The sequence below is a fragment of the Flavobacterium sp. ZE23DGlu08 genome (assembly GCF_030505335.1).
GTDB classification, from domain to species: Bacteria; Bacteroidota; Bacteroidia; order Flavobacteriales; family Flavobacteriaceae; genus Flavobacterium; species Flavobacterium algoritolerans.
On sequence record NZ_CP130045.1, the window covers coordinates 692,057 to 749,727 of the forward strand.

Sequence of the window (57,671 nt, forward strand, 5' to 3'; positions counted from 1 at the left end):
CGACTTCTGGATCTTCCAATCAAAACCGAAAAATGTTAATCGTTTTTATTTCATTGATGGAAATTCTGGAGCTTGCATTAGCTACTTCATTCGACCATGATAAATTGCATCAAAAATTTGACGACCATCCAAAGGTCTTGTTAACCTATCAAAAACTAGCCTACAATCTTGCCGCAAGTTTAAAAAAATTGTCCAAAAGCGTACAAAACCGAACTAAATACATCTCTAAACATACTTTACGAGGTGACTTGAATGCTTTGCAACTTGCTATCACTGATTATGAAAATGATTTAGGAAAAGTTCCCGCTTCCGAAGGTGTTTTTATGCTGACCACTATGCTACAGTATGCTGAAAAACAAGTGGAGAAAATAAAAATTGTAGAACGTGCTTTTACGTTAGCCTTCAATTCACAGGATTTTAAAGAACAGGACAAAGACTTAGAAAAATTCCTGACGCCTCAATATTATCCTTTGAGCACTTTGATTGAAAATCTCAGTTTCTCTTCCACAATTTTTAGACATTCGTTACGACTAACCATAACATTATTGCTTGGTTTTATCATTGGAAACATACTGCCTTTTCACAACGTCTATTGGATTTTGTTGACTATTATAGTTATTATGCGCCCTGGATATGGCTTGACGAAACAGCGTTCTTTTCATCGAATTTTTGGTACCATTATAGGAGGATTAATCGCTTTTGGGATTCTTTCATTAGTACATGACAACATCACAATCAGTATACTTTCTATTTTAAGCATGCTTTTAGGATTTTCATTTACCCAAATAAATTATAAAGTCAGCGCCACATTCGTAACTATGTATGTTGTTTTTATTTACGGGATATTAACTCCTAATATTGGCGATGTAGTTCAATATAGAATACTTGACACCATTGTAGGCTGCACATTGGCTTTCCTTGCCAATCACTTTTTATGGCCATCCTGGGAGTTTTTAAATATTCCATCACACATAGAAAAATCGATTGTTGCAAATCAGAATTACTTAAAAGAAATTTCCGTTTTTTATAATAAAAAAGGAACGATTTCTACTTCGTATCGGTTAGCCCGAAAAAATGCTTTTATCGAAATAGGAAATTTGATGGCTTCTTTCCAAAGAATGGTCCAGGAACCAAAATCGAAACAAAAGCAATTACCACAGGTATATAAATTAGCGGTGCTGAATCATTCCTTGCTATCATCATCAGCTTCGTTAGGAACGTACATCCAATCGCACAAAACTACATCAGCTTCTGAAGCTTTTAATATTGTAGTCGATACTGTCATTAGAAACCTGGATAATGCGATTGCAATTTTGAAAGAAAAAGATTTACATCTAAAAGAAAATCTCCCAAAAGAAGATTTAGCGATGCGATTTACAGAATTAAAAAATATTCGAGCCAAAGAATTAAAAGAAGGAAGTCCTATTGATGAGGAGGGATTTCAATTGAAAATGCAAGAGGCGCAATTGGTTATAGAACAATTAATTTGGTTGACTAATCTCTCTGAAAATATTTTAAAAACCACAAAAGAATTAATGGAATTTTAAAAAAGCGAACAGTAATCAGTGTTCAGTAGCTTACTGAACACCGATTACTGATCACTGTATAACTAATTAGTCAGATTTAAAACAGAAGCAGTATCTTTTCTTATTTCGGCTAATAAAGCTGGATTATCATTTAAAGTCTGACCATAAGAAGGAATCATCACTTTCAATTTTTCCTGCCATTCCGGCGTTTCAATTTCATCTTTGAAACATCTTCCTATTAAATCAACCATAATAGAAACTGCGGTTGAAGCACCAGGAGAAGCACCCAATAAAACAGCTAAAGTTCCATCAGCAGTTGTGATTACTTCAGTACCAAACTCAAGTATTCCGCCTTCTTTTTCGTCTTTTTTTATTACTTGAACACGTTGTCCTGCACGTTCTAATTTCCAATCCTTAGATCTTGCACCAGGAACATATTCTCTCAACGCATTGATTCGGTCTTTAGGAGACTGACGCACTTGCTCAATCAAATATTTAGTAAGTGGTATATTTTTAATACCGGCAGCAATCATCGGAATGATATTATCCGGTTTTATGGATAATGGCAAATCAGAATACGAACCGTTTTTTAAAAATCGAGTTGAAAAACCTGCAAAAGGTCCAAAAAGGAGTTGTCTTTCTCCATTTATCATTCGGGAATCAATATGTGGTACAGACATTGGTGGTGCACCCACACTCGCTTTTCCATATACTTTTGCCTGATGTTTTGCAATCACTTCAGGGTTGGTGCATTTTAACCACTGTCCACTCACAGGGAAACCGCCATAGCCTTTTCCTTCGGGAACGTTTGCTTTTTCTAATAACGGTAATGAACCGCCTCCGGCACCAATAAAAACAAATTTGGTATATGTTTTTCTTTTTTGGCCTGTAGCCAAATCAGTAATTTTTATTCTCCACGATTTATCTTCACGTTGTCTCATTTTTTGGACTTCGTGATTGAAATACATCGTAACTCCATCCAATTTAGTCAAATAACTAAAAATATTTCGGGTTAATTCTCCAAAATTCACATCGGTACCAATAGCCATTGAGGTTGCTGCAACTTTCTCAGATTCATTTCTACCTTCCATAACTAAAGGCATCCATTCTTTTAATTGCTCAAAATCAGTGCTGAAAACCATTTGTTTAAAAAGAGGATTCGAATGTAAAGCCTCAAATCTTGTTTTAAGGTATTCTACATTTTTTTCTCCCCAAACAAAACTCAAGTGAGGAATACTTTTAATGAAATTTTCAGGTGATGAAACTTTATTCTGTTGCACTAAATAGGCCCAAAATTGTCTGGAAACCTCAAAAGATTCCGCAATACCGATTGCTTTTTTAGGGTTGATGCTTCCATCTTCACTTTCTGGAGTATAATTAAGCTCACAAAAAGCAGAATGTCCAGTTCCGGCATTATTCCATGCATCAGAACTTTCGGCAGCAGCCATATCTAATCTTTCGTATATTTCAATCTTTATATCTGGTTGTAACTCTTTTAGGATTAAGCCAAGAGTGGCGCTCATTATTCCAGCTCCTATAAGAACTACATCACTTTGCGAACGAATGGTTGTATCGGGCATAACAAAATTTTAAAGTGCAAAGATACTTTATATATGCAAAAAAAATGTAACAAATTATTGTTAAAAAGTAAGGAATTTCAAATCTATTTTGGTCAGTTGACCAGCTTTGCAGTTGGATTTTTAAAACATCTTTCGAGTCAAATAATCTTGAAGCATTATCGTTGCCGAAATCTCATCGATAAGTGCTTTATTTTGACGCTGTTTCTTACTAAGACCGCTGTCAATCATGGTTTGAAAAGCCATTTTTGAAGTAAACCGTTCATCAACCCGAATGACTTTCATATCCGGAAAATGATTGGTAAAATGCGTTACGAAACCTTTTATGATGGAAGCACTTTCTGAAGGTTCTCCATTCATTTGTTTAGGCTCACCAATGAGAACAGCCTCTACTTTCTCTTTGGAAAAATAGTCCTTCAAAAAAGCGATTGCAGTTGGGGAAGGAATGGTTGTTAATCCCGAAGCTATAATTTGCATTTCATCGGTAACGGCTATTCCTGTTCGTTTTTGTCCGTAATCTATGGCGAGAATTCTTGGCATTTGTATATTTTTTTCAAAGGTAACTATTTTAATTTTCCAATTCTTAGCAACAACGGAAAAGTCACTTTCTTATCGCTTTTTAACCAAGAAGTTTTCAAATCATCGTAAATCAAATCAATAGGATTTTGATTATTTTTCGAAATATAATGCTGCGTCGCTGACCATGTTTCCAAATATCCTATAAGTTCCTCAAAAGTCCATGTTAACTTATTTTCGAAAGTTTCCGTAACAATTTCATTAAATGGAAATGGTATTGTTTTGTAATTTTCATCCAAGTATTTTCGCTCGGCATCCCAATATGGTCCTATAATATTGCGATAATAATCTTGCACTATCTTATCCGAATCCGCATTGGTTGAAAACAAACCATACCCCAGAACGGCAAAGATTCCATCTGGTTTTAAGATTCGATAAATTTCTTTGTAAAACAAATCAAAATCAAACCAATGAACTGCTTGGGCAACTGTGATTAAATCAAACTCCTGATTTTTGAAAAAGGTGTTTTCTGCAGCGGCTACTTTGTAAATTATGTTTTCCGTTGGAATCGCATTGTTAAGTTGGTTCTGGCTAATATCAATTCCATAAACCGTTTCAAAAAAACTCGAAAGTTTTTGTGCGACTTGTCCATTTCCGGTAGCAATATCTAGCGCAACTCCTTTGTTGTTGGCAAATGAAACCAAATAATCAATCATTGCATCTGGATATTGTGGTCGAAATTTAGAATACTCAGCAGCTTGTTTGGAGAAATTATCTTTCATGTTTGAATGATTTTCATTTATTCCTCAAATTTACAACATTTGAAAAACATTAAATATACTATAAGTTAAATCTGTAACATTTTTCAAATCAATTTGCGTTTTTGATTTTAGTTAAAAAACATATCTTTGTCAAAAATCTAACTAAAATGAATCCATTACAAACAATTATAGAACAAGCTTGGGAAAACCGTGCCTTGTTGCAAGAAACGACAACAACTGATGCTATCAGAGAAGTTATTGAATTATTAGACACTGGAAAATTACGTGTTGCTGAACCGGTAGGTGAAGGATGGCAGGTAAACGAATGGGTAAAGAAAGCGGTTGTGATGTATTTCCCTATTCAAAAAATGGAAACTTTAGAATCTGGAATTTTCGAATACCATGACAAAATGTTGCTAAAAAGAGGCTATGCCGAAAAAGGAATTCGTGTAGTTCCTAATGCTGTAGCGCGTTACGGTGCTTATATTTCTAGTGGTGTTATTTTGATGCCAAGTTATGTAAACATTGGTGCTTATGTTGATGAAGGAACTATGGTGGACACATGGGCAACCGTAGGAAGTTGTGCTCAAATTGGTAAAAACGTACACTTAAGTGGTGGTGTAGGTATTGGTGGTGTTCTTGAACCTTTACAAGCTGCTCCAGTAATTATTGAAGACGGTGCTTTTGTTGGTTCTCGTTGTATTGTTGTAGAAGGTGTTCATGTTGGGAAAGAAGCCGTTCTTGGTGCCAATGTTTGCTTGACTGCCTCTACTAAAATTATTGATGTTACAGGAGAAACTCCAGTTGAAATGAAAGGTTTTGTTCCTGCTCGTTCTGTTGTAATACCTGGAAGTTACACTAAGAAATTCGCTGCCGGTGAGTTTCAAGTTCCTTGTGCGTTAATCATTGGAACACGTAAGCCTTCGACAGATTTGAAAACATCATTGAATAATGCTTTACGTGAATATGACGTAGCGGTTTAATACCTCTTAAAATAAAAAATTATTGTATATTCCTCCCTTAAACGGGAGGTTTTTTATATTATGAAAATGATGAAAATATTGGTAATTCAACAAAAGATGATTGGTGATGTATTGGCTAGCAGTATTATTTGTAATAATTTAAAGTTGATTTATCCCGATTCTCAAGTAGATTATCTAGTTAATCCTTTTACTGTTCCAGTTTTAGAAAACAATCCAAATATTGATAACCTTATATTATTTGAAGATAGGTACCGCAAAAGTAAACTAGCATTGTTTAAATTTTTAATTGCCATCAGGAAACGAAAATACGACCTGGTTATAGATGCATACGGAAAACTGGAAAGTAATTTGGTAGTCGCTTTTTCTGGTGCTAAAACAAGAATCGGGTTCTACAAACCATATACAAATTATCTCTATTCTATAACAGTAAAAGAAATCATAAATCCAATTACTGAAGCAGGAACGGCTTTAGAAAACAGATTGAATTTGTTAATGCCATTAGCGCCAAATGCAAAATTAAAAAACAAGCCAAGTATCTTTTTAACCGAAAAAGAAATTGAGAATGGAAAAGCTATTTTAGTGAAAAACAAAATTGATTTTTCTAAAAAGTTATACATGATCAGTGTTCTTGGAAGCGGTAAAAACAAGACCTATCCTTTTCTGTATATGGCAAAAATACTTGATCGAATAGTTGAAAAAAATCAAGCAGTTTTACTTTTCAATTATATGCCATCGCAGGAGAAAGAAGCCAAAGCAATTTTTGATTTATGTCAGCCTAAAACTCAAGAAAACATAAAAATTAATGTTGTCTCTGGAAGTATTCGAGAGTTTTTATCCATAACCTACCATTGTGATGCTTTAATTGGTAATGAAGGAGGCGCAGTAAATATGGCCAAAGCGATAAACAAACCTACATTTACTATATTTTCTACATGGATAATCAAAGAAGCTTGGAATTCTTTTGAAAATGAAAAATCAAATGTATCGGTGCATTTAAAAGATTTCAGACCGGAATTATATGGTACGAAATCTGCAAAAGAAATGAAGAATGAAGCTTTAAATTTATATGAATCTTTTGCCCCTGAACTTCTTTTTCCAAAATTAGAAAGTTTTTTAGAAAATAATTAAAAGCGCTTATAAATTAGAATCTATACCATTGGAAGTTCTTACTATCTTATTCAGATTAGTAAATTTTCTAATGGCTTTATTTTTTTTTAATGCTGCTTCATTGACATAGCCGCGACTATGATCCAAGTGAATACATATTGCGCTATATCTAATTTGTTTAGATTTCAATCCCATATTGAATAATCGCTCTCCTAATTCTCTGTCTTCGCCTCCGTATTGCATTTCTTGATTAAAACCATTCACGGCTATTAAATCATTTTTCCAACCAGAAGCATTATGCCCATTCCAACTTGCATTAGTAGGCGTTATGGCATTTAAAATTTTAGATTTAAATTTAGACGAACTAATTTTAATGTTTTTGTAGGATTTTTTTAAACCATGCTGTAATAACCACTTTACATCAAAACATCTTTGAGAAACTATATCTTCCTCTGATATCGCTTTAGAAATAGACATGGGTAATTTAAAATATCCTCCCGAAAGAAAATATCCTTTCTCTCTATTATCAAGATGAACAGCAACAAAATCATTTCTTGGAATACAATCGCCATCCGTAAAAATTAAATAATCCGAATTAGTACTAACAATCGCTTTATTTAAAATTTGAGTTTTTTGAAAACCATTATCCTCATGCCAAACATGAATAATAGGATTTGAAATCTTATTCCTCATTTGATCAATTAATTCTTTTGTTTTTGGACCAGAGCCATCATCTGCGATAATAATTTCAAAATCCTTTTCAGTTTGAATATTAAACCCAAAAAGAACTTTCTCTAACCATGCCTCTGCATTGTATGTACTTATTATTACAGATGCTTTCATAAATATTTTTGAAGTTAAGTAGTGCAAAAGTAGTTAATAAATTATATTTGTGAAATACTACCCTTTCATGAATCTAAATTTAGCGCCAAAAATATCTGTCTTAGTAATTACTCTAAACGAAGAAGCAAACATGCAAGCGCTTTTGGTTGATTTGGGTTTTGCTGACGAAATTATTATTGTAGATTCTTATAGTACCGACAAAACAAAGTCAATCGCCCAATCATTTTCTAACGTAAGATTTATTGAAAATAGATTCGAAAATTATTCTTCTCAAAGAAATTTTGCGATTTCACAAGCAAAAAATGATTGGATTTTATTTCTGGATGCTGACGAAAGAATTACTCCAGCACTAAAAGAAGAAATTATAGAAACCTTACGAACAAACAATACTTATTCTGCTTTTTTATTTTACAGAAAATTTATGTTTGAAAATACCGTTTTACATTTTAGCGGATTACAAACCGATAAAATACTCCGACTATTTGATAAAAACTTTGCAAAATACAGTAGCGATCAATTGGTACATGAAAAATTAACAGTGAATGGGAAAATAGGTGTTTTTAAAAATAAGCTTCTTCATTATTCCTATTCAGGTTATAAATGCTACAAATCAAAAGCTACTCGGTACGGAAAGCTAAAAGCTCAAGAAAAGTTTATCAAGAAACAAAAACCTTCCTTTACACTTCACATTCTTCATCCTTCCTATAATTTTTTATATAATTATTTTATTCGCTTGGGTTTTCTTGATGGCAAAAAAGGAATTACTATATGCTATTTAAATGCCTATAGTGTGTTTGTAAGATATCAGGAATTAAAGCTTCTTTGGAATAAAAAAGACCTTATTTCCAGAAAAAATATTTAGCTTTCAATCTGCGTTTTCTATGATATTTTTCTTGAAATTCACAAGTATAGTACCACATTATATCAAAAACCTCCTTGAATGATTTATTGTATAATTTTGCATATTCATCGCTCATTATTTCAATCATTTCTTTTTTTGGAGTTAATCTCGAAAGGTTTTTCATTCGCATGTTGACATCCATTTGAGCATGAAAATTCATTCTGTTTAAATCAACTAAGAAAAATTCATATTGTTTTTCAGAAACTTTTTTTATCAAAGTATTACCCGGAGAATGATCTAAAAACTCGATACCTTTTTCATGCAAATTGAAAGAAAAACGGGTAAACTGACGCAAAATAGTTGAGTGATCTGGATAATCTGGAATTTCTACGAGTTCTCTAAAAGTCAGTTCTGTCTGAAGATGCTCGCTAGCATAATAGCTTTCTTTCAATCCCAACCAACTGTAATTTTCAAAAAAAGCGATAGGTTGCGGTGTTCCAATTCCTTTTTCTAACAAATTTGTTGCATATTCGTAGGAACGTCTGGCTTTAGACTTTCTAAAATACTTGTAAGCAATTTTATTAATTAGATTTGGGATTTTAAACGATTTGATATTAATCGTTAAAGAGTCTAAATCAAATAATTTTATTTTGTTTCGTTTTCCATCACCAAAAAGGATTCCTGTCATATCAAAATTTTCAATACAACTCAATAATTTTGATTTATGTTTAAGAAAATGAGAATGAATATTTATTTGCATCAATAGAATAATAAGAATAAACAAAAGTAGGTATTGCTTTTTATTTATCCAATTTAAGGTTTACCATATATCCAATAATAATTTTATTAAAAAAAATCTCCAAATAAAAATAGCTAGTATACCGAATAACTAAAAAATCTATTTCAAATACTTATCTATTCCATTTAAAACTCTTACCGTTCTATTTGCTATAGTATCCTTTTGTATTTTATCATTTAATTCAAAATAATCTTTTGAACTTATTTTATGAAAAATATGATAAACAATTCCAGCATAACGAAGTCTTTTAGCTTTTATATGATTGTTTCCAAGTCGAATGGCTAAATCCGAATCTTCCCTCCCCCAACCTTCAAAGTCTTCATTATAGCCATTGACCGCTATAAAATCATCACGCCAAAACGAAACATTACAACCTCTAAATTTTTTAGAAATTCCTTCATGTGATTTATATAGTCTTGACAAGAATGGAATATGCAAGGTTCTAGTTCTATTTTTAATTTCACTAGAAAGAAAATTAAAATAGATTTTCTTGGTTTTAAAAATTTTCCCAACAGCAGTAGGAAGTATATTAACACGAGAGCCATATAAATACATGCCTTTTTCTGCAAAGCTTAAATGATCCTTCACAAAATTAGGATGCAAAATACAATCTCCATCAACTTGAATAATATAATCAACATTAGTTCCCGCTATAGCTTTATTTAAAATTTTTGCTTTCCTAAAACCTTTATCTGTTTGATGAAAATGAAGAATCGGAACACTACTTTTAAGTTGAAGTTCCCTTATAAGCTCTTCTGTCTCTTTGCCAGAACCGTCATCAGCGATAAGAATCTTATTAGGTAAATCCGTTTGCGATAAAGCACTAATCATAACTAAACGAAGTGCTTCTGGCCAATTATATGTAGAAATTAAAAGTGCTGATGTCATTTTCTATTGTTTGAATAAATTAATTTAAATTTTGATTTTTTAATTAATTAGACACTAAATTTTAGTCTTCTAAATTTCAAAATTATGCCAAAATAACACTAAATATTAATTTAAATAGCTTGAATTATCAAATGTTCTAAAATTAAAGTAAAAAAACAGGAAAGGGATTAATCACGCTTCGAAATATATTTGGATTGCAAAGCCCAAATGAAGTATTTTTACACTCTGGAAATTACACTAGTTTTATTGAACTAAAACTTAAAATCTCCACAAAAATAAAAATATGGAAAATATAAACGAAGAAGTTCACAAAGCTTACGAAGTAATCAAGGAAGGCGGAATTATCCTGTACCCTACCGATACCGTTTGGGGAATTGGTTGTGACGCAACAAATCCTGAGGCTGTTGCCAAAATATACAAACTCAAGCAAAGAGCCGAAACCCAAAGTATGATTGTTTTGATGAATGGTGAAAAAATGATGTACAATGTATTCAAAGACATTCCTGAAGTTGCCTGGCAAATCATTGACTTATCCGAAAAACCAACTACTTTAATACTGGACAAACCCAGAAATGTAGCTCCCAATATAATCTCTACTGATAACTCACTAGGAATTCGCGTTGTGAAAGAACCATTTTGCTTCAAATTAATGGAAAAGATGAAAAAACCATTGGTTTCGACATCTGCAAATATTTCAGGTCAACCCACTCCTATAGCCTTCAAAGATATTAGCCCGGAAATTATAAAAGGTGTGGACTATGTTGTAAATTTGCACCGTGAAAAAATCGGTGGAAAACCGTCAACAATAATAAAATTAACGAATGATTCTCAGGTGAAAGTGATTCGGAAATAGATTGCAGTATTCAGTTTTAAGTTTAGCAACTTTAAACTTTAGACTTTAAACATTTTAAAAATGAGTATCAAAACTTCATATAAAGAAGCCTTAAATAATAAAATTTTCGAAGTAATTTCTCAAGCTTCCCAAGAACTTAACATCGAAAGTTATGTTATTGGCGGATTCGTGAGAGATTTACTTTTAAATAGAGACTTTAAAAAAGATATTGATATTGTTGCTGTTGGCAGCGGAATCGAATTAGCTTTGAAAGTTTCCCAATTACTTCCAAAAAAACCAAAAGTTCAAGTTTTCAAAACATACGGAACAGCGATGTTGCGTTTTGAAGATACTGAAATTGAGTTTGTAGGTGCCCGAAAAGAATCCTATCATTTTGAGAGTCGCAATCCTGTTGTAGAGAATGGAACATTGGAAGACGACCAAAATCGTCGTGATTTTACCATAAATGCGCTGGCTTTATCTTTAAACGCTGCTAATTTTGGAGAACTTTCGGATCCTTTTAACGGATTGGAAGATTTAAAAAATAAAATAATTAGAACACCTTTGGATCCAGATATTACTTTTTCTGATGATCCATTGCGCATGTTGAGAGGCATTCGTTTTGCAAACCAATTGGGATTTGATATCGAAGAAAATTCGTTGAACTCCATAACCAAAAACGCAAACCGAATCAAAATCATTTCCGGAGAACGCATCGTTGATGAGTTGAATAAAATACTTTCGACAGATAAACCTTCCGTAGGATTCTTGCTATTATTCAAAACTGGGCTTTTAGATATTATCCTTCCGGAATTGACCGCTTTGAATCAAGTGGAAGAAATTGAAGGTCATACGCATAAAAATAATTTCTATCACACCTTAGAGGTTGTTGACAATATTTGTCCGCATACAGATGATGTTTGGTTGCGCTGGTCAGCATTATTGCACGACATTGGAAAAGCACCAACAAAACGCTTTAACAAAAAACAAGGTTGGACCTTTCATGGACATGAATTTCTTGGTGGAAAAATGGCAAAAAAAATATTTGAACGCTTACACATGCCACTAAATCACAAAATGAAATTTGTACAAAAAATGGTCATGATGAGTTCTCGCCCGATTGTGTTATCACAAGACACGGTCACGGATTCAGCGGTGCGTCGTTTGGTTTTTGACGCCGGTGAAGATGTAGAGAATTTAATGACGTTGTGTGAAGCCGATATTACTACCAAAAATCCTAATAAATTCAAGAAATACCACAACAATTTTGTAATTGTACGCAAGAAAATTGTAGAAGTCGAAGAACGTGATCAGGTTCGTAATTTTCAACCACCAATATCAGGTGAAGAGATTATGGAAAAATTCAATTTAAAGCCTTCAAAAGAAATTGGAATGCTGAAAGAAGCCATAAAAGAGGCGATTCTGGAAGGAGAAATTCCAAATGAATATGAGGCAGCGTATCAATTTATGCTAAAAAGAGCCGCAAAAATTGGATTAAAGATTAACGCTTGTTGAATTAACAATTAATTACATTTCAAATATCTTTGCATAAATTAATTTCAAACAATGAAAAAAGAGAATAATTACGTTATCATTTGGTTGTTATCAGGATGCTTATTATTGTTTATGATGGTTGTAGTGGGAGGAATTACCCGATTGACCAATTCAGGTTTATCAATGACCGATTGGCATTTAGTAACCGATACTTTTCCGCCTTTAACAGAAGAAAAATGGTCTCATGCTTTTGAAGAATATAAAAAATTTCCAGAATATCAAAAAATCAATATACATAATGATTTTACCCTAAGTGATTATAAATTCATTTATTTCTGGGAATGGTTCCACCGTTTTATAGGGAGAATAATAGGTTTAGTATTTATCGTTCCTTTTGTCTATTTCTTGTTCAAGAAACGTCTTTCGAGCGAAACCATCAAAAAATGTGTGGTTTTATTATTCATGGGCGGTTTTCAAGGATTTTTGGGCTGGTTCATGGTTAGAAGCGGATTAATCGACAATCCTGATGTAAGTCATTTTAGATTAGCATTACACCTCACATTTGCTTTTATTACCTTTGCGTATACACTTTGGGTAGCTTTGGATTTAATTTATCCAAACAAAGCGACAGTTATACTTCCATTGCGAAAACTAGCACGCGTTGCGTTAGTATTTTTGTTGTTGCAAATTATCTATGGTGGGTTTGTTGCAGGCTTAAATGCAGGTTTAATACACAATCACTGGCCATTAATGAGTGATGGACAATTCATTCACGACAGTGTTTTTATAGAAAAAAGCACCTTGTTTTTGAATCTTATCGAAGGAAAAAGCGGCGTTCAATTTGTACACCGAACCATGGCATATGTTGTAGTAGGATTGATTCTTGCGCTTTATTTCTCCAGTAAAAAACACATCCTTTCTTCGTTACAGAAAAAAGGAATCAATATCTTGGTATTAATCGTATTTTTGCAATTCACATTAGGCGTTTTTACGTTGCTTTACAGTGTACCGCTTTGGTTGGGATTATTACACCAAGTAATGGCTTTCTTTTTACTGACGGCAATGACATTCACTTTACATCGATTATCAAAATAAAAATATACCAACCATAATACCTGACTATATTGTCGCATTTCTTTGTTTATAAACATAAATGTCTAAACTTGCTGCTCAAGATAAATTTTTAGATTTATCAGATTATGGAAGACCATTTGGAAAATTTCTTGCCAATCAATTAAAAAACACTCGGTTCACTCCTATACATGTCACCTTACTTTTTGGTGTTTCAGGCTTGATTGCCATTTACTGTATTCTTCAAGGAAGTTACTATTTAGCCAGTTTTTTCATCATTCTAAAATCAATGATTGATGCTGCCGATGGCGAACTGGCACGATTGAAAAACACGCCTTCCTATACAGGAAGATACTTAGACAGTGTCTTTGATATCATCTTAAATTTTCTCTTTTTAATGACCATTTGTTATGTTTCAAAGACATCATTTTGGCTTACTGTTTTGGCCTTTATTGGCATCCAATTACAGGGGACTTTATACAATTATTACTATGTGATTTTAAGAAATAAATCAGTAGGCGGAGATACCACCAGTAAAATTTTCGAATATAAATCGCCAAAAGCTTTACCCGGAGAAACCCAAAAATCAGTGGATATTTTATTCCGGATTTATACTATCGTTTATGGCACATTTGACAAGATAATTCACTTTCTGGACAAAGAGGCGTACAAAGTAAAAACCTTTCCTAACTGGTTTATGACAGTACTTTCTATTTACGGATTAGGCTTTCAACTATTGATAATTGCGGTAATGCTACCCATGGATTTAATTGAATATATCATTCCGTTTTTTATAATTTACACCGCTCTGATTTTTGTCATAATTGGTATTCGAAAAGTTGTTTTTAAAGGTTTAAAATCGTCATAAGAATAATCTATACCAAATATATAACCTTCAATTTATCAGTATTTTAAAAAACAACATCTTTAGTTATGATTTAACATAAATGTCATTCCTAATCGACGATATAAGATAAAATACAATTGCAAAATTTACTAGAATTATACAATAGTTTCCTAGAATTGTATAACATATTTACTGTTCAAAATCACCAAATTTGTAAAGAACAAATAGTAATTTAAAACTTAAATATTATGCCAAATTCAAAAGAGATTGAAGGAAACTGGAATGAATTGAAAGGAAAACTTAAACAAAAATTTGCTGATTTAACAGATGATGATTTGTTGTACGATGAAGGTAAAGAAGATGAAATGTGGGGTAAGCTACAACAAAAATTAGGCAAGACGCAAAAAGAAATTAAATCATTATTTGATTAATTTTTAAATCCTAAACATACTTGAACTGTTTCAATTGCAAGAGTCAAAATCTTTCTTTTTTAGAATTTTTTGAACCTGCTTTTGAAACAGTTTTTTTACACTAAAACTACCCAATCCAATTTTTAAAATCAGAAACTTTTTCTCTGCTTACAATCACTTCGTCTTCTTTATAAGAAGGCAAAATAACTTTTAATCGAGAGTTACTATAGACAACAATTTCCTTAATCGCTTTTAGAGGAACTATGAATTTTCTACTTACACGATAGAAATCTTTTGGATCTACTTCTTGCTCTAAAAGCTCCAAAGTCGTTTCAATTAAATAATTCCTGTTGTCAAAAGTATGAAGATAGGTTCCTTTATTTTCACTAAAAAAACACTCAATTTCATCAGTAGTAATCACTTTCAAATGTTGTCCAATTTTTACTGTAAACCGTTTTTTATGATTTTTTTCAAATGGATTAGAAAGCATTTTTTTAATCTGCTCAAAATCCATCCCGAAGTCTCGGGAGCCGGTTTCTTGTTTTGGTAAACGCGCTTTAAATTTAGAAACGGCAACCTCTAAATCATCCTCATCAATAGGCTTCAAAAGATAATCGATACTATTCAATTTAAAAGCACGTAAAGCATACTCATCATACGCCGTTGTGAAAATCACGGCGCTCTTAATTTCAATTTTTTCAAATATTTCAAATGACAATCCATCTGACAACTGAATGTCCAAAAAAATCAATTCCGGATGTTCATTATTAGAAAACCAATTAATTGCTTCTTCTACAGAATGCAACATCACTCCTACTTGAATATTTAGTCTTTCTAATTTTCGCTGTAGTAATCTTGCAGCTGGTTTTTCGTCTTCGATTATTATTGTCATCATTTAATACTGAATCGTTTATTAGGTTATTTTGGTTTACTGAAAATTGCTCCCGAAGCTTCGGGATGATCACTTATTTCACTCCCATTTTTCACTTTTCTCTTTCTCCATCAACTCCTTGATTTTTTTCTCTTCCCAGTTTCTTCCAAAAATCCAATTGGGCAAGAAAACAGAAAATCCGTGTACCACTATTCCTATTCCCCAAAAGAATGCAGTAAAGAAATTCTCTATTTTGAAATAGCTTTCTCCTGGATCCAAATCTCTAACATTGAGGAATACAATCACTATATTTACGGCTATATATACTATTAAATGCGTATAAAACCCTTTCAATCGCTTAACTTCCCGTTGGGCGGCAGCGTATTTGTCTTCTGGCTGAAATCCTTCAAACCCAGAATTAAAATTTCTTTTCATTTTGATGATATTAAGTGTCATTTACTATTTAAAAAAGCAATTCAATTGTAATAGAAGAATTATGACTTTACGTCCAAGTATCTTTTCTCTCATTTTCTTTATCCATAAACTCTTTGATTTTTTTCTCTTCCCAATCTTTACCAAAAAATGGCATATAATTAAAGACTTTCATGCCATGAAAAATTACTCCAATTCCCCACCCTAACATAGGCCAAAAAAACCATAAATGCTCGGGAGATGTCACTAAATTTATAATTAAGAGAGCAATATTAAAGACTATATAGGCTGTTAAGTTCCCATAGAAACCTTTAATTTCTTCCACTTGTTTTTTCGCTTTAAAATAGCGCTCTTCGTTTTGATATGTATTTTCCATAATTTCTTATTTAATTTTTTTTACGTTTATAACAGCTCTGATTCTTATTTCCAAGTTTGTTTCTGCTCCTCTTTGCGCAAAATTTCTTGAATTTTTCTTTGTTCCCAATTAGAACTGTAACCAAAAACCTTTAAAGCATGCATCGTCAATCCAAATCCCCATCCGGCTGCAGAAAACCAAAACCATTGAAAATGTGGCGAAAAAGTTAAATTGATATAAATTAAAAACGGAATAACACAACAGTAAGAGATCAAGTTTCCGTAAAAACCTTTAAGCTCATCCACTCGTTTTTTAGCTCTGTAATAAGCCGTATCTTCATTGTAATTTGTAGTTGTTTCCATAACTGTAATTTGTTTTGTCAAAAGAGGTATTTTGACCGTAAATGTTTTCTCGTTTTGAATAATCAATACTTTTCTGTTGGTTATAATTCCATATCTGTTGACGATATTTTGTAAACCAACACCTTGACGTTCTTGCAATACTTCTTTCTTTTGATAATCGTTTTGAACGGCTAAATAATCGCCCTCAATATAAATCCGAATATGTAATGGCCTTTGTTCACTAACCACATTATGCTTCACCGTATTCTCTAATAAAAGTTGTAAAGAGAGCGGCACTACTTTGGCATCTGGATTTATAGCTATGGTTGGTAATTCATAAAACAAACTGTTTTCAAAACGCATTTTCAATAAATTCATGTACGTTTTGGCGAAAGCCAATTCTTCTTCAACCGAAACCAGCTCTTTATCTTTTTGTTCTAATACGTAGCGATAAATCTTTGATAATGAAATCGTAAACCGCTGCGCATTATCTGGATTTTCTTCAATCAAAGAGCTCAATACATTTAAACTGTTAAATAGAAAATGAGGATCAATTTGATTTTTTAAACTCTCGAATTTTGCGTTAGCTGTTCCTGCAATAATTTTCTGTTCCTTGACTTTGTTCTCATTATACGCTTTGTAAAATGAAATCGTGTAAATGGATAAGGTGACGAAAAAAGTGATTATTATTGATGCTAAATAACTTGAAGGTTTTTCGTTTGCCAAGAAATAATCAAAAGAATTCTTGTTATACACCACTTCTTCAAATAAGTGCATTAAAAAAATAACTGCTAATGAAACTAAAAACGAACCTATAAAACCAAGTGTTAATCTTTTTACAGAAAATTTATCTTCAAAATAAGAGTCTAATTTCCAAAAAAGGAACATATTGGATGCGTATAAAGAAAAAGTATACATCATTGTGAATAAAAAATTGACTAGCAACCTTTTACCAAAATAAACTTCACTTCCCATTATCACATTGACTAATTGAATCACAGCAAAAATAATAAGTGTCAATTTTATCGCTCTTTGAAGTTCTTTATATATTCTATTCATTTTATTTTGATATTTATTCTGATTGTAGCATCAATAAAAGACTTGAAAATCACTTCTATTCTTTCTTGTTTCTACTTCCTATTTACAATTTTTCTGTGCTTCTAAAGCTCTTTCTAAACCCCATTTTGGAGAGAAAGGTGTTTCAGGTTTAAAAGTAGCAAAAAGTCCAATAGCTTTTTCAATTTGCACACACATTGGTTTAGTGTCTGTTCCCCAAAATTTAGCACCACCTATTTCAAATTCGGCTTTACCAAAAACAACTCTTGGATTTTCCGGTGCAATTGCCTGTGCTTTTCCGTACAATTCCATAACCGTTCCAGATAATTTTTGTCCGTTCGTCATTGGATCAAAAGCAATCCAAGCGGTGTGAATCATTGCTTGCATTACCAATAATTCAGCATTATTGGGATTTTTATCCATTTCTATATCCAATGATTTTTGTGCTTTCGAAAGTAATAAATTCATTTGATCTTTATCTTTTGTTCTAAAAGCGGTCGTTGTATTCACTAATGCAACGTAATAATTAGGCAGCCAACTTGTTTTCTCTGCACCAGCTATTCTTTCGAATAAATCAGAAGCTTCCGTGTTTTTTCCTTCGCCCCAAAGCTGGAATGCTTTTCCCATTCCTTGTTCGAATTGCCCTTGAGCCGATACTAAACTACATACTAATAATACGATTGTGGTGATAACTTTTGTCATGATTTCTTGTTTTAAAATGGTTATTTTTTTGATGATTGAAACGTTGCAATAATTTATACTTCAAAAGTATCTCAGTTTTTATTGGTTTAAAATTTATAGATACTGAACTGTAGAATTTGATGGATGAATTGTGATTTAGTTGAAAGTTATACAGTTGAAAGAGTTTACAAAGACAGTAGACTTTATGACTTTGTGACTCGTTTTAAAGGTTCTTCAACTGATTGTCTTTTTTATCGTTGCTGATTGTCCAAAAGAATCCTATGAAGAAAAAGCGATCGGCCGTAGGAACAATTTCTTTTCTATTGTAAAAGCCTGTATTATCGGGATTGTTGGCATATTCGTATCCAAATACATTCTGAGAACCTAAAACATTAGAAACCGAGAAGTATAAAATCTTTTGCTGTGACACTAAATACGCCCAATTGAAACTTAAACTGTTGTAGGATTTTGTTTTTCCGTTCATAAATTTAGCTTCGTTTGGATTGTTATAAGGACGTCCAGAACTGTATGAATTCGTAAAACCTATTTGTGATTTCCAGTCGTTTATCCAGTATTTAGTAACGATTGACAAGCTGTGATCTGCAACAAAACTTGGTGTCACTTGAGAACTAAAATTTTTATAATTTCTCTCTGTGTCGATGTACGAATAGGAAACCCAATATTCTAAGTTTTTGATTGATTTTCCGTCTCTCCAAAACAAATCCAATCCTTTCGCATAACCAGAACCGGAATTATCATAAACCGAATTATACGCCGCCATTTGGGTGTCAAATTTTACTAAATTGCTGTAGTCTTTAAAATAAGTTTCTGCACGAAAGGTTTTTCCGTTCTTATTGTATTGAAAATTCAAGATGTAATGCGAAGCCTTTTCACTTTCAAACTGATGATTGTTGGAATACTTGATGTATTCCGCGTTTGGAGTTTGGGTAAAATCGCCATAAGCAAATGAAAACTGACTGTTTTTAGCCATTTTATAGGCAAATGAAATTCGGGGTGAAATGGCGGTTTCATTCAGTAAATCGTTATTTGAAGCCCTAACTCCTACTTTGGCTGCCCATTTTTTAGAGAAGAAAATATCGGCTTCCGTATAAACTGCCGCAATGTTAGCATCGTATCCATTGGTGAAAACCGAACCTGTATTTTCCTTAAAATCTTCATTGAATTGAGTAACAAAATAATCCGCTCCAAAAGACAGTTTCAATCTTTCAGAAAAGCTCTTTTTCAATTTTAATTTCAAATGAGCCGCATTTTCATCATTCGCCACTTTATCTGAATCCAAATTTATTTTATTATTGCTGTAGCCATAACTTAACCCGGAAGTAATTTGCCAATTGTTCCCAAAAACGCCTTTGTAAGACGAGTTCAAATAGAAATTATTGTTATTCAAGTCAACTCTGATTTTCTCTGGCGAATTGATATTTTCCTGATTAATATCGAATTTAGAACTATCAAAAGCAGCGTATACTTTCAAAATTCCATTATTGAAATTATAACGATAAACGGTTTCTCCTGACAACGATTGAAAAGGACTGTTCCAATCCACATTTTGAGGAATAACCGCTTGATACGGCGCTAAATTGATATAATTCGCATTTACGCTCAACGAACTTTTTTTCCACTTTTGGGTATTTCCAATTCCTAAACCTACAGTCATCAAAGCGATTTCGGTTTTGTTTTGGTCTGGATCATCTTGTGTATTCAATAACAAAACACTGGATAACGCTTCGCCATATTCCGCTGAATAACCACCCGTAGAAAATGATATTCCGCTGAATAAAAAGGGAGAAAACCTACCTCGTGTTGGTAAATTATTCGTGGTTGCGCCATACGGCTGTGCCACCCGAATCCCGTCTACAAAAGTTTGTGTTTCATTGGCTTCGCCACCACGAACAAACAATCGGCCGTCCTCGCCTACCGTTTGTGTTCCTGGCAACGTTTGCAAAGCCGCAATAATATTTCCAGCCGAACCCGCTGTAGTTACGATGTCTAACGGTTTTAAAACAGAAACTCTTGCTTTATCGCCCGCTTCTAATGTACCTGCTGTAATCACAACCGCGTCAAGCGATGTAACACTTTCTCGTAATTTGATGGTTTTATTTTGGAAATTAGCCACATCAATTACTGTTTTTGAAGTTTCATAAATCAGGAAACTCACAACCAAAGTTTGATTTCCGGTTGTTGTAGTTGTAAAACTAAAATTCCCCGTTTCACTACTGGAAGCACCGTCATAAGTTCCTTCAATAAAAATATTAGCACCTGAAACCGGTTTTCCTTTCTCATCTACCACTTTTCCTGAAATTGTATTTTGTGAAAAAATAGTTAAGCTGAATACTAAAAAGGCAAACGTAAAAATAAATTTAAACCTTGTGTTCGAATGATTTGATTGTTGCGTAAATGTTGGTTTCATGATATTTGATTTTGATGAAGCAAATATCTATTGCAAAAATCAGAACCAGAAAAAGTTATTACTGAACTGTTGAAATTACTGGATGAGTTGTTTTGCCTAATCCATTTCGAATTTAAAATCATGCATTTTTTATTTTATAATGAAAACCTTAAATTTGTGTACAACCAAATTCTGTAAAAATGAAAAAATCAATCTTATTCCTTTTATTGTTCTCTTTTAGTACCGTACTATTTTCTCAGGAAGCGGAATCAGCATTTGATGAAAAACTGGCAAAATCTCTTAAAGCAGATGATTACGGAATGAAGCAATATGTTTTTTGTTTGTTAAAAACTGGAAGCAACACAACGGCAACGAAAGAAGAAACTAAAAAACTATTTGAGGGTCACATGGCTAATATCAATCAATTAGCAAAAGAAGGAAAACTGGTTGTGGCGGGTCCTTTCATAAAAAACGAACGAAATTATAGAGGTATTTATATTTTTAACGCCAGTAGTATAGAAGAAGCTAAAACATTTGTGGCGACAGATCCAGCGGTACAATCTAAACTTCTGGAAGCTGAACTGACGCTTTGGTATGGAAGTGCAGCATTGCAGGAAACGCTAAAAATCCATGATAAAATAGCCAAAACTAAAATCTAATTTCATGAATATTGAAGAATTACAGGTTATTTGTAAATCAAATGAAGCGGTGACTGAAAGTATTAAGTGGGGAAATGATTTGTGTTTTTGCATAGGCGAAAAAATGTTTTTGGTTGTTGGTTTGGACAAATCCCCCACTTCGGCAGCTTTTAAAGTTTTGGAGGAACAGTTTGAAGAAATCAGCACTCGAGAAGGTTTTAAGCCTGCGCCTTACATTGCACGTTACAAATGGGTTATGATTAACGACATTAATGAAATGACCAAAAAAGAATGGCAGTTTTACATTGAACAATCCTATACTTTAGTCAAGGACAAACTTTCTGTCAAAATAAAAAAACAACTTGGTTTTACATAAAAGCAAAAAATTAAACTATGATAACTGAAAAAGAAAAAATGATTGCCGGAGAATATTATTTGGCAGGAGATCCTGTTTTAGTAAAAGACAGACGAAAATCTAAAAATTTACTCCACCGATTAAATGTTACAGAATACCGAGTGACAAAAAAAGCGAGAGAAATACTAAAAGAACTCATTCCTAATGCAGGACCAAATCTTTATATTGAACCTCCATTTTTTTGTGACTATGGATACAATATCAGTTGTGGCGAAAATGTTTATTTCAATGTAAACTGCGTTGTTTTGGATTGTGCCAAAGTCACTATTGGTTCCAATGTGTTTTTTGCACCTGGAGTTCAATTGTTCACCGCCACACATCCACTGGATGCTGAACTGAGAAAAACCTTGGAAAATGCATTGCCAATAAACATTGGTGATGATTGCTGGATTGGCGGAAATTCAGTTATTTGCCCAGGTATAACCATTGGAAATGGCTGTGTAATTGGTGCAGGCTCAGTGGTTACAAAAGATATTCCTGATAATTCTTTGGCGGTAGGAAATCCGGCAAAAGTAATCCGAAAGTTAAATATTTAATGTATATCCTAACCCTAATTACAACTCCTTAAGACTAAAATTTCTTATCTTTGTTATAAACATTTAAACTTTATAAAATCATCATGAAACATCTCAAAGCATTTCTAGTCTTGGCACTTATTGTAGTCGCAAACTCAGTTTCGGCACAATCCACTTTCGAAAAATGGCCTGCCATAAAAGAATTTCACGAAGTAATGTCACAAACATTTCATCCTGCTGAAGAAGGAAATCTTGCGCCAATCAAAGCACGTTCAGAAGAAATGATGAACAAAGCCGCCATGTTATTAAAGTCTGATATTCCTGCAGAATTTAGAACAAACGCTATATTGGCTTCAGCTGAAAGATTACAGTTAAAAAGTAAAGCACTGCATAAATTAGTTACTTCAAATGGATCTGATTCAGCAATTTTGAAATCAATCACTGATTTACATGACACTTTCCATGAGATTGTGGGACTTTGTGCCGATGCAAAAAAATAAAAAGCTAAAGCCTAATCAACTGATTAGGCTTTCTTCCTTTTACACCTTATCAATTCAATAAAAATGCCACATTTATTAGCAAAACTTAAAAATGTTCCTATTGCGGTCATTAGCGAGATTTTAGAGAAAGACAAAGCCTTTCATGCCGAAAATAATATGTTTCTGGAGCATCTTTGGCAAAATGCCGATGATGAAAATGAAGTGTTTTTTCTTTTTCGAATAAATGATATTGATGAAACCAAAGCGCTGATACATCAACTTCATGCTGATGCTTTGACCCAAGATGCCAATGCAAATCTTCCAATAATGACTTATTTAAAATAACATGCTACAACTTAATAAAGTTCACCACATCGCCATTATTTGTTCTGATTATCAGAAATCAAAAACGTTCTACACAAATGTTTTAGGACTTACAATTGTTCAAGAAATTTACCGTGAAGAAAGACAATCGTATAAACTGGATTTGGCTTTAAACGGAAATTACATCATTGAGATTTTTTCGTTTCCAAATCCTCCACAGCGTCCTTCAAAACCTGAAGCGGCAGGATTACGCCATTTAGCCTTTGAAGTTGATGACATTCAATTAACCCGCGATTTTTTAGTCAATCAAAATATCCGTTCAGAAGAAATTCGTGTTGATGAACACACTAAAAAACGCTTTTTCTTTATTGCAGATCCAGATGATTTACCGATAGAGTTTTATGAAAAATAAGTCATTTTTGTTTATGAAAAAGTAAAAACAATGTATTAATCGCAAAAGAAAATAGTCCAATCCTTTTTTCAATTCAAATCTGATTTTTTTTCTTTAATTTTGTAATACTCAGACACATTACTTTTTCAAATGAACAATACCACACAAATTAAAAAGAACTATCAATTCATTAAACTTCAAAAACTTGTTGTTGTATCCATTTTAATTGGTTTTCTTTCTGCTTTTTTAGGTGTTATTTTGAAAAACACAACTGAATATTATGAAGAAATCTTTTTTCATCAAACGATTGTAAACCCAATATTTTTTGTTGTTTTCCCCGTTTTTGGATTGTCAATTATTTATTTTCTTAGGGAGTATTTATTTAAGAAAAAGGAAAACAAAGGCATAAAAGAAGTTTTTGAAAGCACTAATTCCAATTCGAAGAATTTACCAAGCTATAAAATTCCTTCCCATTTCATTAACGGTTTATTGACCGTGGTTTTTGGTGGCTCTACAGGAATAGAAGTTTCAACAGTTGTCGCTTCGGCTACTATTGGTTCTGTTGCACAAAGGAAACAAAATGTATTCCGACAATACAAAACCGAGTTAATCTGTGCGGGAGTTGCGGCCGGAATTACGGCATTATTCAGCAGCCCAATAGCCGGAATTTTATTTTCTCTTGAAGTGATTTCAAAAAAAGTAACTCGAGCGTTTGTACTAACAAACCTGATAGCTGTTTCAATCGCTTTTGGACTCATTTATTTGCTTGACGAAAAACCATTGTTTGCAGTGCACATAACTACTTGGCATTTAAGAGCTATTCCCTACTTTATACTATTGGGAATTATTGCAGGAATAAATTCGGTTTATTTAACCCGTTGTGTGTTGTTTTTTAAAGAACAATTTTCGAAAATAAAAGTGCCCTATTTCAAAATTATCTTCGGGTCTGTGATTTTAAGTATTTCCCTTTTTGTATTTCCACAACTGTATGGCGAAGGATATCATGCTATCAAGACTATTTTTATTAATCCGAATGGAATCGTGCTTTCACTTTCATTGGTACTCACTTTCATCGGGATTTTAGTATTGAAGCCTATTGTTACTTCAGTTACTCTAGCTTCAGGAGGAGATGGTGGTGTTTTTGCCCCAAGCCTGTTTATTGGCGCATTTTTAGGACTATTAGTTGCTTTAGTTTTAAACACGTATTTCAATGCAAATGTAATCCCAGTAAACTTTATGATAATAGGAATGGCAGCCGTTTTGAGTGCCAGTATTCATGCACCATTTACCTCCATATTTTTAGTTTGCGGATTAACCAATGATTATACGTTGTTTCTTCCAATTCTAGTGGTTTGTTTGATTTCAAAATATACAGCTAAAATGATTTATCCGTTCACTGTTTACTCCTATTCCCAAAGTTTAGTAAAATAATTACCTATGCCTGTTCAAAAAATAAAAAGGAGTTATCGCAAAACCAAATACATTCTTTACAAAGAAACTTTAATTGATTTTAAGGAACATTTTTGGGCTTTTCTGGGTTCATTTATCGGCATCGGATTAATCGCTTACATGCAATCTAAAACTTTATTGCATGTAGATGTAGTCTATTTAATTGGGTCTTTTGGAGCTTCAAGCGTACTGGTTTATGGGATTATTCAAAGTCCATTGGCACAACCCCGAAATCTTGTGGGAGGACATATCGTGTCTGCACTTGTTGGCGTTACTGTCGCTAAATTCATACCTGATATTTTATGGATAGCTGCTCCGCTTGCCGTTTCTTTATCTATCGTTTTAATGCAAATGACAAAAACGCTTCATCCTCCAGGTGGAGCCACTGCTTTGATTGCCATTATTGGAACACCAAAGATTAAAAATCTTGGCTATTGGTATGTACTTTATCCAGTACTGAGCGGTGTACTAATTTTATTGGTAGTGGCTTTGATTTTTAATAATATGACACCAAACAGGTCATATCCAAACCATAAAAAGTATCACATTATTAGAAAGAGGCTTGTTGGTAAGATTAAAAAAAGTCTTTCTTAACTTACCTATCAAATAAAGTATAATTAGCGTATTTATTTTGTACTAAAACCTAAATACTTTTAGAATAAATGACAATCAATCACTTATTCCCTTTGAAAGTCATACACAAAAATCTTATCAACAAATCTAAAATCTAAAATCTAAATCTAAAAATTAAATTTTACCTTTGAGCTTTCAATAAAAACAAAGATTATGGTTTATAAATTTAGAGTGATTCTAGACGCGGAAGAAGATGTTTTTAGAGACATTGCAATACTTGAAGACGATACTTTAGAAGATTTGCACAATGCTATTTTCAATTCTTTCGGATTTGATGGAATGGAAGTGGCTTCGTTTTATACTTGCGATGAAACTTGGAATCAAGAAGAGGAGATTTCACTTTTTGATACCGGCGATGTTCCCGGTGAGCAAAAAATAATGAGCGATTACCAATTATCAGATATTTTAGATAAGGAAAACACTAAAATTCTCTATGTTTATGATTTCATCAATATGTGGACGTTCCTTGTAGAACTGGCTGCAATAGAAGATCAACTTGCAGGAAATACATATCCGGAAACCATTTTTTCTCACGGTGAAATGCCAGATGAAGCGATGGAAAAAAACTTTGAATCAGATAATGCCGATGACTATAATGATGAATTTGAAGACGGATTAGACGAAGACGATTTAGACATGTTTGAAGGCGATGATAGTTTTGAAGACTTTGGATTTGAGGAGAACTGGAATTAAAGCATTATACAATTAAGAATCAAGAGCCAAGATAAAAGACCTTTTTGCTGTCTTTCATCTTGGTTCTTTTATCTAAAAAAATAAAAATATGATCAATTTATATAATACACACATCGAAAACTTATCAATTCATAGAGTTGGTAATAAAAGTAGAAATGAAGCGATTTTTTTATCAGAGCAACCTTTTAATCTGAACGATGAAATTGTGCCTTTGATGAAAGAATTTTTCTTTAAACCCTTTAGAGAGAAAGAAGAAAACTATTTTCAGTTTGCCCATGAAATTGATTTGGATTACAATGACATGTTCAAATTTGCAACTGAGATTTTTGAGAATCCAAATACGATTCATGAAGTTTCTCAAAAAATCACAAAACACTTATTTGAGCAATCTAATCATCCTCACATCAAGAATGGCGAAGTTTACGTTACTTATTTAACGAACGTGAGCATTGATAATAATGTTGTGGATGCAATAGGAATTTTTAAAAGCGAAATACAAGCTGACTTTTTACAATTTGAAGAGAAAGAAACTCACTTAGAAATGATTTTGCAACAAGGTGTAAGTTTGAATAAATTAGACAAAGGATGTTTAATCTTTAACTATAAAAAAGAAGAAGGTTACAAAATCCTAACAGTAGACAGCAACCGCTATGATGCGAGATATTGGTTAGAACATTTCTTATCTGTTGATGCCTTTGAGGATGAAAACTTTATCACTAAAAAGTATTTAAAATTCTGTCAGAACTTTGCTAAAGATGTTGTTTTCCCTGCTGAGGATAAGAAAGAAGAAGTGATGTTCATGAACCGTTCTGTGAACTATTTTGCAAAAAACGATCAGTTCGAAGAAACTAATTTCTTAAACGAAGTTTTAGACAATCCAGACTTAATTCCTGAGTTTAAAAACTACAAAGTTGACAAAGGGGAAAAATACAGTATTGAAGATGTTACATCATTCCCTATTGCAAATGCAGCGGTTTCTGATGCCAGAAAATCAATCAAAAACGTAATTAATTTGGATACACACATCCAAATTAAAATGGACTTCATCAATCCTGAAAGTGCCGAAAAATTTGTAGAAAAAGGCTGGGACGAAGAAAAACAAATGTATTACTACTTAGTTTATTTCAATAAAGAAGAAAAAAGCTAGCTTATAGTTTTTATACCTCTAAATTTTCAATCCTCAATTACTGATGTAGTTGGGGATTTTTTTTCATTCCTATAATACTTTATTCCAAAGGTTTACAAAAAACATATAATTTTTATAAGAATTTTATTGTTTTTATTAACTTAAAATGTATTTCATCGATTTTATTTGATATTTAAACGGTTATTAATTAAGTTTAATCCCCTTTAATCCCCAAATCTAAATAACCGAATAGTATGAATACAAACGAAATCAAAGAAAAATTTCTCAGTAAAAAAATTCTGTGTACACTATTTGGTCATAAAATAATTACAACCCGAAATGTTACAAATCATTTCAAAGAATTTAAATGCACTGTTTGTGAACTCGAATTAACTAACGATGAGAAAGGTCGAAAAACGTTTCTTACACCAGAACTAAAAGAAATAAATGAAACCCTAATAGGTTTCTACAATAAAAGAATTCATTCCGTGTAAAAATAATTCCAGAATTTATTACAATTCATTTGATTACCAAAACAACCAATTATTACTTTTTATTCTTGAAAAAAATATACCTATAAGTGTTTCAAGAATAAAAATTCAATTATTTCTAACATTGCAAAAAAACAAAATCATGCTAATCCTGATATTAATAAAATCAATCCTGATATTGAAACAGAAAAACAATCAAAAAAAACTGCTAAGCTACAATAGCATTTCTATTCGATAATTTTCCAAAAAATACATCTCCATTTTACAACACAAAACATTTGATTTTTTAAATTAAAATCATAGTAATTCTTTAGAAAAAAGAACCGGAAATTTGTCAATCCAATTTCGTTTATTAGTAATTTTGTATTCTAAATAAACTATCAGATGGATTATCATTTGTTTAAAGAAAGCCCGTTCAAAACTCTAATTTCATTCCATAAACTCATTGAAGCTTTAGAGAAAATCGCTGACACTAATGTCGATTACCGCTCAAATTATGCCAAAGCTTTATTGAAAGAAATAGAACCTTTCCCTGAATTCAGAACTGGAATCGAGAATTTGAATTTAATTCCTGAAAACGAAACTCTGATAAACTATTTATTAGCTGATCTTTTCCCCACTGCGCTGACTCAAAACGAAATTAAAGCGGTTACTATCCCTTTTCAGAACTTTACGTTCAATTACTCTGAAAGATTCAAAAAAATACTTGAAAATGCCGGAAGAACATTTGATATGACTATCAGGGATTTTGATCAAAATCAATTCTACATTATGAATTGTATTTTAATTTTGAATAGCTTTTATAATCAACATTTTGATTTCAACAGACCTTTATTTTACGATATCCCGGATGCAAATGGCATCATGAAGCATTATAGAATTCTATATAATGCTGATTTTATGGAAATAATTCCTACTGATAAATCAATACCATTATCTGCTGAAGATATTGATCTATTGATGGATAATTATGACAATATTGATTTGTGGAAAGAAAAATTCCCTTCTGAAAGCTGGATTTTAAAAGGCTTTGGTATCGTATCGCTATTTGATGCGTCCATTGAAAGTGCGATTTCAAATTTGAAAAGCAGTCTTTTAAAATCCGAAAAACATCAGACGGATAATAGCAATAATTTTGAAACTATTTTTCGTTCTATTTTTAAAATTTCAGATTTAAAAGTTGGTTTTATCATTTACAATGAAGAAGATGAAAAGTTTGTAAAGCCTCCTTATGATGATAAAAAAATAGACAGTTTTATTCTACACGACATGCAAGAAGTCGATTGCAAAAATGCGCTTTTTGGTTGCTCATTGGAAAATATTTTGGAACAAAATAAACCATTTGTAATTTCAAATGTTGAAAAATTTGCCAAGACATCAGAAAATGAAAAACTGGGAGAACATTTTTTAAAACTCAATATTAAAAGCTGTATTCTTGCTCCGGTGATCAAAAACGGCAAACTTTTGGGCATTATAGAATTAGTTTCGGGAAAACCAAGAGAACTTAACAGCATTAATGTAAACAATCTGGATTTGATTCTACCATACGTGGTAGACACATTGGAGCGCTACAAAAATGATATGCGATACCAAGTAGAAGCTATTATCCAAAGAGAATATACATCGATTCACCCAAGTGTTTATTGGAAATTTAGAAGAGAAGCGCTTAAATATTTTCAGACTAATAACCCAAATAAAGACTATATATTTAAGGAAATTGTATTCAAGGAAGTCTACCCTTTATATGGACAAATAGACATTAAAGGTTCGTCTAATCATAGAAATGAAACGGTAAAAGAAGATTTAAAAAATCAACTCGAATCGCTTATTCAAATTTTTGAAAATCAAAATTCAAATACCAATCTGGTTTTATTGGAACAACGAAAATTTGAATTACAATCATTTTACAATCAACTGGAATTCCCTTTAAAAGCGGATACCGAACAACAAATTCAACTTTACATAGAAAAAGAAATTCATCCTATTTTAAGGAATACAAAAACAAACGAGCTAGGTGAAACACTTGAGCATAATTACTTTGAAAGTTTAGATGAAAAAACAGGAATGTTTTATCATTCGAGAAAGAAATTTGATAATGCCATGTCTATTGTTAATAAAAAACTAGCTTCTATTCTTGATAAAAAACAAGTTGAAGCACAAAATATTTTTCCACATTATTATGAGCGTTTCAAAACCGATGGTGTGGAACACAATCTTTATATAGGTGCTTCAATAACGCCAAACAAAGATTTTGATAGTATGTATCTTCATAATTTGAGATTATGGCAATTGCAAACGTTGTGCGAAATGGAACTGGAACACCACCAACTAAAATCTAGTTTGCCTTATGAGCTTGATGTTACTTCGTTAATTTTAGTATTTAGTTCTGCTATTTCTATTCGATTTAGAATGGATGAAAAACGTTTTGATGTTGACGGCACCTACAATGCCCGTTACGAAGTAGTAAAAAAACGTATCGACAAAGCCAATATCAAAGGAACAAAAGATAGAATTACCGAAAAAGAAAGAATCACAATCGTCTATTCCCATAATAATGAGGAAACAGAATATTTGAATTATATCAAATTTCTACAATTTAAAAAAATATTGGAACCAACCATCGAACAATTTGAAGTCGAAGAATTACAAGGAGTTTCAGGCCTTAGAGCAATCAGGGTAAAAGTGATTAATGATACTAAAGAACAAACTCCAAAGAACTTTTCATACCAAGATTTACTGGATGAATTGAATTAAGAACCAACCATTTTAAAAGCAATTACAAAAGCAATTACCGAGATTATAATTCCTATCATGAAAAAATTATAGGCAACTCTTAATAAACGGTATTTTTTCTCGAGAACTAATCCCAGAAAATATAAATCCTTAATCATGGAGTTATAAAGGTATTCCCTGTCTTTCATCATTTCGTTCATAGCCCATTGGTATTCATCCAAAGGCATTTTATAGAAATTTCCAAAGAATAGTAAATTCACTTTTTTATTTTCAATATCTTGTCGTGTAAAAACTCCTTTCGTCACTTTTGGTCGTGTGGAAAGTATGGCAAAAATAATAGTAATAACACTGGACATCAGCATGATAAAAGTAGGAACCATCAGATGAACATTTTTTGGGCTGTCTAATTTTGGAATCAACGTAGAAAGCGCTATCGAAATAATGATTGCATTTACAGAGAGTAAAATATTAGCTTTACTGTCAGCAATTCCGCTTAAACTGGTATGATTATTCAATGTTACTCTAAATAAAGTATCAACCGCTCGTTCCGGTTTTTCTTCTTTTTCTCTTTTTTTATACTCTTTATCTGGTTCGTTATTCGTTTTCAAGTTCATTTTTTTTATTTTTTTCTGAAGACGTTTTATGTTTTTCTCTTTTAAAGGTTGCCAATTTTGAATGGCATAATCCGTATAAAACCGATGAATATTAGCTAAAAAATTGAAGTTCTCTACAGCCCAATCTTTATCAGTAAAAGATTTTCCTTCTATATTTCTCCATTCGTTTCTTAACCCTTCACAGCTAAAAATATAATCATCACTCAAAATATGGAAATAATCGGCATCTTTTATTATTTTTTCAAAAAGGGTTTTGGGAACATACTCCTTTTCGGTGGCTTTGATTAATCCTGCCACTTTCTCAATATAATCAGCAGATTTTTCATTTTTTGTTAAAAAATCAGAGGCAATTACAATACTTGAATCTTCATGATTACTGCAACCCGTTATATATCCTGTGTCATGAAACCAAGCGGCAATGAGCAACATTTCTTTATCAGAAGAACTTATATTTTCGCTGTCAGCAAGTGTTTCAACAGCTGCTACTACGTCAAGAGTGTGTTGAAAATTATGATAGGTATATGAATTAGAAAGTTTATCTTTGAGTAATTTACTAACAAAATTTTCGGCTTGTTCTATAAGATTCATAAAGAAATTTTTATACTACTAAATTATGAAATTGTTTTCGGATAATCGTTTTATAACTTCAAATAAAGCAGTTTTTATATTATTTGCTTCGGGATTCATTTTTCAATCGTGTGCAACACATCACGCACAATTTGGTAAAAAAATCAAAAATCCGGTACTACAAAACGGAACAGATAGCTCAAAAATTGCACATACTTTTTATTTAATTGGTGATGCAGGAAATGCCAATGAAGAAAAAGCACAACAAACAATTGGTTTACTGGAAGATCGATTAAAAAAAGCAAACAATAATACAACTCTTTTATTTCTTGGCGATAATATTTATCCAAAAGGATTACCCAATACGGATCATACAAATGAGCGAATTATTGCTGAAACCAAATTAAAAAATCAACTTCAATTATCTAAAGACTTTAAGGGTAAAACTATTTTTATTCCCGGAAATCACGATTGGTACAGCGGAATAAAAGGTCTGGAACGCCAAGCAAAATTTGTAACGGAATATTTAAACGATAAAAAATCATTTTTACCCAGAAAAGGCTGTGGGATTGATGATGTAGAAATCAATAAAAACCTGACTTTGATCACTATCGACAGTCAATGGTTTCTGGAAGACTGGGATAACAGCCCCACTATAAACGATGATTGCACGATAAAATCAAGAGAAGCTTTTTTTAATGAGTTAGAAGATATTCTGAATAAAAATCAGGAGAAAACAATAATTCTGGCGTTGCATCATCCATTAATGAGTAATGGAACACACGGTGGCCAGTTTTCATTGGAAAAACAACTATTCCCATTAGAGCAAAAAATTCCGCTTCCTGTGTTAGGTTCCGTTATCAACCTTGTCCGAAAAACATCGGGAATAAGCCCGCAAGACATTCAAAATAAAGACTATACTGTTTTCATAAAACGCATAAAAACACTATTGCAGAGTCAGGATAATGTTATTGTAGTTTCTGGTCACGACCATAATTTACAATACATTGAAAAAGACAATATCAAGCAAATTATAAGTGGTGCCGGATCAAAATCAGAAGCTGCAAAAGCCGTTTACCCAAATGATTTTTCTTATGGTGGAAATGGGTATGCCGCATTAAGCATTTATGAAAATGGAGCTGCAAAAGTTTCTTTTTACGGGAAGGAAAACAACAAAGAAAAACTGATTTTCGAACAATTTATAGTGGCAAAAAAAGATGATTTCAGTACCAAAAATTTTCCGACTTCATTTGCTAAAACTACCTCTGCGACCATCTATTCAGAAAAACAAACAGATAAAAATGCATTTTATAGATTCCTTTTCGGAAAGCATTATCGAAAGTATTATAGCTTACCGATAGAAGTAAAAACAACAACGATTGACACTCTTTTTGGTGGTTTAAAACCAAAACGTGCCGGTGGCGGACATCAATCCAGATCATTGCAAATTGTTGACAAAAACGGAAAAGAATATGTAATGCGCGCCTTGAAAAAAAGCGCTTCTCGTTTTCTGCAATCAGTAGCATTTAAAGACCAATTTATCGAAAATGAATTTGAAGATACGTATGCCGAGAATTTTTTACTTGATTTCTACACCACTTCACATCCTTACCTACATTTTGCTGTTGGGAATTTAGCCGAAAAAATTGGTGTAGCACATTCAAACCCTGTTTTGTATTATATTCCTAAACATAAAGCTCTAAAAGATTTCAATGCAAATTTTGGTGATGAATTGTATATGGTGGAAGAGCGTCCTACTGACAGTCAAATAGACGTAAAAAGCTTTGGGAATTCTACAGCAATAATCAGTACAGAAGATGTATTGAAGAACCTTCATAAAGATGAAAAATATGTCATTGATGAAGAGGAATATATCAAAGCACGATTATTTGATATGCTCATTGGAGATTGGGACAGACATGAAGATCAATGGCGTTGGGGAGAATATAAAGTGGGCAAAAAAATAATTTATAAACCCATTCCTAGAGATCGTGATCAGGCATTTACAAAATATGATGGAGCATTGCTTACTCTTTTGATGAATATGCCGTCATTGCGCCACATGCAAACCTTTAATGAGAAAATTAAAAATGTAAAATGGCTGAATCGTGAACCTTATCCATTGGATCTTGCTTTTCTAAAAACTACCAATGAAAACGATTGGTTACAACAAGCCAAATACATTCAGGAAAACCTTTCGGATAGTGCTATAGAAAATGCCTTTGATAATCTGCCAAAAGAAGTTCAGGACGAAACTATAGCAGACATAAAACGTAAATTAAAAATACGAAAAACAGAATTACAGCGCTATGCATCTGACTATTATAGAGTGCTGCAAAAAACAGTTTTAATTGTTGGTACCGATAAAAAAGACAAATTTATAATTCGTCAGACAGCAAAAAATAAAATTGATATTGAAGTGTATCGTTTAAAAAATGAAGGAGATGAATTACTGTACACAAAAGATTTTGTTGCTGCAAACACAAAAAATATTTGGATTTATGGATTGGATGATGATGATATTTTTGAAGTAAAAGGAAACGCGAAATCAGATATAAACATTCGATTAATTGGAGGACAAAACGAAGATTCCTATACTGTAGAAAATGGAAAAAAGGTAAAAATTCATGATTTTAAATCAAAAACGAATACCTACGTTTTAGATTCAAAAACCAGAGTTCTTTTGTCAGATGATTATGAAGCCAGTCTTTATGATTATGAAAAGCCCAAATACAATGCTTTTTCAGGATTACCAAATATTGGTTTTAATCCTGATGATGGTGTCAAAATAGGTTTTATTACCAACTACAACATCAATAAATTCAATCAAAATCCGTACACGCAAAAACACATTTTGAAAGCAAATTACTTTTTTGCCACAGACGGATATGAACTGGTTTACAATGCCCATTTCCCGAAGTCTATTGGCAAATGGGATTTAGATTTGGAAAGCCAATTCACGAGTCCGAATTTCACAATTAATTATTTTGGCACTGGAAATGAAACCGTAAACAATGATGAAACTTTCGGAATGGATTACAACCGCGTGCGCATCCGAATGCTGAAAGTTCTGCCATCAATCAAAAAAGTGGGTAAATATGGAAGTACAATCCATTTCCAAACTTCCTTTGAGCAAATCAGTGTGGAGGAAACCAATAATCGATTTATAAACATTCCCGGAATCGTAAATTCTGCTATTTTTGACAGTCAACAATTTGCAGGAGCAACACTTAAATACAGTTTCGAAAATTATGACATCCCTTCATTTCCTTCTATGGGAATGGGATTTTCTATAGCTGGAACATGGAAAATGAATTTGAATGATACAAAAAGAAATTTTCCTTCATTAGAAAGTAAACTGAATTTCAACCATAAAATTGATGCCAATGGCAAAGTAGTTTTGGCGACTATTTTGAAAGGGAAAATGTTGCTAAATAATAATTTCGAATTTTATCAAGCTGCGGTTTTGGGAGGTGATTATGACTTAAGAGGTTTTAGAAACGAACGCTTTTTAGGCAATCAATCCTTCTATCAAAGCAGTGATATCCGATGGAATTTAGGAAAAATCAGAAGAAGCGTTTTGCCTATGACTTATGGAATTCTGGGTGGTTTTGATTATGGAAGAGTTTGGCAAAAAGGCGAGGATTCAGATAAATGGCATCAATCTTTTGGAGGTGGATTATGGCTCAACGGTCTGAATGTAGTTACAGCCCGAATCACCTATTTTAAAACTGCCAATGAGGAAGCCCGAATTGCTTTTGGTTTAGGATTTGGGTTTTAGTTTTTTGATACTTACCTCATAAACATTCCCTCCTATGCTTTTAGATCTTTCATCGGCAATAAAAAGTCTGTCATTATCAATAAAAGAAGCTGCTTCTTTTTGGGAAAAATGATCTAATTCTAGGATAGTTTTTGTTCCTTTCAGAAAATTATCACCTTCGAAACTTTCGAATAAAAAAACTTTATCATGAGTCAAAACAGCAACTTTGGACTCATCAGGACTTATCGTTGCAGCCGTAATTGCACAATGATTGTAGTTGTCACAAGTTTTGAATTCCCCCATTAAAACCGCCTGATGAAAACCTGCCGTATTGGGGATTTTGTATAAAAAAGCGGTTCCGTCAAAACCTTTGCTTCGATTTTTAGTGAAGAGATAGAAATTATTTTTAAACTCAAAAAAACCTTCTACATCATAGAACATTTCTGTTTTTTTAGGAGGAAAATCTTTTTGTTCCGGATACGCAAATGAAACTTTGTAAGCCGGAATTGCACTTTCAGTAGCTAAAGAATTTTTATCGATTTTATAAATACTCAAATCCTTTCTTTCATTGTCATTGTTTCCAAAATCTCCAATATATAGATTTCCACCTTTGTCTTTTGTAATATCTTCCCAATCGATATTCTCTGTGTTTTCGATGGTTATCGTCTTTTCAATTTTGCCGTTTTTAAAATTCAGTCCATAAATTTCATTCGCATTGCCGCTGTCTTCCAGTGACCAAAGCAAATTACTTGATGTCGAATAAGTAATTCCCGAAACTTCTTTTAGCTTTTTAGGCAGCGAATAAACTGTTGTCAAAGCACCTGAATCTTGTTGACAAGACAAAAAAGTAAAAACAGATAAGATGAAAATATAGTTTCTCATAGTTGAATTAATGTAAATTATAAATTTATAAAAAGACTAAAATTCCGTTTTAAATAAATTTGTGTTTTTAAAGTTTCTCGTAATAAATTCAAAAGCAGCACTCATGATATTACCCATAGATTTTGCTTTTTTAAAATTCAAATCATTCGTGTAACGGTACAATTCTAACTGCAATTGCTTCAAATGTTCCTCTGGAGCAATAACATCATTTCCCATAATTTGCAATAATCTTTTGATACGATTCTCGGCAGAATGAATTCTTTTGGCAAGAACCGCTCTTTCTTCGTCTTTGTATTGCTCGATTGAACTGTTTTGAAGTTTGTCTTTAACTAATTTCACCATTGGATAATTTTCTTTGAAAAATTGAGGTCGGTAGACTTTAAAATTCCCTTCGTAACATTGCTGGTCAAAATCGATGGCACGTATTTTATAAACAACGTGGTCAAAATCATGTGTAGGAACAATTACATAATTATAGGAACGCATATCTCCCAATAATCGTATCATGCAACGCTCGTTGAATTTTACAAACTCTTTTGCAATTTGCGATTTTTCAGTTTCGGTACAATCTGCCAAAAGTGTTTTTATAAAAACATCACCAGGAATTCCCATGATATGTTCCTCTATCAAAGTGTCATTGTACACTAAAAAATTTATTTTATCCGGAGATAAAATATGTTCTAATTCAAGTCCGTAAATACGGGAAGCATCTGCTTTCTTGATATAAAAATGAGTGTAATTGTCATTCAGAATATTTCTGACTTTTATTCGAAAAGGTTTCGAATTTCCAAAAGTGCAGTAGTCAATGGAATCCACATTCAAAAATTTAAGAATCCCCAGATTACCATCAGAATGTAACAGCGAATAGATTTTTTTTAGATTCAAATCAATTTCTTGTCTTTCAAATTCATTATAGTACACTCGAATCCATAAAGTATCCTCCTCGTTTTTATCATAAACGTTCACAGATCCTGAAAAACGCAATAAATCATCGTAAAAAATAGAAACTTTTGACAAACGGTCAAAACGCTCCAAGTATTCCAAAAGTGATTTATTTATGGGATACGATGGTTTTTTAAAAAGCATTACTGGCTCACTACTCATTTGAAAAATAATTTATTACAAAATTACAATAAATTAAGCCGTTGAAGGGTATTCCTTTTTAAATATATGTTTTCAAACTACTTAGTAATCAGAAATGAAAAAGGATTTAGAATACCATTTTGGTTTCCTATTTTAAATCTAAAATATTTTTATCCGATAAGAACTAAAAAAGAGTGAAAATTCAAAAATAAATCGCAACTACTTAATTATTAGATAAAAACTGACTTTTTATATTTTTACTGAAATTTAGCATAAAAACCTAAAGCACTAAAAACAAACACATTACTCTTATTTAATAAAAATAAAATTACAAGGAAGCAGTTTTTTATGTTAAAAATAGCTAGCTCCAAGATTTAAATTTTATATTTGGTTGTCCCCAAGACTATTAAAATATTTAAACCCTACTAATGATAGATAAGCTTGAACTCTATTTCAAGGCTGCACAATCAGCTAAAATTGGAATATGGAAAATGAACCTGCAAACAAATTCCGTATTTTGGGATGCTGTTACGAAATGTATACTTGAAGTTCCTGAAGATTTTGAACCTGTAAATGGAAACGGCATAAGTTTTTATACAGAAGGCGAAAATAGAGATCGAATTAAAGTACTTATCGAAAGAGCAATCAATGAAGGAATTTCATTTGATGATAAATTTCAGATTACCACAGCTAAAAACAACATCAAGTATATTGAATGTATTTGTCAAGTAGAAATTATTGACGGAAAACCCATGAATTTATTGGGTACATTTCAAGACATCACAAATGAGCAGAATCTAATCAATGAACTACAATTAAATGTAGAAAAATTTTCTTCGATTTTTTCCAGTGCCAATGATGCAATTTTTATTATTGACACGTCAAATGGGGTAATCACTGACTGTAATCCCCGATCATCTGAACTTACTGGATACAATAATTCTGAATTGAAGGGTTTACATAATTCAAAATTATTTCCGGTTGAGTTAAGGACAGAGCTTCGGTTATTCTTGAAATATAATCTAACCCGAAATGAATATACCGTCAATGAAACGTATATCAAAACAAAATTAGGAGAAACAATTCCTGTTGAAATAGCTTCCGGAAAAATATTTCAAGTCGACAACATAATGTATTTAGTTTGTTTCATTAGAGACATTAGCGAAAGAAAGAACGTTGAAGCTAAATTGAGTTTGCTATCGCTTGCTGCTTCAGAAACTACAGATACCATTGTAATTGCAAATGAAAAAGGAGAAGCAGTTTGGGCAAATCAAGCCTATTTAGATCTTACCGGTTTGAATATGGAGGAAATAATAGGCAAAAAACCAGGTTATTTATCCAAAGGTCCTGAAACTGATTTAAGTGCTTCATCATTAATGAGAAAAGCAATTAAAAACAAAGAAAGCATCAAAATCACAATACTAAATTATAATAAAAATAAAGAGAAGTATTGGTTTGAATTAAATATAACTACCGTATTTGACAGTAATAACAATTTCGTTAATTTTGTTGGTGTTGGTCGAAACGTAACCCAACGAATTGAAAAAGAGTTTGAACTTAAACGATTATTGGACGTAACCAGTAGTCAAAACAATAAATTATATAATTTTACCCATATTGTTTCCCACAACATACGCTCCCACACGAGTAATTTATCAATGGTAGTGGATGTAATTGAAAATACTGATGATATTGATGAGAAGCTTTCCTATTTTGATTTATTTAAAGAAGGAACTGAAAAATTATCAGAATCAATTGAATATTTGAATGAAATTATTACCATTCAACAAAAAACAAATATTGAAAAGACTAAGATTCAGTTAAAAAGTGAAATTGAAAAAACAAGAATGGCTTTGAGTTTAGCCATAAAGGATAGTCAAATAACGATTACGCATACAATTCCAGAAAATCTGATTGTTAATGCAATCCCAGCTTACTTAGATAGTATTTTGCTAAATTTATTTACAAATGCCATTAAATATAAATCTCCCGAACGGAAGGCTACTTTAGAAATTGGTTACAAAATCATAGATGACTATACCGTTATCAACTTTAGAGACAATGGCTTAGGTTTGGATTTGAAAAAGAATAAGCATAAACTTTTTGGAATGTATAAAACCTTTCACGGCAACGAAGATGCAAAAGGAATTGGATTATTTATAACCAAAAACCAACTCGAAGCTATGGATGGAAAAATTGAAGTTGAAAGCGAAGTAGGTCATGGTTCTAATTTTAAAATTTATTTAAATGAAAAATAAATTAACATACATTATCGATGATGACAAACTAACCGTGAAATTGATGAGTATTCTCATCTCTAAAAGTAAGTTTTGCGAAGAAATCCATTCCTTTAATAATGCTCAATTTGCCATTGATAAATTAAAAGAAAACTGGGATGATAGTGAAATTCTACCTGATGCTATTTTACTTGATTTAAATATGCCGGTGATGGATGGATGGCAGTTTTTGGATGAATTTATTCATTTACCTATAAAAAAAGAAATTTCAATTTTTATCATGACCTCGTCAATCGACCCTGCTGATATAGAAATGGCAAAAAAATATGATGTGATAAAAGATTATATCATGAAACCTATCACTGCAAACAAATTAGATATGCTGTGCAAACTAATTTCTAAAATAAACTAATTTAAGTTTAGCGGTAACAATTTCCTATCTTGTTCGTCCTATTATTAAATCAAAAAGATGAACCCATTGGAAACTATACTTTCTATCAAAAATCTCAACAAACGTTATGGCTCACTTCAAGCCTTAAAAAACGTTTCTTTCGACATACATAAAGGCAATGTATACGGAATTCTAGGTCCTAACGGAAGCGGAAAATCAACAACTTTAGGCATAGTTTTAAACGTAGTTAACAAAACCTCCGGAGAATACAGCTGGTTTAGTGGTTCAATGGAAACACATGAAGCTCTAAAAAAAGTAGGTGCCATTATAGAAAGACCAAATTTCTATCCTTATATGACTGCTAAGGAAAACTTAGAACTGGTTTGTAAAATTAAAGGAATCAACTATGCAAAAGTCAATGAAAAACTTGAATTAGTAGGTTTAGTTGATAGACAAAACAGTAAATTCAGTACTTTTTCTTTGGGAATGAAACAGCGGTTAGCCATCGCTTCTGCCCTACTGAATGATCCTGAGATTTTAATTCTTGATGAACCCACAAACGGTTTAGACCCTCAAGGGATTCATCAAATAAGAGATATCATAAAACAAATTGCCTCAAAAGGAACTACTATTTTACTCGCCTCTCATTTATTGGACGAAGTAGAAAAAGTATGTACCCATGTTTTGGTTTTAAGAAAAGGCGAAATTCTATACACTGGTTTAGTGGATGGTATGTCAGCAAATGAAGGCTTTTTTGAGTTACAAGCAGATGATACTGAAAATTTAATCCTAGCGGTTACAACTCATCCTGCAGTTAAAAATGTAGTAAATGAGGAAGGGAAAGTTTTAGTTTATTTAAAAAATGATTTGGAAGCTAAGGAATTGAATCGATTTCTTTTTGAAAAAAATATCGTACTAAATCATTTGGTAAAACGTAAAAACAGCTTAGAGGAACAATTTTTAGAACTGACTAAAAATCAATAACAATTTCAATTAGAATTTCAATACAAATAAATTCTAAAAATCCAATAGTCTAACAATCTAATAATCTAAAATGAAAAGATTACTCTCAATAGAATTACAAAAAATTTGGAAAAACAAAGCCAGTCGTGTTTTAACATTGGCTTATTTTATTCTCTTAACTTTCATAGCTTTAATAGCTTCCATAAAATTTGATCTTGGTATTTTTAAATTTCACCTTGCTGAAATGGGAATCTTTAATTTCCCTTTTATATGGCATTTCAATACCTATATCGCGGCCATATTAAAATTGTTTTTAGCGATAGTAATTGTCTCCATGATGGCAAATGAGTATAGTTATGGAACACTAAAACAAAACTTAATTGATGGAATGAGTAAAAAAGAATTTATTCAATCTAAGTTTCTAACGGTCGTTTTGTTTGCTACAGTATCCACTATTTTTGTTTTTATAATGTCACTCATTTTAGGGCTTAGCTATTCCTCCTACACTGAATTTAGTATCGTTTTCTCTGATTTAGAATACCTTTTAGCTTATTTTGTGAAACTGGTTGGTTTTTTCTCATTCTGTTTATTTTTAGGAATATTAGTAAAACGTTCTGCTTTTGCACTTGGATTTCTTTTGGTTTGGAATATCATCGAAGGAATTATCAATGGAGTTTTGACTTTTAAAGTATTCCCAAATAGTACTACGGCGGCATCCATTACTCAGTTTTTGCCTTTGCAATCCATGTCGAATTTAATAGTAGAACCTTTTAGCAGATTATCAGTCGTAAAAAATCTGGGGACACAAATTGGTTTGGATAATATTAAAGAATACGATGTGAGTATATCGTCTATTATTATTGTATTATTTTGGACTGCGATTTTTATTTTCCTTTCCCATCGATTATTAAAAAATAGAGATTTGTAGTATCTTTACACATGATGAAATGTGTAAAAATAATATTATTTTATATTTTTATTAGTTGCGCTGTATGTGATGCAACCGCACAATCTATTTCAGTAAATGACTCTTTTACAGCGCAACAACTTGTTGAAAATATTTTAGTTAATAGTTCTTGCGCCAATGTTTCTAATATTAATGTAAAAGGAGATACATTTTCCGGCAGTCAAAACAGCTACGGGTATTTTAATTCCGGAGCAAGTAGTTTTCCTTTTACACAAGGAGTCCTTTTGAGTACTTGGAGCAGCAAGAATTCTGAAGGGCCTTATGTTTCCACTCGAGGAGGAGGAAATAAATCGTGGTTAGGTGATTCGGATTTAGAGCAAGCATTAGGAATAACAAATACAATAAATGCCACAATTTTAGAATTTGATTTCGTTCCATTAACTAATTTTATAAGTTTTAATTACATCTTTGCATCTAATGAGTATCAATCTTATTTTCCTTGTGAATTTTCTGATGGATTTGCCTTTTTAATCAAAGAAATTGGCACAAGCACTTATCAAAATTTAGCCGTGCTACCCAATACTACAACTCCTGTTTCATCCGTAAATGTTCACCCCTTAATAAATCCAATTACTGATACTCAAGGAAACGTTAGACCTGGTTGTCCATCAATAAACGAAACTTACTTTAACGGATTTAACAATCTCTCCAGTCCTATAAATTACAGTGGGCAAACTAAGGTATTAACAGCGCAAACAAATGTTGTAGCAGGAAAAACATACCATATAAAACTAGTAATTGCTGATGATGAAAATGAAGATTATGACTCGGCAGTTTTTCTTGAAGCAGGTAGTTTTTTACCAAAAATTGATTTGGGACCAGACCGATTATTAGCGACAAGCAATCCTATTTGTTTTGGCGAAAGCTATATTATAAACCCTAATTTACCGTCTGGCTATACTTATAAATGGTTTAAAGATAATGTTGAATTAACAGATACTTCTCCTACTTACACCGTTACAAGTCCCGGTATTTATAGAGTTGAAGTACTATTGACACCCAGCTGTATTGCTACCGAAGAAATAAAAATTGAATTTACTCCAGAAATTGATTTGAATGACACCTCGCTTTCGCAATGTGACATCGATAATGACGGAATATCTATTTTTAACTTAACTAAAGTCGATGCCATTGTAAAAAATAATAATAGCAATTTAAGTCCTGTTGTTTACTATGAGACTTTGGTTGATGCTCAAGGACAAATTAATCCAATTGCAAATCCCACAACATATAGCAACAAATTCGTTAACCAGTCTGTATTTGCAAGAGTGAGCAATTCATTTAACTGCGCAAATTATGCCGAAGTAAGGCTGATTATTTCAAATAACGCTATTGCAGTTCAAAATCCAATTTCAACTTGTGACACCGATGGTACAAATGATGGTTTATCACAATTTGATTTAAACACTCAAGTAACACCACAAGTAGTTGCGGGTTTACCAGCTGGCTTAATCGTAGAATATTATTTAAACCCAACAGATGCCATAGCCCAACAAAATCAGTTATCAAATATTTTTAAAAACACTGTGGCAACCCAACAAATTATTCATGCCCGAATCGTAAATGGTCCTGACTGTTATGCAATTACTCCTATTACACTTGTAGTAAACACCTTTGACCCTCCAAATTTTCAAGATGAAACTTTTGTTTTGTGCGAGACAAGCTCGATTAACTTAACCGTAAATTCAGGATATTCAAGCTATTTATGGAGTACTGGAGCGAGTTCAAACACCATAACAGTTAATACTCCAGGAGATTATTCAGTAACCGTTACGAGTTTTGATGGTTGCCAAAAAACAAAAAAATACCTTGTAGCTGTTTCTGGAATTGCTACAATTACCGGAGTAACAGTGAATGATTTTGAAAGAAATGAAAATTCAATATCAATTGAATATACTGGAATTGGAGATTATGAATTTTCTATAGATGGATCTTATTTTCAGGATAGTCCAATGTTTAACGGAGTTGCACCCGGAGAATATTTAGTTTATGCCAGAGATAAAAATGGCTGTGGTTTATCAATTCCGTTTGTGGTATATGTTTTAGATTATCCTCGTTATTTTACGCCTAACAATGATGGTTATAATGATATTTGGCAAATTAAAAATCTGGATAATTTACCCCAATCAACTTTATTTATTTTTGACCGTTACGGGAAATTATTAAAACAATTAGTCTCTTCAGATATGGGATGGAATGGTACTTTTAATGGATTTGCATTACCAACAGATGATTATTGGTTTCATTTGAATTTAGAAAACGGCAGAATAATAAAAGGTCATTTTTCATTAAAAAGATAATCTAAATTTTGCTATTTTTAGCAAATGAAAAAAACATTACTCATACTCTTTACCCTTTTTTCCATAAGTTGTTTCTCGCAGTTTAGCAAGACACACTATATCCCGCCGTTAACCTGCTCAACAAATTTAGCAGGGGACCATTATTTATACATATCTACACCTAGCACTACCGATGTTAATTTCAAAATTATAGAAAACGGAGGCAACATAATAACTGGTGTAGTCAAAAATACTACTCCATATATTTATTCTATTGGTCAAGGACAAAATACGCAGTTGTTCACTCCAAAAACCAGTATTGGAATTGTAACTAACAAAGGATATATAGTTGAGGCCGAAGATTTAATTTATGTAAGTGTGAGGGTTAATGCCGGTTTTAGTTCTCAGAACAATTCCTATAATCATGCTGGTGGACTCGTTTCAAAAGGAAATAGCGCTTTGGGTAAAGAATTTAGATTAGGAGCAATGTTAAATCCGGTTTACGATCAAAGTGTATTAAATTTTGCTTCAATACTATCAACCGAGAACAATACCAAAATCACTATTTCAAACATTCCAGTAGGATCTGTACTATCAAATGGAACTATTATTACTGGACCTATAACTGTTACTTTAGGCAAAAATGAAAGTTATGTTTTGGCTTTGGAAAATTACAATAATACCGTTTCCAATAGTTCAACAATCATTGGTGCGTTAGTGGAATCTGATAAGCCAGTAGTTGTCAATTCGGGTTCCTTTGCGGGAAGCAATAGTAGTAGTACAAATGGACGAGATGTAGGTTTTGACCAAATCGTTCCAACAGAAAAAACCGGTAAGGAATATATATTTGTAAAAGGATATGGAACGGATGAAATAGAACGTGTTTTATTGGTTGCTCACAAACCTCAAACCAGTATCTATTTAAATGGCAATCCAACTGCTTTTGCTACCCTAATTAATGCTGGCGATTATGTGGCAATAGACGGATCTCAATTTAGCAATGGAAATTTATATGTTACTACGTCCGAAAATGTTTTTGCCTATCAAAGTATTGGAGGATCAAGTACTACCGGTAATCCTCCTGCCAATCAAAATTTATTTTTTGTACCACCTTTAAATTGTGCCACTCCAAACATTGTTGATAATATTCCTTTCATTGAATCGATAGGAAATACACTTTATAATGGTGGATTAAATATTGTGACCGAAGCTGGTGCAACTGTAACCATAAACAACATTCCTATCTCGAGCCCTCCTGAAGCAGTAACAGGAAACACAAATTATGTGAGATATACTGTTTTTAATCAAATGGGGAATGTTGCTGTAAAATCTACGAGGCAAGTTTATGTTTCTTACTTTGGAACAAATGGAGCAGCTACCTATGGCGGTTATTATTCAGGTTTTGATACGAAACCTGAAATTGTAACTGATAAAATTACAGTATCTAACTCAGCCTGTATACCAAATGTTGTTTTAAAAATCAGCACTTTATCATCATACGACACTTTCCAATGGTATTTTAATGACAATCCAATAATTGGTGCAAATTCAAATTCATACACCCCTACTCAGCCCGGTTATTATCAAGTAAAAGGAAGTATTGTAGGTTGTCCAAATACAGTTCCTATTTTCTCAGACAAGATTCCCGTGAGCGACTGCCCATTAGATTCAGATAATGATGGAACTAATAATAATATTGATATCGACTTAGATAATGATGGTATCATAAACAATCTTGAAGCTAATATTTCTCTATTAAACCAGTCAAATACTACCTCAAGCTCTGATTATACTGCTACAATTACGGGAAGTGGAACCATTACTGGAAAACCATTTTACGGATTTGTTTCAGAAGTTCCAGCTGGTATAACAAATAGTGTTGCTTACACTCTGAATCTCACAAAAAATGAAACTATCAACATTAGTTATATAGCACAAGACAGTCCAACGCAAACAACAGATATTACGGAATATACAAACGCAGAAGGTGATTTTATTTTACAAGTACCGACAGATAAAACCATTACTTTGACTAATCCGCAAAATCAATTGCTTGTAGATACTAATTATGATGGGATTTTTGAAAGTGGCGTAACTGAATTTTCTTCCTTCGAAATAAGATTTCGATTAAATAGTACAACACCATTAACACCTGGTTTGGGGAGTTTTCAGTTTTCATCTTATCTCACTAATTCAGTAAAATTAACTCATAATAATTTATCCGAAACAGCTGTTAATAAAGCTATTTTCATGATAACCCGTACAGAAACTTTTGATTCTGATTCTGATACAATTCCAGATTTATTAGACATAGACAGTGATAATGATGGAATTCCTGATACTATTGAAGCACAAGGAAAAGGTTTTAAAATCTTTTCTGGAATTGATTCCAATAAAGATGGTCTTGACAATGCTTTTGAACCCGGACTAATACGAATTAATACTGACAATGATATTTTCAATACTTTTCCTGTTATTTATGATTTATTGGACTTAGACAGTGATAACGATGGAATTTTTGACTTAGTTGAATCTGGCAGTACTGCAATTGATCTTAATAACGATGGAATTATAGATGGCCCAGCTACTGTTTTTGGTACAAATGGTTTATTTGACGGACTTGAAACGAGTCTGGATAGTGGCAAACTAAATTATACCGTTACTGACACCGATTCAGATGGAACTTTTAATTACATCGATTTGGATAGTGATAATGATGTTTGTTTTGATGTTATCGAGGCAGGTTTTAATGACCCTGAAAATGATGGAATATTAGGAAGCAATCCCGTTACTGTTAGCGCTAAAGGAATAGTTACGAGCGGTGTGGGTTATACAACTCCAAATAACAATTATGTAATTGCGGCGCCAATAGACATCACATCTCAACCTCAGGCAAAACCAACTTGTGAGCGAGAAAACACAACAATTACAGTTCTTGACAATGGAGGAAATACCTATCAATGGCAATTGTCAACTGACGGAATAACTTGGAATAACATTCTAAATAATGCTACTTATCAGGATGCTACAGCACAAACCTTAACACTGATAAAAGTGACTAACGCAATGAATGGTTATAAATACAGAGTGAAATTGGATAAAATTGGAAATTCTTGTGGTTTGATTTCAACCGAAACTACTTTGACAATTTATGCTTTACCTGTTGTCAATACCGTCACGATAGTTCAATGTGATGACGATACAGATGGTTTCTCTGATTTTAATTTAACGGTAAAAAACAATGAGATATCGACTAATTATACTTCTGAAACATTTACCTACTATACTTCACTTTCGGGAGCTGAAACAGCTGATGCAGGAAAATTAATATCTAATCCTTTAGCTTTTACAAATACAATCTCAGGTGGTATGCCGGTTTGGGCAAGAGTAAAAAACACTAATGAATGTAATAGTATAGTTCAAATTAACTTAATAGTTTCTACTACTCAAATTCCAGATTCATTCAGTCGTACTTTTTCTACTTGTGATGACCTAGGAGCTGCTAATGACGATACTGATGGAATTGCAACTTTCGATTTCAGTAGTGTAACCACTGATATTTTAGCTATTCTTCCTTCATCGAGTTCTTCTTATTCAATAAAATTTTATAAAAATGAAGCCGATGCCTTGTCAGAGAATGATGAAATAACAAATACATCAAATTATAGCAATACTGGATATCCAAACGAACAAAAAATTTGGGTTCGTGTGGAAAGCACATCAGACAATGCGTGTTATGGTTTGAGTCCAAGAGTAACTTTAACAGTAAATCCAAAACCTAATATTGATACAAACGCTGATTTTGAAGAAAATGAATTAGTTTGTTCTAACCTTCCTACTTTCTTTGTGAGATTAGATTCCGGAATTCAAGATGGCACTTCCAGTAATGACTATACCTATGTCTGGTCAAAAGACAATGTAGTTTTAACGAATGAGACTGGAGCAACATTGAATGTAAACGCAGAAGGTAATTATACCGTAGAAGTTAGTTCACTAGCCGGCTGTAGTAGAATCCGAACAATAAAAGTGACTGCCTCTGATATAGCAGCAATAACAAGTATTTCAATTATTGATTTATCAGATGTAAACTCAGTTACAGTAAATGTAACCGGACAAGGACAATATGAATATAGTCAGGACGCTCCATATGGACCTTTTCAAGATTCTAATTTCTTTGATAATGTAACTGCCGGAATTCATGAAATATACATTAATGATAAAAATGGTTGTGGAACTGTGAGCCAAACAATTGCAGTAATTGGTGTTCCAAAATTTTTCACACCAAATGGAGATGGCTACAATGACTATTGGAATGTAAAAGGAGTGAATGAAAATTTCAATGAAAATTCAATCATTTATATTTTTGATCGTTACGGTAAGCTATTAAAACAAATTCTTGCTTCTAGTCAAGGTTGGGATGGTACTTTTTTAGGTTTGCCTTTATCTTCAGACGATTATTGGTACTCCATCAAATTAGATGATGGTAGAGAGGCGAAGGGACATTTTAGTTTGAAAAGATAATATACAAATAATATTCATGATCCGAAATATTACTTTTTTGTAGATATTGACTATATTTGATAGTTATGAAATACTATTATTTATTGTTTATTTTCCTTTTTCTAACTATTCCCTCTTTTGGACAAAAAGAAGCGGCTATATGGTATTTTGGTAATAATGCCGGTCTCGATTTTAATTCAGGAAGTCCGGTTGCTTTAACCAATGGTAAATTAGTTACCAAAGAAGGATGTACCACTATTTCTGATAAAAATGGTAATTTACTTTTTTACACAGATGGTAGAGTAGTTTACAATAAAAATCATCAAATTATGCCTAATGGGTTCGGTTTATTAGGACATAACTCAAGTACACAGTCGGCGATTATTGTTCCAAAACCAAATAATCCTAATATATATTACATTTTTACCGTTGACCAACCGCTTCCTGCAAATGCGGATGACAATCCATTAAATGACTTGGATCCTCCCAATAATGGATTGAATTATTCCCAAGTTGACATGACGCTAAATAATAATCTAGGAGACGTCGTAATCACTGAAAAAAATATTCCTCTTATAACTTATAATCCAAATGATAGTGAAGAGACCAAATACAAATGTTCTGAAAAAGTAACAGCTGTTCAACACGGAGATGGTATCTCTTTTTGGGTAATTACACATTTTATAAATAATTTTTATTCCTTCAAAATAAGTACACAAGGAGTCAATAAGATCCCTGTCAAGACAATAACTCCACTTAACATCCCAATAGGTGGCTATATTCCAAATGCAATGGGATATTTAAAAGTATCTCCAAACGGAAAAAAAATAGCTATAGCAAACAATGCATCAAGACGAACAAATGAAAAAGGACCAAAAGGTCAAGAAATCAGAGATACTGGTAATGTTTTACTTTACGATTTTGATTCAAGTACAGGAAAAATAAGTAATGAAATTAAACTGTTGAGTAATTCAAATCCTTATGGAGTAGAATTTTCATCAAAAACAAAAAAATTATATGTTACAACAAATCAATTTAATGCAGATGGCGACATAATTTTAGAAAGTTCATTAATCCAATATGATTTAAAAAGTACAAATATCCCATCCTCAAAGGCCATAATAAATACATCACCTCTTATAGCTGGAGCCCTACAATTGGCTATTGATGAGAAGATATACCGCGCAGGATATGTCACAACTGATAACCTACGTAATAAATTGTCGGTAATCAACAGTCCCGAATTAGATGGAACTAGTTGTAATTATATGCCAAATGCAATTAATTTGAAAACAGGTAGCGTAGAACAAGGCTTACCTCCATTCATCACCTCTTTATTCTTATATGCCTTTAGTTATGAATTCAATTGTTTAGGGGATGCTACTCATTTTTACAGTAATTCTGTCGAGACAATTGACTCCGTAGTTTGGGATTTTGGGGATGGATTTACTTCCACTGATATTGATGCCTATCATACATACGCACAAGCTGGTGATTATAAAGTAACACTTATAAAAACTGTAAATGGTGAAGACAGAGAGCCTCTTGAAAAAACAATTACTATTTATGAAGTTCCAAAAATACTTTCAACTTCTTACAAACTAACACAATGTGACACACAAGATAGTGCTCCTACTGATGGATTAGCTTTATTTAATTTAGCTCTTGCTAATGAGCCAATTAGTTTAGGTGAAAAAGATTTTGAAGTTTATTATTACCATAGTGCTAACGATGCTGAAAATGATTTAACTAACACTCAATCCATTCCCGTAAACTATCGAAATAGTGTTCCAGATGAGCTTTTATACGCAAAAGTAACCCAGCCAAATTCAAGTTGCTACAGTATAGGAACAGTTATTTTGCATGCTAATAAAAACATATCATTATTACCCGAAGCAATGCATGAATGTGATCTTGGTGATGGAAAAGGATCATTTGACTTAGAACCGAAAAAAGATTTAATAAAAACCGAATTGAATTTACCTTCAGATGTGCGTTTGTTTTTTTATTCAAATGAAGAGGATGCCTCTATGGGAATTAATGAGATCAAAGAGCCATTACTTTCTGGTTCTAAAACAGTATTCATTCGAGCAGAAAATACCGAAGGTTGTTATGGAACTGGGAATTTTGAAATTATAGTCGAGTCATCTCCAAAAATTAATATTTTAGAAAATATAATTTTATGTGAAGGACTTGTAAATCCTTCTATACTATTAAATGCAGGAATTTTAGCCCCGGCTAGAACCAGTGATTTCACTTATTTATGGTCAACAGGCGAAACAACGCCTAACATATCCATAAATAAAGAAGGTGAATATAGCGTAACTGTAAAAAACAAATCAGGCTGTACCACTACTCGAAAATGTATTGTGACACTATCTCATTTAGCAAAAATAAATACTATAATTGTACATGATTTACAGCAAACAAATCAAGTCATAATTGAACTCGATAATCCAAGTGATTATAATTATATGATTCACTATGAAGATGGAACAGAAACTTCTTTTCAAAATTCAACTCTTTTTGAAAACGTACCAGGCGGTTTCCACGAATTAATAGTGGCGAACAATAATGGATGTGGTCAAACAACAAAAAGTTTTGCTGTACTAAATGCTCCCAAATTCTTTACTCCTAATGGTGATGGATACAATGATTATTGGAATTTGAAAGGAATAAATAGTAGTCTTTATGAAAATGCAATAATATACATTTTTGATCGATATGGAAAATTATTGAAACAATTATCTCCTTCAAGTCTTGGTTGGGATGGTACTTTCTTAAAGGAACCATTACCTGCAGCTGATTATTGGTTCACTATAAAACTTGAAGACGGAAGAGAAGCTGAAAGCCATTTTAGTTTGAAAAGATAATAAGAATTTGATTTATTACCTTAACCCAACTTGCAGACTTTAGCTTGTAAACCTTTGTTTAAAAAGGAAATCTTGTTTTAGGATTTCAGATTTGGGGACTACAAATTTTTTCCTGGTAAAGGGACATTTTTTATAGTTTAGGGCTAAGTAAATTTCCTTTAGTTTAGGGCTTGGCTCTGAACATTTCTTAATTTCGATTGTGTTTTCAAGTACATCTTTTATCTCTGTTGTAACTAACTTTTGAGTATTTGCAATTCTCATAATTTCTTGCCAATCGTGATTTATTTTTTTTACTTTTAGTTGATATCTAATCGTATTTACGATCCAATAGGCTAACAATCCAAGGTTTAAATGTGCCATAGTTGACTCATCGTTCTGATGATAAATAGGTCGTAAATCCAAGTCTGTTTTTAACGTTCTAAAAGTACTTTCAATTTCTCGTATGCAATTGTATATTCTCCAAATTGTTTGCTCATCCCTTTCTTTTAGAGACGTTTTTATAAAATAAACGCCATGTTCTTTTTTCTGATTTATTTGACTTTCTTTGACCTCCCATTTCATAGAAGTTACCTTGCTCGTTTTTTGGTCAACCAATAAATCAATTTGGTAATGCTTGGCTATTGAGGGATATTTTTGTTGCAATCGCCCTATTTTTTGATTTATAATTTCTTGCTTTTTTATCCCCGATTTTTTGGCTAATCCATTGGCAAGTTTGGTTAATGTGTCTTCATAAAGGGTTTTAAATTTGCGATTCATTGAACGTTCTTTCATTGCTTTCATGTCGCTTTTCACCTTGAAAACACACTGATTTTGTTCTTCACCTTCAATTTCATTCAGCTCTATTTTCTGATTTTTTTTGTCATAAACTATTGTAGGGATTTCATTTTTTAAGGCATATTTTTTGGGTTTAGTACGGCTTACACATAAATAATCATATCCTTTTTCTGTCACCAATTTCAAGTTTTCGTCAGTGGCAATACCAGCATCCATAATCACCAAAGCCTTTTTTGTGGACTCACTCGTAGCCTCACGAAGGCTATCAATCATATCGGACAAGGTCTTGCAATCGGCCATATTCCCTTGGTAGATATTGGAATATTTCAAAAAGCCTTCTACATTTACAACAGCTGCCAAAACAACTAGTTTGGCATCGGTTCGCTTTTCCTTGCTACGTCCGTACTGAGCTAAATCACTGTTCTTTTTCTGACCTTCAAAATAGGTATTGGTTAGGTCATACAAATAAAATTTATCTTCAATATCAAATAATTCATTGGTCTTTTGAGACAAATATTTTTCCATCTCATCTTTAACTTGATACAAATTTAAGGCAGATTGATATAATTTATCCTTTGTTATTTTTTTGATAGGATAAGCGGTTAATTCACAAATAGCCGAATTTTCTTTTATCCATTTACTGGTTCTGTTTTCGCTCGCGGGATAAACGGCTCTGCTTATAATTTGAGTGAGTGCCAATTGAACTTGTTCTTCCGGCCAATTTTTATCCAATAAAAACTGGTCTATTTTTAGTTGCTTCAATGTTTGCAAACTCATCCATTCACCTCCTAGTTCACGTGCTTCAGTGTGTTTTAGTGTGTTCAAATCTACACTGTGAATGTCTTTTTGGGAAGAATGAGAATTATCTATTTTGTTTGATTTTAGTATTTTGGAATACAATTCATCAATATACTCCCAAAGATGTTCTTGAAAATCATCTTCAAACAAGCTGTTTTTTCCATTGAGTTTTTCAGTCAATTTTTTCTGGATATAATTCAATTCCTCAGCCGTTAAATGGTCTATAAATCCAGCAGTTACAATAGTTCTGTTTCTAACAATATCGTTTTGATCACGAAAACTCTCTACCAATCGGTAGTAGGATTCCATTTTGCCTGTTTCAGGATTTCGACGAAAAGTAGATTTGAAATACATTTAGTAAAAATCGGAAATATCCCCATTAAAGACAAGATTTGCTGGGGACTACAAAACGGAATTTACCTAAAAAACACCTGTTTTGAATACAAAAAATACCAATTTTTAAATAAAAACTTACAGAAATGATTGTTAAAATGATGTAATTAACAATTAATTAACTTTTATCGTCATTCAACCCTGCAAGTTGGGTTAACTACTTTTTTAATCACATTTCTAATAATAAATTCGACAGAAGAAGTTACTAAACAAACATAAAAAAAGCCATTCAAATAAATGAATGGCTTTTTCAATCTTATAAAGATAAAATTAGATTTTAAATCTTTTTCTATCTGTTTCTGTCAAATATATTTTTCTCAAACGAATAGATTTTGGTGTAACCTCTACATATTCATCTTTTTGAATGTATTCTAATGCTTCTTCAAGAGAGAAAATAATCGGAGGGATAATTCTAGCTTTTTCATCATTCCCAGAAGAACGAACGTTAGATTGTTTTTTCTCTTTAGTTACGTTTACACACATGTCATCGCCACGAGAGTTTTCACCAATAACCTGACCTTCATAGATTTCAGCATTTGGCTCAACGAAAAATTTACCACGATCTTGCAATTTATCAATCGAATAAGGAATAGCTTTTCCTTTTTCCATAGAGATTAATGAACCTTTGTTACGTCCAGCAATTTCTCCTTTGAAAGGCTCATATCCAATAAAACGATGTGCCATAATAGCCTCACCAGCAGTAGCAGTCAACAATTGGTTACGCAATCCAATAATTCCACGAGATGGAATATTAAATTTGATAATCATACGCTCCCCTTTAGTTTCCATAGAAAGCATTTCTCCTTTACGCAAAGTAACAAATTCCACTGCTCTTCCAGAAAGATTCTCAGGTAAGTCGATTGTTAACTCTTCAATTGGTTCACATTTTTTACCATCAATTTCTTTGATGATAACCTGTGGTTGACCGATTTGTAATTCATATCCTTCTCTTCTCATTGTTTCAATAAGAACAGATAAGTGAAGTACTCCACGACCAAAAACCATAAACTTATCAGCAGAATCAGTTTCACCCAATTTCATTGCTAAATTTTTCTCTAATTCTTTTGTCAAACGGTCTCTAATATGACGAGAAGTTACAAATTTACCCTCTTTACCAAAGAAAGGAGAGTCATTAATTGTAAACAACATACTCATCGTAGGCTCGTCAATATCAATTGTTTTCAACGCTTCTGGGTTTTCAAAATCAGCGATAGTATCTCCAATTTCAAATCCTTCAACACCAATAATTGCACAAATATCTCCAGCAATTACTTGTTGTACTTTTTTACGACCAAGTCCTTCAAAAGTATGAAGTTCTTTAATTCTAGATTTCATTACAGTACCATCTCTTTTTACTAATGAGATTGGCATACCTTCATTCAAAACACCTCTTTCAAGACGACCAATAGCGATACGACCTGTAAATGCAGAGAAATCTAATGATGTAATCAACATTTGTGGTGTTCCTTCAGAAACTTTAGGAGCTGGTACATTTTCAATAACCATATCCAACAATGCTTCAACATTATCAGTTACGTTTTCCCAATGGTCAGACATCCAGTTATTTTTAGCAGAACCGTAAACAGTTGGAAAATCCAATTGCCACTCTTCAGCACCTAATTCAAACATTAAGTCAAAAACTTTTTCATGAACTTCTTCAGGAGTACAGTTTTCTTTATCAACTTTATTGATTACTACGCAAGGTTTAAGACCTAAGTCAATAGCTTTTTGTAGTACAAAACGAGTTTGAGGCATTGGACCTTCAAAAGCATCTACAAGTAGACAAACTCCATCAGCCATGTTCAATACACGCTCTACTTCTCCTCCAAAATCGGCGTGACCAGGAGTGTCAATAATGTTGATTTTTGTTCCTTTGTATACTACAGAAACATTCTTTGAAGTAATGGTAATACCTCTTTCACGCTCTAAGTCGTTGTTATCAAGGATTAAGTCACCTGTGTTTTCGTTATCACGAAATAACTGACAGTGATACATAATTTTATCAACCAAAGTTGTTTTACCGTGATCGACGTGGGCAATAATTGCAATGTTTCTAATAGATTCCATCTGTGATTTTTAATGGGTGCAAAGGTACACTTTATTTTGATATAAAAAATATTTATGCAATAGTTTACATATTCTTAACCCATTAGACCCAAAAATAGGCCTTTAAAAAAAACTCGAAAAATAAGTTACAGATGTTCTTTAATAATTCAGCAATAATTAATTATATTTGAGTAATGAAAAGCAAAACCAATCAAGTAATCATCATCTACATTCTAATCTCAATGTTTGTAGCCATTGTTAGTCATAAATTATTAGCTCAATATATTTCTGATTCAAACCATCAATTTTACAATTTTACCAAAGACATCTTATTTATATTTTTGACTGGAATAATTTTCAAACTTATTTTATCAAAAAACGACAACCGAAATATATCCATTTTTGAAAAACTTAAGAATACAAATGACGAAATCAAGGAGTCAAATGAAAAATACGACATTGTAGCCAAAGCAACCAGCGATACTATCTGGGACTGGAAAATACAAGAAGACAGCTTTTCTTGGAATAAAGGAATTGAAAATGTTTTTGGTTATACTGAAGATGAAGTTGGCAATAGTTCAAAATGGTGGTTTGATAAAATTCACCCCGAAGACAGCATTAAAATGTCCATCAGACTCTACTCCTTTATAGAACAAAAAACCGAAAACTGGCAAGATCAGTACCGCTTTAAATGTGCCAATAACTCCTATAAATACGTTTTAGACAGAGGTTTTCTATTGAAAGATGAAAATGGAAAAGCCATCAGAATGATTGGAGCCATACAAGACATCACTAAACAAAAAGAGGAAGAACAAAGGCTAAAATTACTGGAAACCGTATTTACACAGTCGAAAGATTCAATTATCATTACCGAAGCCAGTTCCTTTGACGGAAAAATCCCTAACGTCATTTATGCTAACCCAGCTTTTTCCGCTATGTCAGGATATGAGTTTGTAGAAATTTCCGGAAAATCAGCAGATCCTTTCAATAGTCCAAATTCCGATATCACCGAACTTGAAAAACTTTTAAGCTCCATTAAAAACAAACAGGAATGCCTAATAGAAACAATCAGCCTAAACAAAAACAGAGAAGAATACTGGGTTCGCTTCTCTATGATACCAATTTATAATTCTGAAAATGAACTTTCTCACTGGATCTCCATTCAAAGAGATATAACCGATGAAAAAAAGCAAGAAAAGGAAAAAGAGCAGCTTATTAGAGAATTAACCCAAAACAATAAAGACTTAAAGCAATTTTCTTATATAACCTCCCACAACCTTAGAGCCCCATTATCAAACTTAACTGGACTACTGAATCTACTGGAGGACATTCCTGTTGAAAACCAAGAATTAAAAGAAATCTTGAATGGTTTTAATAAATCCACTCATTTATTAAATGACACTATCAATGATTTAGTAAAAGTTATTATCATTAAAGACAATCCTTCAATTCAAAAAGAAGCTGTTTTAATAAAAGAAATCTTTGAAAATGTTTTTAGCCAACTTAATTTTCAAATCGAATTATACAAACCAATCATAAAGCTTAATTTCGAAAAAGTCTCTATTATAAACATTAACAAAGCGTATATAGAAAGCATATTATTGAATCTTTTGACAAATGCAATAAAATACAAATCCGAAAACAGAAAGCTTAAAATAACTATTACTTCCAAAGAAATTGATGACACTGTTGTATTAATATTTACAGACAACGGAATAGGTATCGATTTAGAAAGAAATAGAGATAAAGTATTTGGGCTTTATCAACGTTTCCATAATTACCCTGACAGCAAAGGACTAGGCCTCTATTTAGTAAAATCACAAGTTGAAACGATGGGAGGAACAATTGAAATTGAAAGCGAGGTAAATAAAGGTACTGCATTTACATTAACATTTAAAAACAAAGAATAATGTTAGATCAAATTTTATGTATTGATGACGACCCGATAACACTTATGTTATGCAAAAAAGTAATAATCAAATCATCATTTTCTAATGAAATAATAACGGCTCAAAATGG

General features: G+C 32.4%; 48 protein-coding genes (2 of these 48 running past the window's edge). 31 read left to right on the forward strand and 17 right to left on the reverse strand.

Annotation, left to right across the window (positions count from 1 at the left end; translation table 11 throughout):
- Positions 1-1,547 carry the 3' portion of an FUSC family membrane protein gene (locus Q1W72_RS03050; RefSeq protein ID WP_302137330.1) on the forward strand. The gene continues 667 nt to the left of window position 1, outside the view, so 1,547 of the gene's 2,214 nt are visible here — the last part of the coding sequence; its start codon lies off the left edge, out of view; its stop codon occupies positions 1,545-1,547.
- Between the two features lie 62 nt (positions 1,548-1,609).
- Here the strand turns inward: Q1W72_RS03050 and Q1W72_RS03055 are convergent, their stop codons facing one another.
- The 3 genes from Q1W72_RS03055 to Q1W72_RS03065 form a co-directional block, all read right to left on the reverse strand.
- Positions 1,610-3,106, reverse strand: a complete 1,497-nt coding sequence (locus tag Q1W72_RS03055) for a malate:quinone oxidoreductase (RefSeq protein WP_302137332.1) — start codon at positions 3,104-3,106, stop codon at positions 1,610-1,612.
- Positions 3,107-3,226: 120 nt separating this feature from the next.
- Positions 3,227-3,643 carry a Holliday junction resolvase RuvX gene (gene ruvX, locus Q1W72_RS03060; protein ID WP_099715875.1) on the reverse strand — a complete coding sequence of 139 codons (417 nt, stop codon included), beginning with the start codon at positions 3,641-3,643 and terminating at the stop codon, positions 3,227-3,229.
- A 23-nt stretch (positions 3,644-3,666) separates the two neighbouring features.
- A complete protein-coding gene (locus tag Q1W72_RS03065) occupies positions 3,667-4,401 on the reverse strand; it encodes a class I SAM-dependent methyltransferase (RefSeq protein ID WP_302137333.1) in 735 nt (244 codons plus the stop codon).
- 146 nt (positions 4,402-4,547) lie between these two features.
- Between Q1W72_RS03065 and Q1W72_RS03070 the strand changes: the two genes are divergently transcribed.
- Together Q1W72_RS03070 and Q1W72_RS03075 are read left to right on the forward strand one after the other, a co-directional pair.
- A complete protein-coding gene (locus Q1W72_RS03070) occupies positions 4,548-5,363 on the forward strand; it encodes a 2,3,4,5-tetrahydropyridine-2,6-dicarboxylate N-succinyltransferase (protein ID WP_302137334.1) in 816 nt (271 codons plus the stop codon).
- A gap of 66 nt (positions 5,364-5,429) precedes the next feature.
- On the forward strand, positions 5,430-6,491 hold the full coding sequence (locus Q1W72_RS03075) for a glycosyltransferase family 9 protein (RefSeq protein ID WP_302137335.1): 1,062 nt from the start codon (positions 5,430-5,432) through the stop codon (positions 6,489-6,491).
- A gap of 6 nt (positions 6,492-6,497) precedes the next feature.
- On the opposite strand, the gene Q1W72_RS03080 is transcribed toward Q1W72_RS03075, so the two are convergent.
- Positions 6,498-7,313 carry a glycosyltransferase family 2 protein gene (locus tag Q1W72_RS03080; protein ID WP_302137337.1) on the reverse strand — a complete coding sequence of 272 codons (816 nt, stop codon included), beginning with the start codon at positions 7,311-7,313 and terminating at the stop codon, positions 6,498-6,500.
- Positions 7,314-7,380: 67 nt separating this feature from the next.
- Here Q1W72_RS03080 and Q1W72_RS03085 point away from each other — a divergent pair, with 67 nt between their 5' ends.
- On the forward strand, positions 7,381-8,175 hold the full coding sequence (locus tag Q1W72_RS03085; protein WP_302137339.1) for a glycosyltransferase family 2 protein: 795 nt from the start codon (positions 7,381-7,383) through the stop codon (positions 8,173-8,175).
- On the opposite strand, the gene Q1W72_RS03090 is transcribed toward Q1W72_RS03085, so the two are convergent.
- Both Q1W72_RS03090 and Q1W72_RS03095 read right to left on the reverse strand, forming a co-directional pair.
- Positions 8,153-8,842, reverse strand: coding sequence for a lipopolysaccharide kinase InaA family protein (locus Q1W72_RS03090; RefSeq protein WP_302137341.1), 690 nt, complete (start codon positions 8,840-8,842; stop codon positions 8,153-8,155). The genes Q1W72_RS03085 and Q1W72_RS03090 overlap by 23 nt on opposite strands.
- A 210-nt stretch (positions 8,843-9,052) precedes the next feature.
- Positions 9,053-9,841, reverse strand: coding sequence for a glycosyltransferase family 2 protein (locus Q1W72_RS03095; RefSeq protein ID WP_099715882.1), 789 nt, complete (start codon positions 9,839-9,841; stop codon positions 9,053-9,055).
- 283 nt (positions 9,842-10,124) lie between these two features.
- Here Q1W72_RS03095 and Q1W72_RS03100 point away from each other — a divergent pair, with 283 nt between their 5' ends.
- The 5 genes from Q1W72_RS03100 (at position 10,125) to Q1W72_RS03120 (ending at position 14,516) form a co-directional block, all read left to right on the forward strand.
- A complete protein-coding gene (locus Q1W72_RS03100) occupies positions 10,125-10,694 on the forward strand; it encodes an L-threonylcarbamoyladenylate synthase (protein ID WP_099715883.1) in 570 nt (189 codons plus the stop codon).
- A gap of 60 nt (positions 10,695-10,754) precedes the next feature.
- The gene (locus Q1W72_RS03105) at positions 10,755-12,188 is read left to right on the forward strand and encodes a CCA tRNA nucleotidyltransferase (protein ID WP_099715884.1); all 1,434 of its coding nucleotides are present in this window, start codon (positions 10,755-10,757) and stop codon (positions 12,186-12,188) included.
- A gap of 51 nt (positions 12,189-12,239) precedes the next feature.
- A complete protein-coding gene (locus tag Q1W72_RS03110; protein ID WP_099715885.1) occupies positions 12,240-13,262 on the forward strand; it encodes a COX15/CtaA family protein in 1,023 nt (340 codons plus the stop codon).
- Positions 13,263-13,320: 58 nt separating this feature from the next.
- Entirely contained in the window at positions 13,321-14,106 is a 786-nt protein-coding gene (locus tag Q1W72_RS03115) for a CDP-alcohol phosphatidyltransferase family protein (RefSeq protein WP_302137344.1), read from the forward strand.
- A gap of 227 nt (positions 14,107-14,333) precedes the next feature.
- Positions 14,334-14,516, forward strand: a complete 183-nt coding sequence (locus Q1W72_RS03120) for a CsbD family protein (protein WP_302137346.1) — start codon at positions 14,334-14,336, stop codon at positions 14,514-14,516.
- Positions 14,517-14,622: 106 nt separating this feature from the next.
- Here Q1W72_RS03120 and Q1W72_RS03125 read toward each other — a convergent pair whose 3' ends face one another.
- The 6 genes from Q1W72_RS03125 to Q1W72_RS03150 form a co-directional block, all read right to left on the reverse strand.
- On the reverse strand, positions 14,623-15,390 hold the full coding sequence (locus Q1W72_RS03125; protein ID WP_302137348.1) for a LytTR family DNA-binding domain-containing protein: 768 nt from the start codon (positions 15,388-15,390) through the stop codon (positions 14,623-14,625).
- Between the two features lie 75 nt (positions 15,391-15,465).
- The gene (locus Q1W72_RS03130; RefSeq protein ID WP_302137350.1) at positions 15,466-15,801 is read right to left on the reverse strand and encodes a 2TM domain-containing protein; all 336 of its coding nucleotides are present in this window, start codon (positions 15,799-15,801) and stop codon (positions 15,466-15,468) included.
- A gap of 67 nt (positions 15,802-15,868) precedes the next feature.
- The gene (locus tag Q1W72_RS03135; RefSeq protein ID WP_302137352.1) at positions 15,869-16,174 is read right to left on the reverse strand and encodes a 2TM domain-containing protein; all 306 of its coding nucleotides are present in this window, start codon (positions 16,172-16,174) and stop codon (positions 15,869-15,871) included.
- Between the two features lie 44 nt (positions 16,175-16,218).
- Positions 16,219-17,553: a histidine kinase gene (locus Q1W72_RS03140; protein WP_302137353.1), complete on the reverse strand. Its 1,335-nt coding sequence runs from the start codon at positions 17,551-17,553 to the stop codon at positions 16,219-16,221.
- Positions 17,554-17,631: 78 nt separating this feature from the next.
- Positions 17,632-18,252, reverse strand: a complete 621-nt coding sequence (locus Q1W72_RS03145) for a hypothetical protein (protein ID WP_302137355.1) — start codon at positions 18,250-18,252, stop codon at positions 17,632-17,634.
- 202 nt (positions 18,253-18,454) lie between these two features.
- On the reverse strand, positions 18,455-20,659 hold the full coding sequence (locus Q1W72_RS03150; protein WP_099715892.1) for a TonB-dependent receptor: 2,205 nt from the start codon (positions 20,657-20,659) through the stop codon (positions 18,455-18,457).
- A 179-nt stretch (positions 20,660-20,838) separates the two neighbouring features.
- On the opposite strand from Q1W72_RS03150, the gene Q1W72_RS03155 reads away from it, so the two are divergent.
- From Q1W72_RS03155 to Q1W72_RS03210, 12 genes are all read left to right on the forward strand, one after another.
- A complete protein-coding gene (locus tag Q1W72_RS03155) occupies positions 20,839-21,297 on the forward strand; it encodes a YciI family protein (protein WP_099715893.1) in 459 nt (152 codons plus the stop codon).
- A 4-nt stretch (positions 21,298-21,301) separates the two neighbouring features.
- A complete protein-coding gene (locus Q1W72_RS03160) occupies positions 21,302-21,652 on the forward strand; it encodes an MmcQ/YjbR family DNA-binding protein (RefSeq protein WP_099715894.1) in 351 nt (116 codons plus the stop codon).
- Between the two features lie 17 nt (positions 21,653-21,669).
- Entirely contained in the window at positions 21,670-22,227 is a 558-nt protein-coding gene (locus tag Q1W72_RS03165; protein WP_302137359.1) for a sugar O-acetyltransferase, read from the forward strand.
- 83 nt (positions 22,228-22,310) lie between these two features.
- A complete protein-coding gene (locus tag Q1W72_RS03170) occupies positions 22,311-22,706 on the forward strand; it encodes a hypothetical protein (protein ID WP_302137361.1) in 396 nt (131 codons plus the stop codon).
- 63 nt (positions 22,707-22,769) lie between these two features.
- Complete coding sequence (locus Q1W72_RS03175; protein ID WP_302137363.1) at positions 22,770-23,030, forward strand: hypothetical protein; 261 nt, start codon at positions 22,770-22,772, stop codon at positions 23,028-23,030.
- Position 23,031: 1 nt separating this feature from the next.
- Positions 23,032-23,421 (forward strand): VOC family protein, encoded by a 390-nt coding sequence (locus Q1W72_RS03180; protein ID WP_302137364.1) that lies wholly within the window; start codon positions 23,032-23,034, stop codon positions 23,419-23,421.
- A 129-nt stretch (positions 23,422-23,550) separates the two neighbouring features.
- Positions 23,551-24,831, forward strand: coding sequence for a chloride channel protein (locus Q1W72_RS03185; protein WP_302137365.1), 1,281 nt, complete (start codon positions 23,551-23,553; stop codon positions 24,829-24,831).
- Positions 24,832-24,837: 6 nt separating this feature from the next.
- Entirely contained in the window at positions 24,838-25,443 is a 606-nt protein-coding gene (locus tag Q1W72_RS03190) for an HPP family protein (protein WP_302137366.1), read from the forward strand.
- Positions 25,444-25,635: 192 nt separating this feature from the next.
- Positions 25,636-26,175, forward strand: coding sequence for a hypothetical protein (locus tag Q1W72_RS03195; protein WP_302137368.1), 540 nt, complete (start codon positions 25,636-25,638; stop codon positions 26,173-26,175).
- 88 nt (positions 26,176-26,263) lie between these two features.
- Positions 26,264-27,322, forward strand: coding sequence for a nucleoid-associated protein (locus Q1W72_RS03200; protein WP_099715902.1), 1,059 nt, complete (start codon positions 26,264-26,266; stop codon positions 27,320-27,322).
- A 233-nt stretch (positions 27,323-27,555) separates the two neighbouring features.
- Positions 27,556-27,795 carry a DUF1660 family phage protein gene (locus tag Q1W72_RS03205; protein WP_302137370.1) on the forward strand — a complete coding sequence of 80 codons (240 nt, stop codon included), beginning with the start codon at positions 27,556-27,558 and terminating at the stop codon, positions 27,793-27,795.
- A 381-nt stretch (positions 27,796-28,176) separates the two neighbouring features.
- Positions 28,177-30,546 (forward strand): GAF domain-containing protein, encoded by a 2,370-nt coding sequence (locus Q1W72_RS03210; protein ID WP_302137372.1) that lies wholly within the window; start codon positions 28,177-28,179, stop codon positions 30,544-30,546.
- Here Q1W72_RS03210 and Q1W72_RS03215 read toward each other — a convergent pair.
- Positions 30,543-31,727: a Pycsar system effector family protein gene (locus Q1W72_RS03215; RefSeq protein ID WP_302137374.1), complete on the reverse strand. Its 1,185-nt coding sequence runs from the start codon at positions 31,725-31,727 to the stop codon at positions 30,543-30,545. The genes Q1W72_RS03210 and Q1W72_RS03215 overlap by 4 nt on opposite strands.
- 25 nt (positions 31,728-31,752) lie before the next feature.
- On the opposite strand from Q1W72_RS03215, the gene Q1W72_RS03220 reads away from it, so the two are divergent.
- Positions 31,753-35,487 (forward strand): metallophosphoesterase, encoded by a 3,735-nt coding sequence (locus Q1W72_RS03220; protein ID WP_302137376.1) that lies wholly within the window; start codon positions 31,753-31,755, stop codon positions 35,485-35,487.
- Here Q1W72_RS03220 and Q1W72_RS03225 read toward each other — a convergent pair.
- Both Q1W72_RS03225 and Q1W72_RS03230 read right to left on the reverse strand, forming a co-directional pair.
- Positions 35,470-36,348, reverse strand: coding sequence for a hypothetical protein (locus tag Q1W72_RS03225; RefSeq protein WP_099715907.1), 879 nt, complete (start codon positions 36,346-36,348; stop codon positions 35,470-35,472). The genes Q1W72_RS03220 and Q1W72_RS03225 overlap by 18 nt on opposite strands.
- Before the next feature lie 36 nt (positions 36,349-36,384).
- A complete protein-coding gene (locus Q1W72_RS03230) occupies positions 36,385-37,452 on the reverse strand; it encodes a hypothetical protein (protein ID WP_099715908.1) in 1,068 nt (355 codons plus the stop codon).
- 407 nt (positions 37,453-37,859) lie between these two features.
- Between Q1W72_RS03230 and Q1W72_RS03235 the strand changes: the two genes are divergently transcribed.
- The 7 genes from Q1W72_RS03235 to Q1W72_RS03265 all read left to right on the forward strand — a co-directional run bounded on the left by Q1W72_RS03235 (position 37,860) and on the right by Q1W72_RS03265 (position 51,641).
- Positions 37,860-39,689: a PAS domain S-box protein gene (locus Q1W72_RS03235; RefSeq protein ID WP_302137377.1), complete on the forward strand. Its 1,830-nt coding sequence runs from the start codon at positions 37,860-37,862 to the stop codon at positions 39,687-39,689.
- The gene (locus Q1W72_RS03240; protein ID WP_099715910.1) at positions 39,679-40,080 is read left to right on the forward strand and encodes a response regulator; all 402 of its coding nucleotides are present in this window, start codon (positions 39,679-39,681) and stop codon (positions 40,078-40,080) included. The genes Q1W72_RS03235 and Q1W72_RS03240 overlap by 11 nt, the downstream gene beginning before the upstream one ends.
- Before the next feature lie 66 nt (positions 40,081-40,146).
- Positions 40,147-41,043, forward strand: a complete 897-nt coding sequence (locus Q1W72_RS03245) for an ABC transporter ATP-binding protein (RefSeq protein WP_302137914.1) — start codon at positions 40,147-40,149, stop codon at positions 41,041-41,043.
- A gap of 70 nt (positions 41,044-41,113) precedes the next feature.
- Positions 41,114-41,950, forward strand: coding sequence for an ABC transporter permease (locus tag Q1W72_RS03250; protein WP_099715911.1), 837 nt, complete (start codon positions 41,114-41,116; stop codon positions 41,948-41,950).
- Between the two features lie 11 nt (positions 41,951-41,961).
- Entirely contained in the window at positions 41,962-44,289 is a 2,328-nt protein-coding gene (locus Q1W72_RS03255; protein WP_302137378.1) for a T9SS type B sorting domain-containing protein, read from the forward strand.
- 24 nt (positions 44,290-44,313) lie between these two features.
- Complete coding sequence (locus tag Q1W72_RS03260) at positions 44,314-48,789, forward strand: T9SS type B sorting domain-containing protein (RefSeq protein WP_302137379.1); 4,476 nt, start codon at positions 44,314-44,316, stop codon at positions 48,787-48,789.
- 65 nt (positions 48,790-48,854) lie between these two features.
- Positions 48,855-51,641 carry a T9SS type B sorting domain-containing protein gene (locus Q1W72_RS03265; RefSeq protein WP_302137380.1) on the forward strand — a complete coding sequence of 929 codons (2,787 nt, stop codon included), beginning with the start codon at positions 48,855-48,857 and terminating at the stop codon, positions 51,639-51,641.
- A gap of 39 nt (positions 51,642-51,680) precedes the next feature.
- Here Q1W72_RS03265 and Q1W72_RS03270 read toward each other — a convergent pair whose 3' ends face one another.
- The gene (locus tag Q1W72_RS03270) at positions 51,681-53,567 is read right to left on the reverse strand and encodes an IS1634 family transposase (protein ID WP_302134830.1); all 1,887 of its coding nucleotides are present in this window, start codon (positions 53,565-53,567) and stop codon (positions 51,681-51,683) included.
- Positions 53,568-53,876: 309 nt separating this feature from the next.
- Positions 53,877-55,673 carry a translational GTPase TypA gene (gene typA, locus Q1W72_RS03275; protein ID WP_099715914.1) on the reverse strand — a complete coding sequence of 599 codons (1,797 nt, stop codon included), beginning with the start codon at positions 55,671-55,673 and terminating at the stop codon, positions 53,877-53,879.
- 173 nt (positions 55,674-55,846) lie between these two features.
- Here typA and Q1W72_RS03280 point away from each other — a divergent pair, with 173 nt between their 5' ends.
- Together Q1W72_RS03280 and Q1W72_RS03285 are read left to right on the forward strand one after the other, a co-directional pair.
- Positions 55,847-57,562, forward strand: coding sequence for a PAS domain-containing protein (locus tag Q1W72_RS03280; protein WP_099715915.1), 1,716 nt, complete (start codon positions 55,847-55,849; stop codon positions 57,560-57,562).
- A protein-coding gene (locus Q1W72_RS03285; RefSeq protein ID WP_099715916.1) for a response regulator crosses the window boundary here: on the forward strand, positions 57,562-57,671 show its 5' end (the start). It continues 295 nt past the right edge of the window; only the first 110 of its 405 coding nucleotides appear in the window; it begins with the start codon at positions 57,562-57,564; its stop codon lies beyond the right edge, outside the window. Before Q1W72_RS03280 ends, Q1W72_RS03285 begins: the two co-directional genes overlap by 1 nt.

Excerpts from the sequence above, each read along its gene's own strand:
- Q1W72_RS03250 (WP_099715911.1), top strand. The coding sequence starts at position 41,114 with ATGAAAAGATTACTCTCAATAGAATTACAAAAAATTTGGAAAAACAAA.
- Q1W72_RS03095 (WP_099715882.1), bottom strand. The coding sequence starts at position 9,841 with ATGACATCAGCACTTTTAATTTCTACATATAATTGGCCAGAAGCACTT.
- Q1W72_RS03115 (WP_302137344.1), top strand. The coding sequence starts at position 13,321 with ATGTCTAAACTTGCTGCTCAAGATAAATTTTTAGATTTATCAGATTAT.
- Q1W72_RS03220 (WP_302137376.1), top strand. The coding sequence starts at position 31,753 with ATGAAATTGTTTTCGGATAATCGTTTTATAACTTCAAATAAAGCAGTT.
- Q1W72_RS03100 (WP_099715883.1), top strand. The coding sequence starts at position 10,125 with ATGGAAAATATAAACGAAGAAGTTCACAAAGCTTACGAAGTAATCAAG.
- Q1W72_RS03190 (WP_302137366.1), top strand. The coding sequence starts at position 24,838 with ATGCCTGTTCAAAAAATAAAAAGGAGTTATCGCAAAACCAAATACATT.
- Q1W72_RS03170 (WP_302137361.1), top strand. The coding sequence starts at position 22,311 with ATGAAACATCTCAAAGCATTTCTAGTCTTGGCACTTATTGTAGTCGCA.
- Q1W72_RS03135 (WP_302137352.1), bottom strand. The coding sequence starts at position 16,174 with ATGGAAAATACATATCAAAACGAAGAGCGCTATTTTAAAGCGAAAAAA.
- Q1W72_RS03070 (WP_302137334.1), top strand. The coding sequence starts at position 4,548 with ATGAATCCATTACAAACAATTATAGAACAAGCTTGGGAAAACCGTGCC.
- Q1W72_RS03075 (WP_302137335.1), top strand. The coding sequence starts at position 5,430 with ATGATGAAAATATTGGTAATTCAACAAAAGATGATTGGTGATGTATTG.
- Q1W72_RS03145 (WP_302137355.1), bottom strand. The coding sequence starts at position 18,252 with ATGACAAAAGTTATCACCACAATCGTATTATTAGTATGTAGTTTAGTA.
- Q1W72_RS03120 (WP_302137346.1), top strand. The coding sequence starts at position 14,334 with ATGCCAAATTCAAAAGAGATTGAAGGAAACTGGAATGAATTGAAAGGA.
- Q1W72_RS03140 (WP_302137353.1), bottom strand. The coding sequence starts at position 17,553 with ATGAATAGAATATATAAAGAACTTCAAAGAGCGATAAAATTGACACTT.
- Q1W72_RS03180 (WP_302137364.1), top strand. The coding sequence starts at position 23,032 with ATGCTACAACTTAATAAAGTTCACCACATCGCCATTATTTGTTCTGAT.
- Q1W72_RS03200 (WP_099715902.1), top strand. The coding sequence starts at position 26,264 with ATGATCAATTTATATAATACACACATCGAAAACTTATCAATTCATAGA.
- Q1W72_RS03260 (WP_302137379.1), top strand. The coding sequence starts at position 44,314 with ATGAAAAAAACATTACTCATACTCTTTACCCTTTTTTCCATAAGTTGT.
- Q1W72_RS03105 (WP_099715884.1), top strand. The coding sequence starts at position 10,755 with ATGAGTATCAAAACTTCATATAAAGAAGCCTTAAATAATAAAATTTTC.
- Q1W72_RS03235 (WP_302137377.1), top strand. The coding sequence starts at position 37,860 with ATGATAGATAAGCTTGAACTCTATTTCAAGGCTGCACAATCAGCTAAA.
- Q1W72_RS03155 (WP_099715893.1), top strand. The coding sequence starts at position 20,839 with ATGAAAAAATCAATCTTATTCCTTTTATTGTTCTCTTTTAGTACCGTA.
- Q1W72_RS03055 (WP_302137332.1), bottom strand. The coding sequence starts at position 3,106 with ATGCCCGATACAACCATTCGTTCGCAAAGTGATGTAGTTCTTATAGGA.
- Q1W72_RS03080 (WP_302137337.1), bottom strand. The coding sequence starts at position 7,313 with ATGAAAGCATCTGTAATAATAAGTACATACAATGCAGAGGCATGGTTA.
- Q1W72_RS03265 (WP_302137380.1), top strand. The coding sequence starts at position 48,855 with ATGAAATACTATTATTTATTGTTTATTTTCCTTTTTCTAACTATTCCC.
- Q1W72_RS03085 (WP_302137339.1), top strand. The coding sequence starts at position 7,381 with ATGAATCTAAATTTAGCGCCAAAAATATCTGTCTTAGTAATTACTCTA.
- ruvX (WP_099715875.1), bottom strand. The coding sequence starts at position 3,643 with ATGCCAAGAATTCTCGCCATAGATTACGGACAAAAACGAACAGGAATA.
- Q1W72_RS03225 (WP_099715907.1), bottom strand. The coding sequence starts at position 36,348 with ATGAGAAACTATATTTTCATCTTATCTGTTTTTACTTTTTTGTCTTGT.
- Q1W72_RS03210 (WP_302137372.1), top strand. The coding sequence starts at position 28,177 with ATGGATTATCATTTGTTTAAAGAAAGCCCGTTCAAAACTCTAATTTCA.
- Q1W72_RS03215 (WP_302137374.1), bottom strand. The coding sequence starts at position 31,727 with ATGAATCTTATAGAACAAGCCGAAAATTTTGTTAGTAAATTACTCAAA.
- Q1W72_RS03230 (WP_099715908.1), bottom strand. The coding sequence starts at position 37,452 with ATGAGTAGTGAGCCAGTAATGCTTTTTAAAAAACCATCGTATCCCATA.
- Q1W72_RS03090 (WP_302137341.1), bottom strand. The coding sequence starts at position 8,842 with ATGACAGGAATCCTTTTTGGTGATGGAAAACGAAACAAAATAAAATTA.
- Q1W72_RS03240 (WP_099715910.1), top strand. The coding sequence starts at position 39,679 with ATGAAAAATAAATTAACATACATTATCGATGATGACAAACTAACCGTG.
- Q1W72_RS03195 (WP_302137368.1), top strand. The coding sequence starts at position 25,636 with ATGGTTTATAAATTTAGAGTGATTCTAGACGCGGAAGAAGATGTTTTT.
- Q1W72_RS03255 (WP_302137378.1), top strand. The coding sequence starts at position 41,962 with ATGATGAAATGTGTAAAAATAATATTATTTTATATTTTTATTAGTTGC.
- Q1W72_RS03130 (WP_302137350.1), bottom strand. The coding sequence starts at position 15,801 with ATGAAAAGAAATTTTAATTCTGGGTTTGAAGGATTTCAGCCAGAAGAC.
- Q1W72_RS03205 (WP_302137370.1), top strand. The coding sequence starts at position 27,556 with ATGAATACAAACGAAATCAAAGAAAAATTTCTCAGTAAAAAAATTCTG.
- Q1W72_RS03175 (WP_302137363.1), top strand. The coding sequence starts at position 22,770 with ATGCCACATTTATTAGCAAAACTTAAAAATGTTCCTATTGCGGTCATT.
- Q1W72_RS03185 (WP_302137365.1), top strand. The coding sequence starts at position 23,551 with ATGAACAATACCACACAAATTAAAAAGAACTATCAATTCATTAAACTT.
- Q1W72_RS03160 (WP_099715894.1), top strand. The coding sequence starts at position 21,302 with ATGAATATTGAAGAATTACAGGTTATTTGTAAATCAAATGAAGCGGTG.
- Q1W72_RS03270 (WP_302134830.1), bottom strand. The coding sequence starts at position 53,567 with ATGTATTTCAAATCTACTTTTCGTCGAAATCCTGAAACAGGCAAAATG.
- Q1W72_RS03280 (WP_099715915.1), top strand. The coding sequence starts at position 55,847 with ATGAAAAGCAAAACCAATCAAGTAATCATCATCTACATTCTAATCTCA.
- Q1W72_RS03110 (WP_099715885.1), top strand. The coding sequence starts at position 12,240 with ATGAAAAAAGAGAATAATTACGTTATCATTTGGTTGTTATCAGGATGC.
- typA (WP_099715914.1), bottom strand. The coding sequence starts at position 55,673 with ATGGAATCTATTAGAAACATTGCAATTATTGCCCACGTCGATCACGGT.
- Q1W72_RS03125 (WP_302137348.1), bottom strand. The coding sequence starts at position 15,390 with ATGATGACAATAATAATCGAAGACGAAAAACCAGCTGCAAGATTACTA.
- Q1W72_RS03150 (WP_099715892.1), bottom strand. The coding sequence starts at position 20,659 with ATGAAACCAACATTTACGCAACAATCAAATCATTCGAACACAAGGTTT.
- Q1W72_RS03165 (WP_302137359.1), top strand. The coding sequence starts at position 21,670 with ATGATAACTGAAAAAGAAAAAATGATTGCCGGAGAATATTATTTGGCA.
- Q1W72_RS03065 (WP_302137333.1), bottom strand. The coding sequence starts at position 4,401 with ATGAAAGATAATTTCTCCAAACAAGCTGCTGAGTATTCTAAATTTCGA.